Below are 57,671 nucleotides of genomic sequence, written 5' to 3'. Positions count from 1 at the left end.
CGATGGTATTACAACTGTAATAGCTACCCCCCACCATGCGAACGGAGTCTACATGAATCCGGCCCCGGAGATTGAAGCGGCGGTGCGGTTGCTGAATGCGAAGCTGCAGGAGGCAGGCAATCCGCTGGTCGTGCTGCCGGGGCAGGAGATCCGGATCTACGGAGAACTGCTCGATGATCTGGAGCGCGGACAACTGTTGACGCTTGCGGGTTCCCGGTATATCTTGCTGGAGATGCCCTCTTCACGGGTACCCCGCACGATGGAAGAGACCTGCCATGAGCTGGTCATCCAGGGAATGGTGCCGGTTATTGCCCACCCGGAGCGCAATGCGGAGGTTGCTGCCGATCCGTCCAAGCTGCTGCGGTTAATTGAGCTTGGGGCTCTTGGACAGGTAACCGCACAGAGTATCGCGGGCGTCTTCGGGAGTAAGCTGCAGAAGCTGTCGCTCGAATTATGCCGGCAGCATGCCGTGCATATTATTGCATCAGATGCGCATGATTCTCTTCACCGTCCCTTTGGATTAAGCGAGGCTTACGGGGTGGTTCAGCGGGAATTAGGAGCAGAGTCAGTCGACTTTTTTCTACAAAATGCGCGCGATATCCTTGCAAATAAGGAGATTAATCGAGTTAATTCTATTCAATCTAACAGCAAACTTCATAGATTGTTCGGATTTTTTTCTCGTAAGGGGTGACCTTATGTGTCATTAATGGTAGAATGGGTATTACTGGATTCTTGCACTATTATTAATTCAAATACATACAAAGAGGTGGATGACAAGTGACTTTGAAGAAAAAACTAGCAGTATCTACACTAGCAGTAAGCATGGCAGCGGCATCCGTTGCCGGATTCCCGTTCAGCAGCAAGGGGCTGGCTGAACATTTTGGAGTGAGTACAGCTTCCGCAGCAGCAGTATCGCAGGCAGATGTGAAGGCGAAGGTTGAGAAGATTTATGCTCAGCTGACAGAGAAAGAGAGACAAGCATTGCTTGCTTATGAGCAGGAAGCGGGCAATCTTAGCGCTGAGAAGTTCGAACAGATCTTCCAACCAGTACTTTCTAAGCTTAAATTGAATAATGAAGATCTTGCAACTGCCCATAAAGCTTTCACGAGTGTATCCAGTGTAGTCTACGATGTGTATGACAAGAATTACACTGCAATTAAGGAAATCCGCTACAATCTGGACAACGTTGCCTTGCTGAAGAAGATTGCAGCTAAGGCTGACGTATCTAATCTTACAGCTGACGACTTCACTGAATTCCTGTTCGGTGACAAAGGCGTTGAAGCTGAACTTCGCGCAATGATCAGCAATAAGTCCGCAACTGATTTGTTGAACCTGATCGCTAATGCTTCCAGCACTGATGATGCTCTGAATAAATTGCTGGATGAAGCTATTACCAAGGTGCTGAACCACAACACAGTTGAAGGTGGTCTGACCGTAAGCCAGGTATTGTACAACCTTAACATTACTCCTGGAGATATTAAGCGCAGTCTGAAGAACCTGAAGGATACAATCCCAACAGCGAAGCCAGCAATGATGGCTCTTGCTTCAGCTTATGTTAGAGCTTACATTAACGAGCCTGTAACACCTAATCCTGGAACCCCTGGTGGCAGCACTGGCGGTGGCGGTGGCGGCACAGTAACAACTCCAGTTACGAACCCTACAGCTACACCAGGAATCTACGATGTATCCAAGCTGGTAACGATTGCAGGCAACAAAGCAACCTTGAAGCTGGTAGATGCTGACGTACTGAAAGCCTTTGATGCACTGGTTGCAGCTAATGCCGGTAAGACTGGTCTTACGCTTACCCTGAACCTGGGTACAGTGAACGCGGCAACAGTAGAAGTACCATTGTCCAAAGCAATCATCGAAGCAGCCAAGGCGAAAGGTATTGCCAACATTGCAATTACCTTCAACGGCTTAACCGTAACGATTCCAGTAGGACAGTTCAGTGAAGCTATTACACTGACTACTTCCACTGTAGCAGATACAACCGTAACTTCCCTGTCCAGCAATAAGCTGACTTCGAGCGTATACGACTTCGAATTGACTGTGGGCGGTGTGGTTACATCCACCTTCAAGCAGCCAATCATCATCAAGCTGCCGCTTAAGAATACAGAAGGCATTGACCGCGAACTGCTGTCCGTTGCGAAGGTAGTTTACGGCGCACTGCAATACCAGGGTGGTGTTGTAGACGGTGATCACATCACTGAACCGCGTGACAGCTTCTCTTCCTACGCTGTACTGGAGAACAAAGTCAGCTTCAAGGATGTTGCCAGTGTTCAAGCTTGGGCTGGAAGACAGATCTCAGTCGTAGCAGCCAAGGGCGCTATTGAAGGCGTAGGCAACGGCAACTTTGCTCCGAAGAGCAATGTGACCCGTGCAGAATTCTCCAAGATGCTGATCCGCGCACTGAACCTGGAGAACAACTCCGCGAAGCAGAGCTTCGGCGATGTAAGCTCCACTGCCTGGTATGCTCCTTATGTAGCTGTTGCTGCTGAGAAGGGAATCATTACTGGACGCAGTGCAGCCCAGTTCGATCCTAATGCAACGATTACGCGCGCCGAAATGGCAACGATGATTGCCCGTGCCGTGAAGTCGCAGAAGCCGGAAGCTGCAACGAATGTCAGCTCCCTGAGCAAGTTCTCTGATGCAGGCAAGATCGCTGCTTCTCTGAAAGACGGAGTAGCCTTCGCTGCCAGCAATAACCTGGTTATCGGCAACGCCGGCAAGTTTAACCCTAACAACACAGCTACACGCGCTGAAGCTGCAGTGATTATCTACCGTACGATCAACTTCAAGTAAGTAAATAGTATTGTGGAGAGCCTCCTCTCGTCGTTTAGAGAGGAGGCACTTTTTTAGGATATAGGGTATAAGAATTTACAGCTTGGAGGGAAATGCACTTGTCAGCACAAGAATTGGATTTGCGCGATTATTTCCAGATTGTCAGGAAGAGACTGTGGATGATTATCAGCATTGTTATCGTGGCTTGTGTTCTTGCCGGGATCTACAGCTTATATATCAAGAATCCGGTCTATGAAGCTTCAACGAAGATCATTGTTAATCAGACGCCTACCCAAGCTACGGCAGCGCAGCTGGACCTGAATCAGATTAATACCAACATTCAGCTGATCAATACGTACAAGGAAATTATTAAGACTCCGGCGATCCTTGATGTTGTGGCCAAGAATTATCCGCAATTCGGGATTACGGCAGAGGAAATGCTGAAGAAGGTTAACGTGAGTTCCGTAAATAATACGCAGGTGATGACACTTGTCGTTCGAGATAATTCATACCAGAGAGCCGCAGAGATCGTGAATGCCATATCACTTGTATTTAAGCAGGAGATTCCGTCCTTGTTCAACGTACAGAATGTGTCCATCCTCAACGAAGCCAAGCTTAATCCGCCAGTTGCACCCGGACCGGTAGAGCCGAATGTGGTCATGAACCTCGCCATTGCTTTTATCGTATCCCTGATGATCGGCCTGGGGATTGCCTTCCTGCTGGAGTATCTCGATGATACGCTGAAGACAGAAGACGACATTAAGAAATACCTCGGACTTCCGACTATAGCCATGATTACCCGGCTGGGCCAGGAAGAAACCAAGACCACCGGGCAGCAGACTCAGACACAGAGCAGAAAGGCGGGGGAACTCGAGCATGTCACAGCAGCCAAATAAACAACGCCATCTGATCACCGTGACCAACCCGCGTTCGCCGGTATCCGAAGCCTTTCGGGCACTGCGCACGAACATTGATTTCTCCTCTGTAGATGAACAGATCCAGATTATTATGGTCACTTCTTCCGGACCGGAGGAAGGAAAGTCAACCGTTACTGCCAACCTGGCCGCTGCTTACGCGCAAGCGGATAAGAAGGTGCTGCTAATCGATGGTGACTTGCGCAAGCCTACAGCACATAAGACTTTTTCCCTGAGTAACCGGTATGGGTTGTCCTCCTTGCTCTCGCAGCAGGCGAATCTGTCTGAGGTGATTCAGGAATCCGGTGTGAACAACCTGTATCTGATGACATCTGGCCCGATTCCTCCGAATCCTGCGGAGATGATGGCCTCCAACCGGATGAGTGCGGTGCTGCAGGAGCTGCGCCAGTTATATGATGTGATTCTGATTGATACTCCGCCGCTACTGGCCGTTACAGATGCGCAGATTGTGGCCTCCAAGAGTGACGGCGTAATCATGGTGGTCAGCTACGGTAAGGTGAAGCGTGATATTGCCGCTAAGGCGAAGGCAAATCTGGACCGGGTCGGGGCCAAGATGCTGGGCGTGGTTCTTAACAACGTGAAGCGCAAGGCCAGTGAAGGCTACTACTATTACTACTATGGCAATTGAATTGTTTAATAGATAAATTGTTATTTTTGGAGGCACTGAAAATGACAGCGAAAACAAGAGTGTTGGTATTATTCATGATCGATATTGCGATCATATGGTTCAGCATCGTGACGTCCTACCTGTTCCGGTTCTACAATGAGATTCCGCCGGAATATGTGGTACAGATGATCGTGTTCGGCGTAATCTCCACGGTGGCCGTCGGGGGAAGCCTGGTCTACTTCGGACTCTACCGCAGAATGTGGCAATATGCCAGTATTAACGAGATTATATCAGTTCTCAAAGCTATTGTAGTAGGAGCAGTATTATCTTATGCTGCCGCTTATATTATCTTGCCCGAACGCGTGCCATTCAGCATAGAAGTCCGGTCGATGGAGACGGTTCTGCTGCTGGTTGGGGGAGTCCGCTTCTTCTGGAGAGTCTTCCGCAGTGACCGGAGCAACAACAAGAATACCGAGCTTCATACGCTTATTGTCGGGGCTGGAGATTGCGGAATCCTGATTGCCAAAGAACTGACAGGACCTTCCTTCGCGAGCACCCGGCTGGTTGGATTCATCGATGACAGCGCAGATAAATATCACCTGTCCATTCTGGGTGTGCCTGTATTGGGTAACCGTTATGACATTCCACGGATTGTGAAGGAGAAGCAGATTCACGAGATTATTATCGCGATGCCCTCGGTCTCCAGAACAGAAATATCCGAGATTATTAATCTGGCCAAGGCTACAGGCGCGAAGCTGAAGATTATACCGGCTCTGAATGACCTGATCGCAGGCAAGATTTCCGTCAAGAAGCTCCGCGATGTTAGCGTAGAGGACCTTCTGGGCCGTGAGCCGATTGTTGCAGACATGAACAGTATTCTGGGCTATGTTCATAACAAGACCGTACTGGTTACGGGCGCAGGCGGTTCTATCGGATCAGAGCTGTGCCGCCAGATAGCTCCCTTTGCACCGGACAAGCTGATGATTCTGGGACATGGCGAGAACAGTATCTATACGATTGAGATGGAACTGCGCAAGAGCTTCCCTTATCTGGAGATCGTGACCTTAATTGCTGACGTTCAGGACCGCACCCGGTTAATAGATGTATTCCAGAGCTATAAGCCGCAGGTGGTCTTTCATGCGGCAGCACATAAGCACGTTCCTCTGATGGAGCGCAACCCTTCCGAAGCGATCAAGAATAATGTCTTCGGGACCCGCAATGTAGCCGACTGTGCAGACATGTATGGCGCAGAGCGCTTCGTGATGATCTCCTCCGACAAGGCCGTGAACCCGACTAGCGTCATGGGGGCCACGAAGCGGATTGCCGAGATGTATGTGCAGAGTCTCAATGTAGCAAGTCCTACCAAGTTCTCTGCGGTACGCTTCGGTAACGTATTAGGCAGCCGGGGCAGTGTCATTCCCGCCTTCAAGTCGCAGATTGCCGCCGGTGGGCCGGTCACCGTAACGCATCCCGAGATGGTCCGTTACTTCATGACGATTCCCGAGGCGGTTCAACTGGTGATCCAGTCCGGCTCCTTCGCGAATGGCGGAGAAGTATTCGTCCTGGATATGGGAGCGCCGGTTAAGATCCTGGCTCTGGCCGAGGACTTAATCACACTGTCCGGTTACGAGCCTTACAAGGACATCGACATCACCTTCTCAGGCATCCGTGAAGGCGAGAAGCTGTATGAAGAACTATTGACCGATGAGGAGAACCTGGGTTCCACTCAGCATGACCGGATCTTCATCGGCAGACCTAACGTCTTCACCCGGAGCCAGATGGAGCTTGAATTCAAACGGTTGGAACGGGTTGTCACTGAAGATGCGGAAGCCATCCGCGAAGTGATTAACCAGATCGTACCGATGCAGCCAGTCATCCAGGCAGCCATTAGCTAATTAGAGATGTGGAGGTACCTGAAGTGAAAAGATGGAAAAAAGGTTTGATCTGGACGCTGTCGGTCGTCGTGGTGTTAGGTGCCAGCGGGTTATTCGCGGCCAATTATGCTGTCGATAAACTGATGAACTCAATGGCAGGCGGCTTCGATGTGGAAGCTGGCAATACGCCCAGTGTCCCTCAGGGACAAGTGATTGAGCCTGTGGTAGCAGATAGCGACCCGTCTGCGGAGCCGGCAGCTTCCGCTGATCCGGCTTCAAGCGCTGCACCAGATAGTACACCTGCATCCGGTAATGCCGTTGATCCCGGCACGGAGAAGCCGGTAAGTACTGACAAGCCTGCCAGCACTCCTGCTCCAACACCTGCGGGTGTGGATGGATTAGCCCATATTTCAACGGACAAGGCCAAGGAAGTTCAAGAGAACGTAACGATCACAGATAAAGCGAATGTGGCAGGCATCTTAGCCAAGCAGCTCAGTGTATCAGATATTAAGAGATTGCAAGAGTTAGCCCAAGGCGGACTAACAACTGAGGAGAAGCGGGAAGCCCGTAGCATTATCCTCGGCAAGGTCTCAGAGGAGCAATACAATGAATTAGCTCAGATTGCTAAGAAGTACGGCGTCAGCCAAGGGAAGACACAGGATCAGATTCTGGCTGAAGAAGAAAAGCTCAAAGCCCAAGAAAAAGGAAGTGAATAGGCATGTTCAAGATCAAGATTCCAGCTGCAGCACTTCTGAGCGTAGCCTTAATGGGCTGTGAGCCCCTGATAGCATCGGCTCCGGTTACTGTAGCAGCAGCTACTCCTGTAGCCACTGCAACAGCCGCTCCTATCAAAGCATCCAATTCTATCAAAGTACAGAATGTAGATGTAACCCTGCTATTCGATGGTGTAGCACTACAGCCGCCAGCCGGACAACATGTGTTCATGTACAATAACACCACCTATGTCCCTTTGCGCTTCATGTCGTATGCTCTGCAGAAGAGCGTAAGCTGGGATGCCAAGAACCTGAAGGTAACCGTAGCTGAGCCAAGCAGTGCAGAGATGGTAGTCATTAAGGAATACCTGATGAATGCGACTTCCAGTCCATCTTTTGCAGCCAAGAATATTACCCTGAACAACGTTAATGCAAGTTATGTATTTAGCGGGAGCACGAAGGCATTGCCCGCAGGTCAGTCCAGTTATCTACTGAACGGCTCGATCTATGTCCCTCTAAGATTCTTATCGGAATCTGCAGGAAATTCCATTAGCTGGAATTCGAAAACAAAGACCATAACAGCAAATTCCAAGAACTACGAAGAAGATACGGCTTCTGCGAAACCAACTGACAAGGGACCTAGCCCATCTGCAAGTGCAACCCCGGCACCAGCAGCAACCCCAGCGGCTGAACCAGGTGGAGCAGCAGGCGGTTCAGGAGCGGGAGGAACAGGGTCTGGTAAGGTTTCTTATGAGAGTATCACTAGTGAGACTGAGGCGAAGCTGAGCGCGTTACAGGCGCAGAGTACATCTACATTGTTAGGGATCGCCTTTGAATATATGAGTGCTACAGATGCTGCAACACAGCAAAGTATTAAGGCAAAAGGGATAGAGCAACTAGCTTCTTTTAAAGCCTCATTTAACAGTATAATCGCTGACGCTGAACAAAAACTAAACACTAATGGATATAGCACAGCTATTATTGCTCAGTATAGAGCGGCATTTGAGGCTGAACTGGATAAAGGAAGAGCTGCGGCTGAGGGTATGGGAAAATAATAGCGTTGAATAGCTTTAACAAAGAAGAGACATTGTCGAGAAGATGGCGGGTTAACATCCGCTATTTTCAATATCTGAAAACAGAGGTTGATAGTGAATGAGGCCATACTTAGTAGTAAAAAGGGTTGTTGATTGGCTCATTGCATGTGTGCTTATTGTACTAAGCTCGCCCTTTATGATAGCAGCTATTATAGCTGTGAAAATTAGCTCTAAGGGGCCTGCTTTATTTAAGCAAAAACGCCCGGGAAAAAACTGCAAAATCTTTACGGTTTACAAGTTTAGGACAATGTCTCTAGAGACGGATGAGCACGGAGAGCTTTTGCCCGATATTCAAAGAATGACTAAGGTAGGTTCTTTTTTGCGTAAGACGAGTATTGACGAACTGCCCCAACTGTTTAACATTCTTAAGGGGGATATGAGCTTCATTGGACCAAGGCCACTCCTTGTAGAATACCTGGACTACTATTCGGCTGAGGAACTTCGTAGGCATGATGTTACCCCTGGGATATCCGGATGGGCTCAAGTTAATGGTCGAAATGCAATTACGTGGGATGAAAAGTTTAAATTAGATATCTGGTATGTTGATCATATCAGTGCTCAATTAGATTTAAAAACTGTCATTAAAACAATACTTAATGTTATTAGAAGAACGGGAATTAACAATACAGATGCTACTACAATGTCCTCATTATCTTCTATAAGGGAACGAAGCTTGTAGTGCTGCAAATAGGCCTTTTATGGAGGATATTATGATAACTATTAACACGGTTACTGTTATAGGAGCAAATGGTTCTATGGGAGCAGCGGTGGCTGGAATATTTGCTTCATTCGGTAATGTTAAAGTATACATGGTCAGCAGAACTATCAATAAGTCTTTAGAAGGAATAGAAAAGGCTATTAAGTCAGTACGAGCAGATTCGATTAGGGGACATTTAATACCGAAGACTTTTGATGATTTGGCGCAATGTATTGTTGAATCTGATTGGATATTTGAATCTGTAGCTGAGGATTATACAGTGAAAGAGTCTGTTAACTCTACTATTTCCCGACATAGAAAGCCTGGGACAATTGTGAGTACAGGTACATCAGGTCTTTCTATTGAAAGGCTAAAGGAAAGCTTTGATATGGAGGGACAATCTTTATATTTTGTTACTCATTTCTTCAATCCTCCGTATAGTTTGCCGCTGTGTGAACTAATTCCAAGTAATCAGTCCGATAAGGAAATCACATATTTATTGAAGGATTATCTTGAAAAAGTATTGTTTAGAAAAGTAGTTGTATTAAAAGATGCGCCGGCCTTTCTAGCGAACCGGGTGGGGTTTCAGTTCATGAATGAAGCACTTCAATTTGCGGAGTTGTATCAAGACAGGGGTGGAATTGATTATATTGACGCTATACTCGGACCTTTCACAGGAAGAGGCATGCCGCCACTTGTGACAGTCGATTTTATTGGACTGGACGTGTATAAAGCAATTACTGACAATCTCTACAATAATACTTCTGATTGCTACAATGAATCTTTTCAATTACCTGATTACATGAACACACTCATATGTGAAAAAAAGTTAGGGAGGAAATGCGGTCAGGGGTTATATAAGCTTGAGAGAGATAGTACGGGTAAAAAACATATCTATGTGTATGACATTCAATCTGACAGTTATCGTTCTCAAATTCAATATTCCTTTTATTTTGTTGAAAAAATGGTTGCTGCAATAAAAGAGTCTAAATATGATGAGGCAATTAAAATTCTTATTAATAATGACTCGGAAGAAGCTCGCATATGCAGATATTTTCTACAGAAATATATTACTTACTCAGTTCTTGTAGCTGATGAAATTGCTGGAAGTATACATGATGCAGATACTGTAATGGCATATGGCTTCAATTGGGTGCCACCATTAGCACTTTTACAATTATTTGGTGGGAAAGAAGTTGTAATTGACCATATGAGTAAAGATAGTAGACTTACATCATTTATCGAACCATTTAGCAATATTAATATTCAGAAATCTAATATGGATTTTAGAAGGTACTTAAGAGCTAAATTTTGAGTATTGATTTGGGGGCAGTGATGAAAAAAGTATATATACTGGGTGGAGAGCAGAGCGATTTTGAACGTAATTGGAGTAAAGAGGGCAAATCTCTTGTAGGTATGTTTCGTGAGGTTATAGAAGATGCTTTCCGTTTATCTAATATTTCATATGAAGAGATTAGTAGACTTAATAAAGAAAATAAAGTAGGTGCCTTTGTAGGTAATTTTGCAGCAGAAAACTATTTATCTCAAGGACATCTAGGGGCTTTTCTTACAGAAGTTAATGAGGCGTTTAATGGAATTCCTTCTGCGCGTTATGAAGCAGCATGTGCGTCAGGCTCAACTGCTATTGATGCAGGCATGGCTAAAATTCTAAGCCAACAGTTTGATTTGGCTATTGTTGTGGGAATTGAAATGATGAAGACAGTTGATAGTAAGTTAAGTGGCACTTTTCTTGGAAGTGCGGCTTATTATGAGAAGGAAGCAGCAGGAGTAGACTTCCCATTTCCGAATCTTTTTAGTAAATTAGCGGATGCTACTATTGAAAAATACAATCTTAATGCGAATCGTTATATGAGTAATCTGGCTGAGATATCTTATATTAATTATTCTAATGCAAAAAGAAATACTAAAGCTCAAACAAGAAATTGGTTTATGAGCAGAGCACAAGCAAATGAGAGAAAGACTGGTACAAATCCTCTCGTAGGAGGACGGCTAGCTGTTAGTGATTGTTCTCAAACAACAGATGGTGCCGCAATGGTATTTCTTGCTTCGGAGGAGTATGCTCGGAGTTATTGCAAAAGAAATAATTATCTAATAGAGGAACTTCCATATATTAAAGGGTGGGGACATAGAAATGCTCCTCTAACCTTTGATGCTAAAATTATTGATAGTATAAATGATCCGTATATCTTGAAGTGGACAAGAACAGCTGTAGAAGAAGCATATAAGAAATCGGGTTTGCATGTTAATGATATGGACTTGTTCGAGGTCCATGACTGCTTTACATCCAGTGAATATGCTACCTTATCATGTTTAGGGCTAACGGAACCTGGAAGAGAATACGAAGCAATAGAGTCAGGTTTGATATCATTTAATGGGAATAAGCCCGTAAACCCAAGCGGTGGACTTATTGGTGGTGGACATCCCGTAGGGGCGTCGGGTATTAGGATGTTGTTAGATTTATATAAACAAACTTCAAACAAAGCAGATGAATGTCAAGTTGAAAATGCTAAAAATGCCATGATGTTAAACATTGGAGGATCAGCAACAACTAACTACACATTCATAGTAGGTAGAGATTAAGAGGTGAGAATATTATGAAGGATCTTGTACTTATTGGAGCGGGTGGGTTTGGAAGGGAAGTTGCTTGGCTCGTTGACAATATTAATAAAGTTGAGAAAGTATGGAATCTTGTTGGATTTATAGATCCAGCTCATAAAGGTGAAAGTTTGAACGGTGTTCCTGTACTTGGCGGAATGGAATGGTTAAGTTCAAGACAATCTCCAGTTTCTGTTGTGTGCACTATAGGCAATCCTGAAATTAGAAGTAAAGTGATTGCTGAAGTTTCGATATACTCAACAGTTAGTTTCGCAACATTGATTGATCCTTCTGTCATAATGTCAAAGTGGGTCGAAGTTGGAGAGGGAAGTATTATTTGCGCCGGGTCTATTTTGACAGTAAATATTTCGATTGGGAAACATGTTATTGTGAATTTGGATTGCACAGTTGGACATGACGCTACTATTAATGATTTTTGCACACTTTATCCTAGTGTTAATCTTTCTGGTAATACACATCTTAAGAGTTATGTGGAACTGGGAACGGGAAGTCAGGTCATACAGGGTATAAATGTTGAAGACAGAACGATTGTAGGAGCAGGTGCAGTAGTAGTGAGAAATTTACCAGCAAACTGTACTGCGGTAGGTTCACCAGCTAAACCAATAAAGTTTAACTAAAGTAAAGGTGACGATGAAATGTCTAATAATAGAATTTTCCTATCCCCACCGCATATGAGTGGAAATGAAATGAAATACATACAGGAGGCATTCGATAGTAACTGGATTGCTCCTTTAGGTACTAACGTTGATAAGTTCGAAGAAGAGATTTGCGACTATGTTGGCATGGAGCATGGGCTTGCCTTGTCATCGGGGACAGCAGGAATTCACCTGGCACTGAAATACTTTGGTGTAGGTCCTGGTGATTATGTGTTCTGTTCAGATTTAACTTTTGCAGGAAGCTGTAATCCGATTCTTTACCAGTATGCGAATCCAGTATTCATTGATTCCGAACCGGAAACTTGGAACATGTCACCCATAGCTTTAGAGAAAGCATTCGAGTGGGCCAAAAATGAAAATAAAATGCCAAAGGCAGTTATTATAGTAGATTTATATGGTCAAAGCGCAGATTATGATGCATTACTTCCGATCTGTGAGCATTATGGTGTACCTGTCATTGAAGATGCTGCAGAAGCCCTTGGAGCTTCGTATAAAGGGAAGAAATGCGGCTCATTTGGTCACATTGGTATCTTTTCATTTAACGGGAACAAGATTATCACTACCTCTGGCGGTGGAATGATCGTTTCTAATGACGAAGAGGCTATTCAGAAGATGCGATTCTGGGCGACACAGTCTAGAGAGCCGGCGAAGCATTATGAGCATAAAGAGGTAGGATATAATTACCGGATGTCTAATATTTGTGCTGGGATTGGGCGGGGGCAGCTATTAGAGTTGGACAACATAGTGGAAAAAAGAAAGCTGGTTAATACAAGATACAAGGAATTGTTAACTAATTATCCAGTGGAATTTATGCCTAATTTAACAGGATATGAGCCGAACAATTGGTTGACAGTATTGACTTTAACAACAAATGAAAGCAACTTAAGAGATGATATTCTTAATGAAATTGAAAAGGAAAATATTGAAGCTCGGCCTGTATGGAAGCCTATGCATTTGCAGCCACTTTTTAAAGATTATGAGTTCTTTAGCCATAAGGATTCTATATCTGATGAATTATTTGAGACGGGGATTTGTCTTCCTTCAGGTACAGGAATGACCGTTGATGATATTAAAAGGGTTGTCTCAGTAATTAAAGAGACCTTTAAATTGGTATTGCGATGAAAATTATAATAATTTCTGGTTACACTCCATCGCTTTTGAATTTCCGTGGAGATTTAATCAAGGCAATGGTTGCCAAGGGATATGAAGTTATAGCAGTAGGACCTGAAAGCGGATATGAAGAGCCATTAGCAGAATTAGGAGCTAGATTTGCTCAACTTCCACTTGTAAGAACAGGGACCAATCCCTTGAATGACCTCGCATTAATATTTAAAATTTACAAATTTATTAAATCCGAAAGACCAGACTTGGTTTTTAGTTATACTATTAAACCTGTTATTTTTGGATCAATTGCTGCCCGATTGGCAGGTGTCAAAAATATTCATGCTATGCTCACTGGGCTAGGGTATGTTTTTATAGCTCGTGGGAAAAAAGCAGCAATCATTAGAAGCATTAGTAAGACTCTCTACCAAATTGCTTTGAAGAGTTGTAAAAGAGTACTGTTTCAAAATCCTGATGACTTAAATGAATTCGTATCACAACAATTAGTTGATAAAAGCAAGACTGCTCTTATTAATGGCTCTGGCGTGAATATGGACTATTTTAGTGCTGTACCTTTGCCTCAGGAGACGAATTTTTTAATGATATGCAGAATTATTAAAGATAAGGGTGTAATGGAATATTTAAGAGCTGCTGAAATCGTAAAGCAATCTTATCCTCAAATTAATTTTTCACTAGTGGGACCTTTTGATACTAACCCTAATTCATTAAGCCACGAAGCCATACAACCCTTTATTGATTCAAAAACTGTTAATTATTTGGGTGAGGCTAAGGATGTTAGGCCGTTCATAGAAGCGGCTTCAGTATTTGTATTACCCTCTTATAGAGAAGGTACGCCAAGAACTGTTCTAGAAGCTATGGCTATGGGAAGGGCCATTATTACCACAGATGCTCCAGGGTGTAGGGAAACAGTGATTCATGGTGTGAATGGATTTTTGGTTCCGGTTAAAGATGTTAATAGCCTAGTGAAAGCAATGGTATTTCTTATAGAACATAATGATGATCTTATAAAAAAAGCAGGAAAAAGTCTTGAAATATGTAAAGAGAAGTATGAAGTTAATAAGGTTAATAAGAGTGTTATGAATATTTTGGAGATTTAAAAATAAATAAAGTTTTGGAGGATGACCATGACGACTCTTTATGAACAGATATCCAGAAAGGAACAAAAAATATCTATTATCGGGCTAGGGTATGTAGGAATGCCTTTAGCAATTGCCTTTGCCAAAGCGGCTGACGTTATTGGTTTTGATATTTCTAAGAGTAAAGTAGAAGAGTACAACAAGGGCATTGACGTTACCAAAGAAGTAGGTAATGAAGAAATACAAAATACCACAGCCTACTTTACATCTGAGGAAATTCACTTACAGAATGCTAAGTTTCATATAGTTGCTGTTCCTACACCTATAAATAAAGATAAGACACCTGATCTCACGCCAATTATATCTGCGAGTAAGACTTTAGGAAGAAATCTGACTGCTAATTCGATCATTGTTTTTGAATCAACAGTTTTTCCTGGGGTTACTGAGGATATTTGTGTTCCGATTCTAGAAGAATACTCGGGGTTGAAATGTGGAGTAGACTTTAAAGTAGGCTATTCTCCCGAAAGAATTAACCCTGGAGACAAATTACATAGGCTTGAAACAATTATTAAAGTTGTAGCAGGAATGGACGAAGAATCATTAGAACAGATTTCAAAGATATATAGCATGGTCATAACTGCAGGAGTATATCAAGCAGAGAGCATCAAGGTTGCTGAGGCTGCAAAAGTAATAGAAAACTCTCAAAGAGATATAAATATAGCATTTATGAATGAACTATCGATTATTTTCAATAAGTTGGGGATTGATACTCAATCAGTGCTGAGAGCGGCAAAGACTAAATGGAACTTCCTAGACTTCAAGCCTGGGCTAGTAGGTGGACACTGTATAGGTGTAGATCCATATTATTTAACATATAAGGCAGAAGAAGTTGGCTATCACTCACAGATCATTCTTTCAGGAAGAAGAATAAATGATGGGATGGGGAAATATGTTGCTGAGAATGTTGTTAAAAATCTTATTCAGGCAGACCTTTCCATTCACGATGCAAAAGTTGCAGTATTAGGATTTACATTTAAAGAAGATTGTCCAGATACTAGAAACAGTAAGGTGATTGATATTATTAATGAGTTAAGAGAATACAAGATAGAACCACTTATTTATGATCCTGTAGCTGATACTGTAGAAGCAGAACATGAATATGGAGTGACCTTCTCAGATATTAAGAAAATTAATAATCTTGATGTGATTATTTTAGCAGTATCTCATAAAGAGTTTTTGAATATGAACTTAAATGATTTGGATATCCTATTTAAGAAAGTAGATAATAGCAAAAAAATAATTATTGATGTTAAAGCTATATTAGATCGAGGAGAAACAGAAAAATCAAATTATAGATATTGGAGATTATAAGAATGAGCTATAAAGGATTAGAGTTTCCTATAGATAGTAAATTTTTGATTACTGGCGGAGCAGGATTTATTGGTTCTAATTTGTGCGAAGCTATTTTAAAATTGGGGTACTCTGTAAGGTGCTTAGATAATTTTTCTACAGGAAAAAGAGAAAATATAGCTCCTTTCTTAGAAAACCCTTTGTTTGAACTACTTGAAGGAGATATTAGAGATCTAGATACTTGCATGCAAGCTTGCAAAGGGGTCGATTTTGTTTCACACCAAGCATCTTGGGGAAGTGTCCCGAGAAGTATTGAAATGCCACTTCTTTATGAGGAAATTAACATAAAAGGTACATTAAATATGATGGAAGCTGCGAGGCAAAATAAGGTGAGTAAATTCGTCTATGCTTCAAGTTCCTCAGTGTATGGTGACGAACCGAACCTTCCTAAGGTTGAAGATAGAGTTGGTAAAGTACTATCTCCCTATGCACTTACCAAAAAAGTTGGGGAAGAATACGGGAGATTGTACACTCAGATTTATGGGCTGGAAACAGTAGGGTTTAGATACTTTAATGTCTTCGGTAGAAGACAAGACCCTCACGGTTATTATGCAGCGGTTATTCCTAAATTCGTTAAGGCACTGTTAAATGATGAAATCTCTACTATAAACGGAGATGGCGGACAATCAAGAGATTTCACTTATATTGAGAACGTGATAGAAGCAAACTTAAAGGGAATGCTTGCTCCTAAGGAGGCTGCCGGTCAGGTATATAATATTGCATTTGGCGGTAGAGTGTTCTTGATAGATTTGTATAATAAGTTATCTGAATTATTAGGGAAGAGTATTCAACCTAATTTTGGGCCTGACCGAGCTGGTGATGTTAAACATTCAAATGCCGATATATCTAAAGCAAAGACACTTTTAGGATATGATCCGGAATTTGATTTTAACTCCGGTATTGAATTGGCGGTAAATTGGTATAAGGAGAATATATAAAATGAGCGTCCATGAATCCCCTTTACGAATTCTACATGTGTTTGGGATAATGAACTGCGGTGGTGCTGAGACATTTATTATGAATGTCTATCGTAATATTGATAGGGAAAAGATTCAATTTGATTTTATAGTTCATAGTGAAGACAAAGGCTATTATGATGATGAAATTAAAGCATTGGGTGGAAGAATATATCAGGTCCCGAAATTTTCAGGACGTAATTTCCTTAATTATGTAAAATCATGGAAATTATTTTTGGAAGAACACAGCGAGTACAGAATTATTCATTCTCATATAAGGAGTACAGCAAGTATTTTTTTGAGATTAGCTAAAAAGCAAGGTTTAAAGACAATAATTCATAGCCATAGCACTTCATCTGGTACTGGATTCTCTGCTTTCGTAAAAGATACATTGCAACTTCCACTTAGATATATTACTGATTATAGATTTGCTTGCAGTCGAGCGGCTGGGGAATGGCTTTTTGGAAATGAAAAATTTGATATAATAAACAACGCAATTAATTCTGAAAAGTACATTTTTAACAAGGACTCTAGAAAGCTTATTCGTAATACATTAGGCTTGAATGGGAAGTTTGTTATTGGTCATATTGGAAGATTTAATGCACCTAAAAATCATATTTTTATACTTAATGTATTTAAGAAAATTCATGAATTGAATCCTAATTCCGCATTATTGCTCGTTGGAGATGGAGATTTAAGAGAAGAATTGGAAAAGAAAATTAAAGAATTAAATCTAATGAATAGTGTTATCTTAACAGGAATAAGGAATGATATTCCAGAATTGCTGCATGCGATGGATGTTTTTTTGTTCCCCTCTTTATATGAAGGATTAGGTATTGCTGTGATTGAAGCCCAGGCTACTGGATTGCCATGTATAGTTTCGGATACTCTTCCTAATGAAGTATTAATTACAGATTTAGTGAAATTCATATCACTAAAAGAAAGTCTGGATTACTGGATCAATGAAATTATTGCCACAAAAGATGCTATTAGGAATAATAAGTTTGAAGAAATTATTAAATCAAATTATGACATTAAGGATCAAGTTAAGTTAATAAAACAATTTTATCTGAAAAATCTTTGATCTATAGATGGTAGAATATTTTAGAGTGGAATTATTTATGAAATAGAAACTTGATGAGTAAAAATTTAGTTGTTATATGCAAAGATTAAATAAGAGATAGTAAATATTAGTGATTTAACACTAAAAAATTATTACATTCCTCATAGCGGTGAAATATTGAGGGTCAGCAGGAGAAGTTAGAAAGATAGAAAGGATAAGATTAATGGTATATGCAAGCATAATCGGTTGTATATTATTAGCTGTACTTACTTGGCAGAAGTCTAAGGACATTATTGCTCCTTCCTTTATTCTTAGCTCTATTTGGACTGTCTTGTATTTTGTGTTGCTGTTAAGAAGAAATACTGTCAATTTAAGCAGTATCTATTATTCATCTTTTTTTGTTGCGCTTCTTTGCTTTACTATGGGTTTCTTTTTTATAGTCGGGAATAAAAGGAAAGAACATTCTGTTGAAATACAGTTAAAGGAGAAGATGAGTTTTAATATATCTTTTATAAGAGTAGCTCTCCTGATCGAAATTATTCTGTTTTTTTATTTCCTCCTAAAAGTTGGAATATATGTATCGGGGAATTATTCATTTAATATATTTCAAACGCTTAGTATTGGAAAAACAACAGGAATGTTTGATGAAGGAATTATAATATCTTATTCACGAAATGCTATAATATCTTTTTCTGTTGTTTGTGGAATAGTTTTTTTTAATAATCCTATTAAAAGAAATCGTAACTATTTTCTAATCTCATTTATTATTGCTTTGTTTTTTTCTTTAACTGCTGGCAATAGAGGGATAATTTTCATGTTAGTTTTAGCGTTATTTTTTTCTAATATAATTATTAAAAAATATTCTAATAAGAAAATTGCAATTATGTTGTTGTTGATTGTATTAATAATTCTTGTTACCTTTATTTCATTCGCATATATGAAGTATGTCTATGAAGATAGAAGCGACACCACGCAATTTATAATGAAACAATTAAGAGTCTACTTCTCAACTTCAATGATAGCGTTTGTTCAATGGATAGAAACTACTTGGGAATATAAATATGGTGCTAATACTTTTAGATTTTTTGCCGAACTGTTAAATGGACTAGGCTATGATCTATCAGCAGTAAAAGCTGTTCAAGAGTACGTTTATGTCTACGGTGATATAACAAATGTTTATTCAGTCCTTCATTATTATACTTCAGATTATGGTTTGATTTATGCTTTTGTAATACAAGTTATATTAGGAATGACTTATGGGTTTATCTATAAAAAAGCTATAATAAATAAGAAAACAACCCCCTTTTTTATTGCAGTTCTTTCTATTTTATATTTTCCCTTAATAAATCAATTTTTTGACGACAAATATTTTTCAATCTTATCAACATGGATTCAATTAATATTCTGGATTGCTTTTTTCACAAGAAGAAAATTTCTATACCTTCATGCAAATGAAGATAAATAAACTTAGATATATCAATATCTTTTGTAGATTTGAGGGAGATAATGGAGAAAGTTTTAGTTCTGCTATCCTCATATAATGGGCAGAAATATATTAAAGAACAACTTGATAGTATATTTAGTCAAAAAGAAGTAGAAGTTAATTGCTTAGTTAGAGATGATGGTTCAACTGATAATACTATTGATATTCTTGAAAATTATTCATTGAATCAACCAAATCTTAAGATTGTAACTGGTAATAACATCGGGTACAAATTAAGCTTTTTGAAACTAATAGAAATGTCCGGCGATTTTGATTATTATGCTTTTGCGGATCAAGACGATGTTTGGGAGGCCAATAAATTAATTGTAGCTACTAATAAAATTAAAACCAGAAAGTCAGATGTAAGTAAAGCGATTATGTACTGTTCTAATTGTAAGTTGGTAGATAATGAGTTGAATTTTATTGGAATGCTCCATAGTAAAGAATCTTTATTACCTAAAAGCAAAATCGAAGCTTTGGCGCAAGGTTTTGCGCATGGATGTACAATTGTATTTAATTCAGAAGCAAAAAAAATAATTACTAGATACAAACCAAAAAAAGAATATGCACATGATTTTTGGTTGCCTCTAATTATTTTATTTACTGGCGTAGTTATATATGACCCTAATTCATATATTCTTTATAGACAACATAATGAGAATGTTTTTGGAACTCGGAAGTCCTTATTAAAGATTTTTAATATAAAGTTAAAACAATTTAATGTTAATGCGAATTTTCATTCAAATATGATTTTGGAGATTTTAGAGGGTTATGGAGATCTAATAACTTCACAAGATTGTGAGATACTAAAAGAAATTACTTACTATAAGAATTCTATATACTACAAGTTAAAAGCTTTGTTAAATCAACAATTAAAAAGAGAAACATTTAAAGGAACTGTATTTTTGAAGATTTTAATTTTGTTGTCTAAATTTTAGTATTTGGGTCAATGGATGTACAGAATGCGGGGATGAAAAGTTGAATAGCAGACTGAAAAATTTTCTTAAAGATTTCTCTTATGCATTGTTATCTAACCTAGTATCGTTGATAGTTTCAGTCCTAATGATTCTGGTAATACCAAAGTTGATAGGAGTAAGAGAGTATGGTTACTGGCAATTATATTTGTTTTATTCTTCGTATGTAGGTTTTTTGCACTTTGGATGGATTGATGGTATTTATCTGAGATTTGGAGGTAAGGAATACAAAGATCTTGACAAATCTCTTTTTTTTTCACAGTTTAATATGTTGTTTATATTACAACTAATAATAGCAGCCAGTATATTTACTGGTTCTTATTTATTAGTTTCAGATGCAAATAAAATTTTCATTTTTCATATGATAGCTATTTGTCTTTTAGCGGTGAACCTGAGATTTATGTTGCTATATATTTTGCAAGGAACTAACAGAATTAAAGAGTACGCTCAAATCACAATGATGGACAGAATACTTTATTGTGTTATAATTGTGGTTTTTTTACTATTTGGATTTAGAGATTATAAATTAATGATCGTTGCTGATTTGATTGGAAAATTGGCTTCCCTCACTTATGCAATGTATTGCTGCAGGGATATTGTATTTCGTAAAATTCATACTTTCTATATTACTTGGCGCGAGACTGCAGAGAATATAAATGTTGGTATGAAGCTAATGTTTGCAACTATAGCCAGTATGCTGATAATAGGCGTTGTCCGTTTTGGCATTGAAAGAACTTGGGATGTGTCTACATTTGGAAAAGTTTCTTTAACATTAAGCGTATCCAATCTTTTAATGCTATTTATAAATACTATAGGAATAATTATGTTTCCCATACTTCGGAGAACTGATGAGAATAAGTTGCCAAATATTTATACAAATTTGAGGTCATTATTAATGATTTGTTTATTAGGGATTTTGATGATTTATTTTCCGTTTAAAGGGGTTTTATCAAACTGGTTACCCCATTATGCAGATAGTTTAAGGTACATGGCAATTGTATTTCCTATGTGTATTTATGAAGGGAAAATGTCTTTGTTAATAAATACGTATCTTAAAACATTAAGAAAAGAAAAAGCAATGTTGAAGGTAAATGTGATTACTTTACTATTGAGTGTTGTGATCACTCTAATAACCACGGTTATTTTAAAGAATTTAGATGTAGCAATAGTGACAATAGTAGTTTTGATAGCATTTAAGTGCATACTATCAGAGGTGATTTTGTCAAGAATGCTAGGCATTTCAGTTTTAAAAGATATATCTATGGAAGTTGTTATGACATTTGTTTTTATCCTTTGTGGATGGTTTTTGAATTCATGGATCGCAGCATTCATATATGCTCTTACTTATGGAGTATATCTAGTAGCAAAGCGAAAGGATATTGTAAGTACAGTTAATAATGTGAAGATATTATTAAAGAATAATTCATAGAATAAGGAGGTCTTTATGAAAGGCATAATCCTAGCCGGTGGCTCCGGCACCCGGCTCTATCCGTTAACCATGGTCACCAGTAAGCAACTACTGCCTGTTTACGACAAGCCTATGATCTATTACCCGTTATCCACTCTAATGCTGGCCGGAATTCGAGATATCCTTATCATCTCCACACCTGAGGATACTCCGAGGTTTGAGAGTCTTTTGGGGGATGGTTCTCAGTTCGGGATCTCTCTACAATATATAGTACAACCCAGTCCTGACGGTTTGGCTCAGGCTTTTATTTTGGGCGAATCGTTCATTGGGGAAGATGCTGTGGCTATGATTCTTGGCGATAATATTTATTATGGGAATGGCATTCGTAAGATGCTTCAGCGTGCTTCCGGGAAGGCGCAGGGGGCGACGGTGTTCGGGTATCATGTCCATGATCCGGAACGGTTCGGTGTGGTGGAGTTCAATGATGAAGGCAAGGTACTGAGTGTGGAAGAGAAGCCGGTACAGCCTAAGTCTAATTATGCGATTACGGGTCTCTACTTCTATGATAACCGTGTGGTGGAGATTGCCAAGAACGTGCAGCCTTCTTCCCGGGGGGAACTTGAGATTACTTCCATTAATGAAGCATATCTTAGAATGGGAGAGCTGGATGTCGAACTCCTGGGCCGTGGATTCACTTGGCTGGATACGGGAACTCATCAGAGTCTGGTGGATGCCACCAATTTTGTCCGGACGATTGAGGATCATCAAGGGATCAAGATTGCCGCGCTCGAAGAGATTGCATATATTAACGGATGGATTACGAAGGAGCACCTGCTCAGTTGCGGGCAGAAGCTAAGCAAGACGGGCTACGGCCAGTACCTGATCAAGGTGGCTACCGGGAAAATTCAATATTAAGTAGTAGAGGTGTAGAGGATATGAAGTTAACAGAAACGGCGCTTCCAGGCGTGTATATAGTTGAACCTGCGGTATTCGGGGACCACCGGGGATGGTTCATGGAGACGTTCAGTGATGCGAAGTTCAGAGAGCAGGGTATCGATATTGCTTTTGTCCAGGACAATCAGTCCTATTCTGCGGTTAAGGGTACCTTGCGTGGTCTGCATTATCAGCTCAATCCTAAAGCTCAGACCAAGCTGGTGCGTTGTACCCGTGGGGTCATCTTCGATGTGGCTGTGGATGTCAGAGCAGGCAGTCCCGCTTACGGCAAGTGGTTCGGTGTTGAACTAAGCGCAGAGAATAAGAAGCAGTTGTTGATTCCCAAAGGGTTCGCCCACGGCTTCATGACGCTGACTGAGGACGTTGAAGTTCAGTATAAGTGTGATGAGCTGTATGCTCCAGACTGTGATGGCGGCATTCTCTGGAATGATCCGGCTATCGGGATTGAGTGGCCCCTCCACGTTCCCCCCGTTCTCTCCGGCAAAGACGAGCAGGCTCCGCTGCTGCAAGATGCTGTTCTGAATTTTACCTATACTCCCTGAAGCAGGTCGAAATCCAATTGAATGATTCTGAGGTGTAATTGATGAATAGAAAGAAATTGCTGGTTACCGGAGGTGCCGGTTTCATTGGTGGGAACTTCGTGCAGTACATGATCGATAAGTACTCCGATTACGATGTCTATAACCTGGATCTGTTGACCTATGCCGGTGACCTCTCTAAGCACAAGAAGATTGAGGATCGGGATAACTATCACTTCGTTCAGGCGGATATTGCGGACCGTGAGGCTATTCAGTCACTTTTTGCAGAGGAGCGATTTGATTATGTGGTTCATTTCGCAGCCGAGAGTCATGTGGACCGCTCTATTACAGATCCGGCGGTATTCGTCCGTACGAATGTGATGGGAACCCAGGTGCTGCTGGATGCTTCCCGTGCGATTGGAGTGACCAAGTTCGTTCATGTGTCTACGGATGAGGTGTATGGCGAACTGGACTGGGACCCTGCTGTATTCTTCACGGAGGAGACCCCGCTACAGCCTAACAGCCCTTATAGTGCAAGCAAAGCGTCGTCCGATCTGTTAGTTCGTGCGTATCATGAGACCTTCGGCTTGCCGATGAACATCACCCGTTGCTCTAATAATTATGGCCCGTACCACTTCCCGGAGAAGCTTATTCCTCTTACGATCTCTAAGGTCCTGAATGAACAGAAGGTTCCTGTCTATGGAGATGGCGCGAATATCCGGGATTGGCTGCATGTGTGGGATCATTGTGCTGCGATTGACCTAGTGCTGCATGAGGGCGTAAGCGGTGAGGTATACAATGTAGGCGGGCATAATGAACGCACCAATCTTGAGGTTGTGAAGACGATTTTTTATACCTTGGGCAAATCTGAGGATTTGATAGAATTCGTTACCGACCGGCTGGGTCATGATAAACGTTATGCGATTGATCCGGCTAAGCTGGAGAGATTGGGCTGGAAGCCTACGTATACGTTCGAGACTGGGATCGCCCAGACCATTCGGTGGTATACGGAGAATGCACAGTGGTGGGAACAGATTCTTAGCGGCGAGTACCGGAATTAGCTTATGAGCCGTAACCTAACTAGGACCAAGATGGGCAAGCGCAGAAAAAGAATTCTCTTTCTGTACTTGCCCCTTCTGTTAATGCTTTTGCTGTTCCTGTGCGCGGGGCGCTTCCTTCCCGTATCTGAGACGCCGAAGCAAGCAGACGTCATCATCATCCTCAGTGGCGGGGGAGGGCGGGTGGAGCAAGGGGTTAAGTTGTATCAAGAAGGCTACGCGCCGCAGCTCCTGCTCTCTAACTCCAAAGAAATCACCGGCCCTGCCGGTGACATGCGCGAAACGGCCCTCTCCTTGGGCATCCCGGAATCCGCTATTCTGACGGAGGATGCTGCCGAGAGTACCTACCAGAACGCGCAGCTCACGCTCCCGATCATGCAGCAGAAGGGCTTCAAGTCGGCGATTGTGGTGTCGTCGGATTTTCATATGCGGCGGGTGAAGTTTATCTTCGATCATGTGTATAAGAAGTCGGGGATTGAGCTGACTTATATCGGTGCGGACTCGGGCTATAATGCGAACGCGTGGTGGAGTGACCGGTATAGCCGGGAGACGACTTTTAACGAATATATTAAGATGATTGGCAATGCCTTCGGCTACAATGGCCCGGAAGCGAAGGGGTCGCTGGAGCAGATTAAGCGCTGGTTCCGCAGGTAACGGGAGGACCAGGACAGGCAGTTGGAGAAGCGTGGGAAACAGCGGAGGCGGAGGCAGCGGCTTCGCAAATGTGATATCGGGACGACAGAGACCTTATGAGACTACTGTGTGTACGTAAATTCATTTGGAATGTCAAGTTACTATGCAAACAAGAGCAGGTTATCTTTTCGATAACTTGCTCTTGTTCTTGATTTACCCTACGATATTCAAGGCTTTGATTTTCCCGTTATTAAGCTTGAAGCGGAAATCCAGCGGAATTGGACTGCCCTTGAAATTACCTGAAATAGTGGCGGTGACCACCGTTTCGTCATTTTTCTCCGCACAATTGTTGATTTCAGTCCTACCCGCAGCGTCCCTGTTAGCTTTCACAATAAAGTTGCTGATAACTTCGGGACCATGATATTCTTCTCCATTGTCAACTAATATGGCATCCTCTGCAAAGCAGTTAGCGAGAAGGTCGCCGTCACAGATATCTGAGGCATGATAATAGGCTGCAATAGGCTGCGGCAAAGGAATTGCCCTACTGTTAGTGGAAAGAACATTGTGCAGGCGTGTAATCTTATCTCCATCCACAGTAAAATGAAAATCAAAATAGAGGGGGTCCGGTAGTCCAGTCTTGTCGTAATTTCCGTCTGATTGTGCGGTAACAACGATCTCCTTGGCATTCTCAACAACATTTTTGATGTCCAGTCTTAAGCCTACTCCGAAATAGTCGTGGTCGCTCCACTCTTTGATAGCGGTTTTTCCGTGATATTCTTTGCCGGCGTCAAAAACAACGGCATCCTCGGCAAAGATCGAAAGGAAGGTCGCGGGATCATCTGTATTTGTCGCATGAAAATGTTCTTCAACCGGTCGGGGTAATTGAATTTTGTTTATCATAGTCATCATTCTCCTTTATAATGTGCGGACAACGCCGCAGCTCAATTACACTTCTTAATATAAAGGACAAAACCTGACAACAGCCCGTCTGGTTTTGGAGTAATAAATATTGATCATAACTTTAATCCAATTCTTCATTACCAGTTGTATGTAAATATGACACAATGGTGTCGTGTTTAGAACGATATACTGTACTTGAATTGAGGTGATTGAATGCAGATCAGCAGACTTTTCGGCATTGTTTATTACTTACTTGAGAAAAAAGAAACTACGGGGAAAGAGCTTGCCGACCGTTTTGAAGTATCGGTTAGAACCATATATCGCGATATTGAGACATTAAGCAGCGCTGGCATTCCTGTCTATACGAATCAAGGCAGAGGCGGCGGAATCGTCATTCTTGATAAATTTATACTAAATAAGTCATTACTTTCTGAAAAAGAACAGGATGAAATACTGCTCGCCTTGCAGAATCTATCAGCAGCGCGGTATCCGGAAATTGAGACTATTCTTTCACGATTAAGCAGCCTTTTCAAAAAGAGTGATGTGAATTGGATTGAATTGGACTTCTCACCCTGGGGAAGTGATGAAAGAAACAAAGAAAATTTCAATGCACTTAAAATGGCAATTATAAGCAAACATATTATTATATTCGAATATTTTAATACCTCAGGTGTGAAAAGCTTGCGCAGGGTTGCGCCGCTTAAGTTGATTTTTAAGGATAAGGCATGGTATTTGAAAGCGTATTGCTATGATAAAAGAACATACAGAACATTCAAAATATCCCGTATGGCTAATATCGAAATCACTGAAGATGTTTTTGAGCAAGGGACATTAGTGGAATCTGCGGCTGAAGCGACAGATAATCAATTTCAGAAATTTATTGATATTCAGTTAAAAATCTCTCCGGCGGGAGCGTATAGAATATACGATGACTTTAGTGAAAAAGAAATAACAAAACATGAAGATGGATCTTTTACTGTTATTGCATCCATGCCCGAAGGAGATTGGCTTTCAAATTACTTTCTCTCTTATGGCCCGATTATTGAAGCGATGGAGCCTGAAAGTCTACGAGATGCTGTTATGAGCAAGATAGAGGTGATGATGGGAAATTTGAATCGAAAGGGTGGCCCTGCCTTATGAGACTACTAGAGTCTCTATTTTTTTGCCCTCATGGCAAACGGGTTGCCTGTAGTTCACGGATTAGACTAATCTGCAGCAGTCTACGTTATTGACCATTGGAATAATGTGACATATTATTACAACTATAAAAGAAATTATATTGGATTCCAGTTAGGTGGTGTTTGCGTGGTCCCTACTACTAGAACGATGATTCGCGATCTACTAGCGTTGCATTTGTCGCAGAAGGGAATGTCTATTCATCAATTCTCCGGACAATCCGGAATTAATTCAGGAACGCTCAGCCGGATACTTAGTGGTCAGCAGCCCATTGCTATGAACCATCTGGAGCGAATCACCCGGGCGATGGATCTGCCGGAGGATCATTTCTACAGCTTATACGTGGATGAATGTTTCTATTTCTCGTCACCCACCTGGAGGCGTCTGCGGCCTTTTCTTGTGCGCTCCGCTGAGCTGGGCCGTCTGGATTGCGTTGAACAGGTGGTTCAGAATCTGCTGGAGAATCTGGTCTATGCACCCATGCTGTTCGAAGTGGCTGAAGGACTGTTTCAAGAGGGGCTGTGGCAAGCTGCCGAATTGCTGTATAAGAATGTGAGTGTCAGTGAGAAGTATCAGAATTCCGAGAGACTTGCGATATGCCAATACCGTCTATTCCGTATTGCCATTGGTGATGACCAGGCGCGTAATTTACAGGCGGCGCATCTCTTCGAATGTTACCTGGACCGGCTGGATGAAGCGGATCAATTGGACGGGTTGAATCATTTGGGTCATGTCTATGGTTCAATGCATCGGTGGCATAAGGTGGATGAACTGGCGAAGAAGATGCTGCAATTAGCAACTCTTCGTTATAATCTCCAGCTCCAGTCGGACCGTAGAGAGAGTAACGAGAAAAAAACCGAAGAACCTCTGTACTTCTATATTCTGTACGCGCAGCTTATCCGTTCAACTGTGTGCGAGGAACTAGGAGACTACAATTCGGCATTAGATTGGGTGTCCCTCTATATGGATGGGAATTGGATACAGGAAGACAATGAAGAAGTGAGACGGACCGTAGCTCAGTTTCAGGAATGGGGTACCGCAAACAGACTGCTCTATCGGGTGATGGGAGGAAAATATGAGGCGCTCTCTGACTATGTTGAATATATATCCGATCGACCAGATGAGATATTTATAGCGTTATACAATATTATCTTGTCGGCTAACCGCTATGACTGGAATGTTGATTATATTCTGGATTGTTTTGCTTCCTATATTCCTTACCGGACAAATCTTGCAGAGTATGGCAGTCTTCACAACAAACAAATCATAGCCAACCAATACGCCAGATTTCTTGCTGAAATGGCATTCTATTATTTACATAATAAGCGAAAAGAAGGAATCATCTTCATCCTGCAAAGTTTGGAATCATCCGCTAGAATCAATAACGAGAGCAATATCCTCAAATGTGTTGATCTATTCGAACAGCATCGGCATCTGGCAGATGAAGAGGAGAAAGAGCAATACAAACTTCTAATTAGGGAGGTGCAGGATTCACATGAAAAGAAAATTGTTCAAACTTCTAGCATCCTGTAGTCTGGCTATCGCAATTATTATAACTGTTGGCACTATTGAGCCCGTGGTAAACAACATCAGCACTCAAACTCTGATTCAAACTACGGGTCACGGTTATGGTGGTTGATGCTTACTGGGCAGCAATGATATGCTTTCAAAGCTTGGGAAACAGCAGAGACAGCGGCTAAGCAAATATGATTTCGAAACGATAGAGACCCTATGAGACCAATAGGGTCTCTGTTTTTTTACCATAATGGCAACCCGCTTGCCTGTAGTTCACGGATTAGACTAATCTGCAGCATTCTACGTTATTGACCATTGGAATAATGTGACATATTATTACAACTATAAAAGAAATTATATTGGATTCCAGTTAGGTGGTGTTTGCGTGGTCCCTACTACTAGAACTATGATACGTGATCTATTAGCGTTGCATTTGTCGCAGAAGAGAATGTCTATTCATCAATTCTCCATACAATCCGGAATTAATTCAGGAACGCTCAGCAGGATACTTAGTGGTCACCAGCCCATTGCTATGAACCATCTGGAGCGAATCACCAAGGCGATGGATCTGCCGGAGGATCATTTCTATAGCTTATACGTGGATGAATGTTTCTTTTTCTCGTCGCCCACCTGGCGGCGTCTAAGGCCTTTTCTTGTACGTTCAGCTGAGCTGGGCCGTCTGGATTGCGTTGAACAGGTGGTTCAGAATCTGCTGGAGAATCTGGTCTACGCCCCCATGCTGTTCGAAGTGGCTGAAGGACTGTTTCAAGAGGGGCTGTGGCAAGCTGCTGAACTGCTGTATAAGAATGTGAGTGTCAGTGAGAAGTATCAGAATTCCGAGAGACTAGCGTTGTGCCAATACCGTCTGTTCCGTATCGCCATTGGTGATGACCAGACGAAGAATTTACAGGCGGCGCATCTCTTCGAATGTTACCTGGACCGGCTGGATGAAGCAGATCAATTGGATGGGTTGAAGCATTTGGGTCATGTCTACGGTTCAATGAATCGGTGGCATAAGGTGGATGAACTCGCAGAGAAGATGCTTCAATTAGCAACTCTTCGTTATAATCTCCAGCGTCAGTCGGACCGTAGAGAGAGTAACGAGAAAAAAACCGAGAAACCCCTTTACTTCTACATCCTGTACGCACAGCTTATCCGTTCAACTGTGTGTGAGGAATTAGGAGACTACAATTCAGCATTAGATTGGGTGTCCCTCTATATGGATGGAAGCTGGATACAGGAAGACAATGAAGAAGTGAAGCGGACTGTAGCTCAGTTTCAGGAATGGGGTACCGCAAACAGACTGCTCTATCGAGTGATGGCAGGACAATATGAAGTTCTCTCAGAATATGTTGAATATATCTCCCATCGACGAGATGAGATATTTATAGCGTTATACAATATTATCTTGTCGGCTAACCGCTATGACTGGAATGTTGATTCTATTCTGGAGCGATTTGCTTCCTATATTCCTTACCGGACGTATTCTACAGAATTTGGCGATTATAATCGGCAGGTTATGTTGGACCAACACACTCAATTCCTTGCTGAAATGGCAGCCTATTGTTTACATAATGAGCGTAAAGAAGGTATTAGATTCATCCTGCAAAGTTTGGAATCGTCTGCTAGAATCAATAACGAGAGCAATGTAATCAAATGTGTCGATCTGTTTGGGCAGCATCGGAATCAAGCAAATGAAGAAGAGAACGAACAATACAAAGTTCAAATTGGAGCATACCTATAAAGTGTCTTTTTACAAAAAAAGTAATGCTATTCCCCATTGCCCTCCACAATGCGACAAACAAACCAGGTATCCCGGTCTATAATTAGGAGCAAATCTATTTATAGTCTGGGAGAAATGGACCATGCCTAATTATTATTTTAGGGAAGTGTGGACACCGCTGCGCTTGTTCGGGATCAGATTCTACCGGGATGACCAGGACCGGCTGTGGATCAAGAAGGGGAAGAAGCGGCGGCAGCTGGTACGGAAAGGCGATAGTGACACGATGGAGACCTGAGGGTCTTCATCTTTTTTTTGCGGCGTCTTTCCTTTTTTTCCTTGAGATGCAGGTGTATGATAATTCAGTAGACTAGATAGAGAGAAGGAGATGCTGGTATGTTGCCGAAGGAGAAAGTACATAAGCTAAGAGAATGGATGACGGAGCGCGGGATAGCGGCCTGTGTGGTGTTGAGCGGGGATGCTCACTTAAGTGAATATGAGGGGGAGCACTGGAAAAGCCGCCGCTGGATTACCGGCTTCACCGGTTCTGCCGGAACGGCTGTGATCACGTTAGCGGATGCTGGCTTGTGGACGGATGGCAGGTACTACATTCAAGCAGAGCGGGAGCTGGAGGGCTCCGGTATCCGTATGTTCCGCATGGCTGAGCCTGGCGTTCCGCAATGGGATGAATGGCTGGCCGAGGAATTGCCGCAAGGCGCACGTATGGCGGTAGACGGCAGAACGTTGTCCGTAACCGCGATGAAGGGCTTGCAGGCCAAGTTCGCGGCGAAAGGGATTCAGACGATTACAGACCTCGACCCGGTAGGGGAGATCTGGACGGACAGACCGGCCATTCCGGCCGAGCCATTAATGCTGCATGACGAAGAGTATGCAGGCCTCAGCCGGGTGGACAAGCTGGAGCAGGTCCGGCAGGGGATGAAGCGTAAGGGCGCTGATTATTATGTGCTGTCCGCGCTGGATGATCTGTGCTGGCTGTTCAACATCCGGGGACGGGATATTCCGTTCAATCCGTACGTGACGGCTTTTGCCATAGTAGGGGTACATCATGCAATCTTGTTCGCCGGAGGGCATAAGGCCACCCCGCAAGATAAGGAGACGCTGGCCCGGGATAGCGTGGAGATCAGGGAGTATGAGGACATTCTTCCGTTCCTGCAGACGCTACCGGAAGCGGCTTCCGTGCTGTATGATCCGAACAAAACCGGATATAGTCTGGCGGCGGCCATCCCGGAATCCGCTCATAGTATTGAAGTATCGGGTCTTGTAGTAGCCCTTAAGTCGATCAAGAACGAGGTGGAGATCCGTAATATCCGTGATGTCTATTTGAAGGATGCGGCCGCCCTGGTCGGACTGTTCAAATGGCTGCAGGAGACGGTTCCGCTCCGTCCGGTGACCGAGCTTGAAGCCGATGAGAAGGGGCTGGAGCTGCGGCGGCAGCAGCCTTTATTCGCTGAGCTAAGCTTCTCCAGTATCTCTGCCTACGGCGCGAATGCTGCGATGATGCACTATTCGCCGTCTGCCGATCATCCGGTAGAGCTGGAAGCCAGAGGCCTGTATCTGCTGGATTCGGGCTCGCACTTCCAGAACGGGACAACGGATATCACCCGCACGCTGGCGCTTGGCCCGCTGACGGATGAGGAGAAGAGAGATTTCACGCTGGTGCTGAAGTCTGTGATTGCGCTGTCTACGGCCAAGTTCCTCTATGGCTCCACCGGATCTACCCTCGACATTCTCGCCCGGGGGCCGATGTGGGATAACGGCCTCGATTACAAGTGCGGAACCGGGCATGGTGTAGGCTATTACTCCAATGTGCATGAGGAGCCGCAGCGGTTCAGCTTCAAGCCGAATCCTGTTGTCCTGGAGCCTGGGATGATTATCACGGTAGAGCCGGGAGTCTACAAGGAAGGCCGTCATGGTATCCGTACGGAGAACACGCTGCTGATTACGGAGGATGTGACTACGGAGTTCGGTAGATTCCTGAAGTTTGAAGACCTCTGTTATTTGCCGATAGATACCCGGGCGATTGAGCCGTCTATGCTAAGCATAGAGGAGCTGGACTGGGTGAACCATTATCATGCTGAGGTGTACGATAAGCTGGCTCCGCTGCTGGATGAGGAGCACCGGGCGTGGCTGAAGCGGGAGACGGCGGCTTTGGTGTTGTAAGGAATAGAAGAACAAGAACGACGGGGACCTTAGGGGCTTCGTCTTTTTTTGCTATGGGTGGGTGAGAAGCCGTTATACGTATTATAGAATTAATGTTAAAATAAAAAATTAGGACGAAGAACTTTCTGTAGAGCAGGAGGAATTGAAATGTCAGGTTATGATCCGGAGCGATTAAATAAGTTTCCTCAATTAACAGGAGTGCAAAGTAAACAACTTCAGGAGGCTTCTGGGAGGTATCCGTTGGAGTCTTTTTTGATGAACTATCGGAATGTGGAGGAGATTGGAATTGATTTTGTATATTCTTCTGCTAAATTAGAAGGAAATACATACTCCAAGGTGGATACGATTAATCTTTTGAAAATGGGCATCACCGCGGGAGGTAAGTTATATTCTGATGCGCAAATGATTCTAAATTTAAGAGATGCCTATAATTTTGTGCTTGCTTCAAAAGATAAAGCAATAGATCGTTACTTTGTAACGGATGTACATTCCATCCTGGCCAAAGATTTATTGCCGGCGGCAAATTGCGGAGCTCCACGTGAGGATTCAGTCAGAATATCTGGAACGGATTATTCCCCCCCTGTGGGCAGGGATTATTTAAATGAGGAATTAAAGTATCTGCTTGAGGTGGCTGGGACCCTCAAGAATCCGTTTGAACGCGCCATTTACCTGAAGCTTAACCTCTGTTATCTGCAGTACTTTCAAGACATTAACAAACGAACTGCACGCATGGTGCAGACGTTCTCGCTACTGGGCAATGGGGAAATGCCGCTACTCTCAGGATATGTGAAGAGCAGTGGTTATATCGAAGCGATCTTGGAGTACTACAATACAGGAAGTTATGTGCCGTATCTATCATGGTTTGTATCTTCATACAGACAAATGGTCAAGTCTCTAACTGACCTGCCGACTATCACGAAATCCAGGTCAGTGGATCTGCGGAATAATAATAACTGAATTCAAACAGGGAGTTAGACAGGAGGGCATTATGTGGTTCGGTAAACGGCTGGGGCTGAGAGCTGTGATATACGGTGTTGTGATAATAGAAGAACAAGAACGACGGGGACCTTAGAGTCTTCGTCTTTTTTTGTATGTTTTTTGGAATTATATTAGACAAATTGTGACAAAACACTGGGGGGAGCTAACTTTCTGGGCCCCTGGTAAGGAAGTAATAGACATTTTCGCGAAATAAATGTAACATCCTTGTTGTGAGCCTTCTGAATAGGATTAACTGGGGAGGGAGTAATAATCTAACTATAAGTTAAAATGTGTTGATTGAACTGGGGAGAAGGAGATGGAATATGTATTCGAAGAAATTAAGAACGGCGGTTTCCATGGTTCTGGTCTTATTATTATCGTTATTAAGTGTGCTTGAGGTATCTGCCGCCTCGTTCAGAGCAGGGGTAGTCTCGAATGACCGGCTCCCGGATGGCACACAAAAGATCATGGTCAATAGTGTAGTAGATGTGACTTATAGCGATCTTAAGGTTCTGAATGAGGTTAAGTTCGTACTTATGAAAGAAGATGTGGAGATAGCCAGTAAGGTGAAGGCGAGAAGTGAAGCCAAGCTGACTGTGCTGGATGCAGTGTATACTTCTATGGAGTACAATTATCTTTCTTTTGAAGGGCTGGCTGCCGGTGAAGAATATTCTCTTCATGCCGAATATATGGGCGGGCAGGGGCTGGTGATGACACCTCCGCAGAGCATCCGTGTGCCTTCAACTACGGGCATTGATATCTCTGTAGAACGGATGACTAAGGATTCCAATACATATGAAAGTGCTACACAATCGGAGGTCCGCAGCGATGATAAGAATGTAAGGCTTACCATCCTGAATAATGGTGTTCCGCTTGTGAAGGGATCCGTGGCGATCTGGGCGAATTATCAGTCCTATTCCTATACCACGGATGAGAACGGGCAGATTCAGCTTAGGGATAATCATCAATTATACTTGAATACTCCGGTGATGTTCGTATTGCTTAAGCAGGGGAGCGAGCAGTATGAAGCTAAGCCAATCTATGTAACTGACCGGGAGCAAGCGGGTACATATATGGTGGCTGTCCGTTATCTGAATGCCAAGGGGAAGCTGTTCACCGATCCGTTCCTGACCAACTCCGGACTTAGGGGATTGGCGAATCAGTTTGCTGTGCCGGGATATACGGTGCTGGTATTCAGAACAGGAGAGGTGCCTGGGGACTATAAAGCTTATATAGCCACTGATAACCGTGAAGCTTATATGTTCCAGATTCCTGCCTCTTCATTGTACGCGGCGGAAGACGGGACACACAAAGAAATCATCAAGGATGCCAGTGACTACAGCCGGATTAGCTTCCGTGCTTCCTTGGATGGTGAGCCTGTATATGTAGAGAACTATTCTCTCATTGATAATACCAGGTACAAACAGATAGACAATGCGAGAGGTTCTCAGCTCTTTTTCGGGCAAAGTATCTATCTGGAGAAGAATAAGGAATATGAATTCACGTCGCTTGCAAGAAATCGTGATACCGGCGTTAATATCTTATTCCGTAATAAAATCACGCCAACCGAAGCAAAACATGAAATATTCTATGATGGACATTCCCAGGATTTCAGCAAGCTGCAACTTCAGATACCGGCTACGGGGATGGGGCGTGGTAAAATAAACATCTCTTATCTGAACGAAAGATATAACTATAACCAGATCAGTATGAATCTTGCTGTAGGCGATCATCTGTATGTACCTAAGGGTGAACAAATTCACCGCTTGACGGCAAACACTACTTTTGGCGGTGCAGATTCTAACAGCAACCCGAATGAGCTTCTATTGAGTTCATACTTCACTCCGTCAGATGATGAGTATAACATCCGTGGCGGGAGTACTTTTAAGGCCGGGATCAGTCTCCAGGTGCAAGCCTCCAGTTACTATGACCAGGCTGAATTCCGCAATCAGGTTGTTCTGGGCGAGAGTGTGAATGTTCTGGTGAAAGTGACAGATGAGTATGAGAATCGTCTTGATCTCAGCAGTAATTATAAGCTGATCATCACAGATGAGAGCGGCGCTGTGATCTCGGATGACTCTCTGTATTGGTCCACTGAGCAAAAGGAAGGGAAGCTGCAGCGGATCAATCAGCGGGATTGGAAGCCTGCCAAATCAGGGACATATAAGGTTCAATTATTCCCAAGCACCTGGATAAATAGTGGTTATGTTCTGGGAGAATTGCTGAGTGAGGCTGAGCTGACGGTTCTGCCGAAGAACGAATTGGATATTGAGATCAGAGACAATGATGGCAAGCTGGTGGACCTGGTAGACAAGCCATACCTGACTGTTGACCAGGCACAGAAGGTAACGGTTACTGTACGCCAGCATGATACGGGTGCCCAGGGGCAACCGGTGGCTGGAGTGCAGATCAGCGGTTATGGGGAGGCGCTTGGCACCACCGATGAGCAGGGAACATTCACCATACCGGCAGACAAAGCTTTTTATGCAGGTGAGTTGTATTTTAAGAAGACTGATTATTTATCTAAAAGTGTACACCTAGCGATCATTAATCCGCAATCGCAGGCTGTCATCCGTGTGCGGGGCCTTGATAAGGCTGAAGGCGGGAACTATGCGGGCGGGGTTCCGCTGGACGATGCGAATATCCAGGCTAAAGTCACAAGAAGTGACGGTTCTTCTTCTATCGTCTCTTCTTATGTTCGCAGTCCTGAATCCCAGGGGTTCCTGGTGGTAGATTCTCCTTCAACTGTAGACGTTGACTTCATGCGCTACAACAGAAGCCATAACGGAGTGCAAGCCAAATATGGTTACTACATGTATGGCTCCATTAATACAGAACCCGGCAAGGATTACTCGCTGGTGCTGGACGCAAGACAAGAGCTTCAGGAAGTCAGCAAGGTTATATTAGACCAGCCGGCTGACGAGCTGTATGTGGTGCGGCGGGATTTGGCAGAGACGGATTACATTCCTTATGTGATCGACAGTAATCCTGCAGGTGAGAATTATTTCTACGCCACTCAAGGAACCTACAGTATGCTGGCACATACCCGGTTAGACACTTTTGTATACCGTGATCAGGTTGTAATCGGTGCAGGAGACAATAGCTTGTCGATGGATGATAGTGCGTCTGCGCTGGCTACGCTGGTGGCTCCTGAATCGGGAACCATCTATGCGGTTAAATATACGACACCGGGCCAATCGACACTCCAAGGCTATGCGTTCAATGCCAATCAGGTGCAAATTACCCCTGGCGATGTAGTAGTATCTGTAGACCAAATCAAGGGTGCCATCGAATACCAGTACGATATTCATTTCGCACCTGGAACGCTGCAGGCAGGTACACTCACCCAGATTACGCCACTTGCCTTGAAAGGGCTGGATATTGTGGGGTTGCAGAATGGCAAATTAATCCGGCCCGCTGGTTCGACCTTGATTGAGATTGGACTGGTCGATACAGCAGGCAACTCCATCGGACAAATCAAGAAGCCGCAAATTCTGGTTGCCAATGGCGGAACAAGCATTGGCAGCATGAGTCTGTACCCGGACAAGGCTACTTATGAGCTTCAGAACGAAGCGGGAAAGGTGCTAACCAAAGAGGCTTTTCTGGTATACCCGCTAAGAGCAATGACTTATGATAATACAGAAAACAAGATGTTGACTGACGGAACTTATGTGATCAAGGCTTCAATGACCATCGATGGACAGACCTATACCCTGGACAAAAAAGTAATCCTGGAGTCGTCGGGAGATACTGTGGTTAATCCAGGCCCTAATCTGCCAGGAAGCGATAATGGAGGTAACGGCGGCAATACCGGAACGAATCCTAATCCCGCACCGGCACCAGGGGGAAGCGGACCAGGAGGAAGCGGACCAGGAGCACCTGGACCAGCAGCAACACCGGCTGCTCCCGCTCCGGCTGCGGTAACAGGGACTGACGCGAATGTTCAGCAGCAGAATGATAAGCTGAAGGACTTGCTCAAGAATACTTCCGGCTCCGCAGCAGAGAAAGCCACGGCAGCACAGAATGCGCTGTCCAGCATGGCCGAGTCACTCAAATCGGCTAACACTCCTGCACAAGCTGAACAGAACAGCAAGAGCTTGTCTCAGGCCATGGATTCAGCAGCGCAGCTGCTGGGAACTATTCAGGATTCCGCAGAGAAACAGAAGATTGTGAGTTCTATTACGCAATTGGTGGATAGTGCGCCTTATTTACTGAACAAGCTGGATAGCTCCAGCAAGGCAGTAGAAATTGCCCAGGCCCTCATTAATAATGCGGCTGCGGTGCTGAATAACGCGCAGGGCATCAAGGCTGAAGAGGTTCAGAAGCTGAAGGATGCTGTTATACTTTCCAGCCAGGCCGCGCTGAACAAAGCTGGCGAAGCTACAATTGCCAAAGACAATGTAACTGTAGAAGGAAACGCCGTCTCTTCGCAGCTGGATTCGGGATTCATCAGCGCACAGATTGAAACGGCCAAGCAGGCATTAGCATCCGTCGCTGGAGAGCTGACTAGCAAGCTTGGAGCTGGAACGGCTGCTGACCTGAAGCTGAGCCTGACGGTGAAAGTACCTCCAGTGGATAAAGGGATTCATAAGCTGAATACCACGCTCCCATCAGAGATTCTTACCTTGGTGCGGGAGAATGACATTGCCGGATTGAAGATTCAAATGGACCAGACGGCATTCACCATTGAGCCGGATACCTTCGGTAAGGTGGAGGCAGGCCAGAAGATTAATCTGGCAGCAGAAGTGGTAGAGAATGCTGTAATTAACAAACCCCGTCAGGCAGAACCGCTGGCCAATATTCCAGTGATGGAATTCAGTGCTTCTGTTGACGGCCAGCCGGTGAAGAGCTTCGCGAAGCCGATCGATGTGACCTTTGATGTGTCAGCCATTGATATTTCGAAATATTCAGAGGCGAATCTGGAGAATCTGACTGTGTACGTCCTGAATGAGAAGAGTCTTACCTGGGAAGCGGTTGGCGGTAAATATGATCCTGTTACTCAAACTGTAACGGCACCGAGAGGACACTTCAGCAAGTACACTGTGATGCTTGGAGCGGCTGCATTCACAGATGTGCCTGCCAGTCACTGGGCAGTTAAAGAGATCAATTACCTGTTGACTAAGGGAATCCTGGACGAAGGCGGAGCATTTGCTCCATCTGACAAGATTACCCGCGAACAGTTCGCGGCAATGATCGCCAGAGCTTACGGGTTGAACGGGGAAGGGCTGGCCTTGCCGTTCAAGGATATTAAGCCAACCAATCCTTACAGTGATGAGATTGCTGCGGCTTATGCAGCCGGAATCATTAACGGCAAATCGCCGGCTGCTTTTGACCCTGAGGCAACCATCACACGTGAAGAGATTGCAACAATGCTTGCACGTGCACTTACAGCGTATAACGGTAAATCAGCTGTTGCCCAGCCGGCAGCAGTGATTGCAGCCTTCACAGATGGAGCCAAAGTATCGAAATGGGCGGCATCCAGTGTGGCGTTGACCAAGAGTATGCATCTGTTCGAAGGCTTCGGGGATCAGAGCTTCCGCCCTGCCCAGACCGCCAGTAAAGCAGAGGCTGCAGCCTTGATCTACCGGTTATATCAGTTGAAATACTAAATTAGATCTAAACTCAAAAAAAGCAGCGGTTCTCGGTATTGGAGAATCGCTGCTTTGCTTTATGTTGTGGTCAAAAGTCTGAGCTATACAGCTAAAGGATCAGCCCTGCCTCCGCTCAGGAATCACAAAGGATACCGTAGTGCCAGCCCCGGGCTGGCTGCGGATGACGAGGCCTTCGCCGTAGAGCTGGGTCAGGCGCCGGTTGGTGTTCAGCAGGCCGATGCCGCGGTGGGCCAGGAAGGTGTCATCGAGCAGACGGGCCACCTGTTCCTCGCTCATGCCCTTGCCGTTATCCTCCACTTCGAAGGAGGTGTAGCCCTTCTGGCGGTGAATGCGGATCGATAGCTTACCTCCGGCTTTGCGGCTTAGCAGGCCGTGTCTGACGGCGTTCTCCACAAGCGGCTGAAGGGTGAGCGGAGGAAGCAGCAGCTCGATGCCGGGATCAACCTCCCATTCGATCTGCAGGCGTTCCTCGAAGCGCGCTTTCTCAATGAAGAGATAGGACTCTACCAGCTCCAGCTCATGGGATAATCCGACGAGTTGCTGCGAATTCATATAATCGAAGCTGATGCGCAGGTAGGAGGAGAAGGCCTCCCCGAGATCACGCATCTTCGGCAGGTCGAATTCACTCAGCGCCAGCAGTGCGTTCAGCGTGTTGAACAGGAAATGAGGCTGAATCTGTGCCTGGAGGTAAGCGGCCTCCATCCGCAGGCTCTGGGTAACGGACTGCTTCAGTCCGGTCAGTGAGCGGACCCGGTATTTCAGCTCCAGCGCATCTACCGGCTTGGTGACATAGTCGTTGGCTCCGGCCATGAAGCCGGTATAGATGTCCGCAGGCTGGTTGCGGGCCGTGAGCAGCAGGATCGGCAGCTCCGAGATGGAGAAGCGCTGCCGGACGATCCGCGTCAATTCATAGCCGGACATGTACGGCATCATCACATCGGCGATCAGCAGATCCCACGGCTCGGTGCCAAGCAGCTCCAAGGCTTCCTCGGCGCTGGTGGCGGTGACCAGCTGATAATGCTCTGCCGAGAGCATGCTGGCGAGCACCTTGAGATTGACCGGATCATCATCGACGGCCAGAATTAGAGACTTGGCCGTCTGGGAGGCATCCTGTATCTGCGGCGGATTCGTTAATTCCATAGGGACTATGAGATTGCGGATATCGGGCTGCTGTAGCAGCAGCCGGCCTTCCTCCAGCAGCATCTCCTGCAGTTCCGGGTTGTCCGGCTGCCCCTGCGAGGCTGGTTCCTGGTCCGCCATCTCCCGGGCCCCGGCAGAGGAGGCCAGCAGCAGGGTGAAGGTGAACACTGACCCTTTGCCCGGCTCTGAGTCAACAGTGAGATCTCCGCCATGCAGCTCGGTCAGCTGCTTGCTGATGCTTAAGCCCAGACCAATGCCGCCGCCGTCAATGATGCCTTTGCTGCCTTGCTCATACGGCGAGAAGATCCGCGCCTGCGTCTCCTTGTCGATCCCCGCTCCGGTATCGGCTACACTGATCCACGCAAGCTTGCCGTCGGCTGCAGCGGAGACGGTGACCGTTCCGGCCTGCGTGTACTTGATGGCATTGTGCAGCAGGTTATAGAGGATCTGCACAATCCGCTTCTCATCCCCCCAGACCGGCGGCAATGAAGCGGGAAGCTCATTACGCAGCTGCAGCCGTTTGCCCTCGATCATGAATTCGAACATCCCCAGCACGCCCGAGACCAGTGAACCCATGGCCAGCGGCTCGCGCTGGAGCACAATCCGCTTCTCCTGCAGACGGGTCACATCGAGCAGATCGCCCAGCATCAGGGACATTCTGCGGCTGATCGTAATGAGCAGCTCCAGATCCTTAGAGCTCTGTTCGTCCAGCACCTGTTGTTCCTTGGAGGCTACAGTCTGGGCAATGCTGATGATACCGTGCAGCGGTGTCCGCAGCTCATGGGAGGTATTCGCCAGGAATTCGTCCTTCTTCCGGTCGCTCTCCTTCAGCTGCAGGTTGAGCAGCCGGTTCTCCTCCGCGTTGCGGAAGTACCGCTTGAACCAGTAGGAGGAGAAGCCGATAATGGCTGCTATCATATCAACGGGATAATACTGGATACTTATCCGGCTGTTCGATTCCAGGGCGCCGCCAATGACACTGGAGCCGATGGCGGCAGCAGCGAACAGCAGGAAGAAGGAGTCCTGTTCCTTCCGCCAAACCATCCGGCCGATATGGTAGATAACTGCAGCTACAGGAAGCAGATAGAGCAGAGAGAAAAATATTTTTCCATACATCACCAACTGAACAGGTAGAACGAGTACATAGACGGTGTAGATAAGCAGTCCAGCCACATATCCCTTCAATAGACGGCCGGAGCGCCCATGAGTATAGAAGCTGCGCGTCAGCAGCAGCATGAACAGGGAGATCGCCGGATAGGACAGCAGCTTGATCTTCAGCGCCCAGGTATAGTTAATGGGGAACCAGATCAGCAGAATCGCATCGTTGTCGGCGATGATGGAGACCGCTACAGCGAGCAGCAGCAGGAAGAAGAGCACGAACACATGCTCCCGCCGGTTGAAAAAGTATAGAATGCTTGCATACAGCGCATGAAGCATCATGATCACAAAGCTGACCAGCTGGAAGCCGATCGAATACATCCGTTCAGTATCCACCGCTGCTTGGGAGCCGAAGCGAATCGACCTCACAATCCCGCCCTCCAGCGGATGGTCGTAGTTGGCTGCCCGGACGAGGAGAACAATCTCCTGCCTGCCCGGCTCATCGTAGGCTGCGGTGTAAGAGACCGCCTTGGGGATATAGTCTCCGCTATTCGCGGCCAGCTTCCCGAAGCTGGTCTCTCTCTGCTCGTTAATATCGATGCTGGAGGCGGCCTGAATCCGCTGAATCCAGAAGCCGTAAGACTCGGTCTGTGACGGATCTAAAAGTATACGCAGCTTGTATGTACCATAGCCCAGAGAGGATTGCTCCCCTTCGGGGAAGCCGCTGCTCCAGTCACCGGGAACCTGGACAACATGCGGTGTGGACGCAGCCAGTGCAGCGGAATCCTCATAGCCCAGGAGCTGGCCGGGATAGAACTCCCATTCTCCATCCAGCTGGATGGACGGGGAATTCACGAAGTCCCAGCCCCGCATATCCAGTACACCTTGCTGTGCTTCAGGATGCTCAGACGCAGTATTGGCATTGAACCACATATAGCGCAGACTGGTTAGAATAATTAAATAGAGAAGCAGCAATAGAGCCTGCTTGGGATTGAATCTGGTTCGTGCCTTCATTAGGTGTGTGCTCATCGAGGTTATCTTCATCATACGGTTTCAATTCGACATCTGCGATAGTTATCCTGCTTACCCCCAGATGCCAATTAGCAGAATTCCGCAGAAAATGACGACTGAGCATACCATCCGCCGCAGGCCCTGCCGCTCCTTCAAGAGCAACACACCGAGGAGCGTAGCGAATATGGTTCCGATCTCCCGCAGCGGGCTGATGTGGGCGAGCGGTGCCTGCTGAAGTGCGAACAGGAACAGCAGATAGGAGCCCGGATTCAGCACGCTGCCCAGCAGGATGGTGAATGTGTTGCGGCGCCACTCTTCAAGCAGCTTCCGCGATCTCAGAACCGCGGGGGTCAGTCCGGCAACGAAGCCGATATTGGTCACCTCAAGCAGGGCCAGCGGCGACATATGCTGAAGGTTTAGCTTATCGACGAACACGTAGCAGGTAGTGCATAATCCCACGCAGAGGGCCATGAGTACCGGTGTGTAGTAGCCTAAGGTGGTGCCGGGGCCGGATGCAGAAGGAGTGCCGGACACAGACCCGGATGAAGCCGGGTGGCTTCTTCGGGAGCCTATTCCGCTGAGGACAGCGAAGCCGCCGAGCATGCAGCAAATACCGATCCAGCCATAGGCAGACAAGGATTCTTTCAGGAAAATAACGCCGATCAGCGGGATCAGCAGCGTGCTTGTCCCCCGCATCACCGGGTAGATCTGGGACAGGTCGCCCATCTCATAGGTTATGGATAAAAGCCAGGAATATAAGGCCTGCAGCGCTACAGACAGCAGCAGCAGGGCGTAAGCACCGGCGGCCAGCGGCTGTGTCCACAGCTCGATCAGCAGTACCGGCAGCAGCAGCACCGTGGAGACCATCATGATCGACCACAGGAAGATGCTTTTATTCAGGCTTCTTTTGGTGAACATGCTCCACACCGCGTGGCACATTCCGGAAGCCAGCACCAAAAGAATTGGCAGCAGCATGGATTGTCAGCCCCTCAAGAAGTAGTTAGTGTTGTGAACCCTGCAGCAGGGAGAGGTGTATGGGCGGGCTGTTCTGTGCAACGGGAGCCGTCTGCCAGCCGGAGCCAGGTGTCGAAGGACGGTTGGTCCTGCTCTAGACGGATGACGCGCGCTCCCCGCTTGAGGTTGTCGTGCCCGTAGGTATTATAGCCGGTTGCCCGGCCATAGCTGAGGCGGATGCCATGCAGCGTGCCGGTGAAATCATTGATATGGTCATGTCCGCAAAAGGTGCCTGCCACATCGCCCATCTCTACGAGCGCAGCGAATAACCCCGAATTCAGAACCGGAGCGCAGACCCGTTCATACTTGTGTCCGTAACAAACTTGGGTGTTCCACATCTCGTCATATTCGGGCAGCGGGATATGGAAGAATGCCAGTGCAGGCCGCTTCGTTTGACCTTCTCCGGGATTCAGCCGCGCAGACTGCTCTGCCAGCCAATCCATCTGGTTGCGCCGGACCCAGCTATACCCGGGAATCTGCTCCAGCGGAGAGTAGGCACCCGTATCGAGCATATAGAGGATGGCTCCCGCATGATTGCCCGCGCCTTCAATCTCCAGGACGTAATTGCTTGAACCTGCCAGCTCCGCCGGACCAGCCTCAGCCAGACACTGCGGGGACTCCTGCGCAATCTCCATCAGCTCGCTGTAGGTCACTCCGTTCTCCGTGTCGTGGTTGCCGTATACGAACGCCCAAGGCACACCGGAATTCACTACAGCAGCCACGGCATCGCGGAAGGCCTGCTTGGGGTCCTGGCAAGGAAGCTCGCCTTCACGGACCGGACCCGTATAGATCGTATCCCCTGTGAAAATAACCAGGTCCGGCTGCTCCGCCTTCAGCACCAGCTCCATCAGCTCCCGGGTCTGCTGATCCTCTGCTCTTCCATCCATCCAGTGGAGGTCAGTGAACTGTACGATGGTGAAGGTGCCGTCTGGCCGAAATGATAATTTACTGTTCATGCGGGAAATCCCCTCTCTTGTCAATCCGATTATGGGTATGGCAGTAAGGCGTGTGGTGATGTAATAGTGCGGCGTTTGTTGATTCAATGTGTTGTTGATTTATGTTTCTTTGTGTTGTTTCATGTTGATTTTAGGCTCGTTTGGTTATTCTGTCAAGCCTCCTATGGGATGATTGTATTCTCTGCAATAGAATTAGCACGATATTAGGCAAAAGCTCATTCTACTGTAGTTCATACAATGTGTGCCATACCCATATATCTACCAAGGATGCTTCTGTGGCAAAGGGGCCGCATTGACAAGTGGAATTCAGATTCATATACTGGTGAAAACAACATCAATACACTAGAAACAACATTTCGACTAGAGATACCCAAAAAAATTTGAATTTACTAACTAGTACCTTATCGGATTTAAAATAGTGGAGCAGACGCAATTCCCCTTCAAATTACATCTTTTTTTCCAAGCGGGCCTTGTTCTTCAGGGGCGCTTGGCTTATCGTAAGGGACTGAGGTGCGCTTATTTGGGAAGAAAATCGCCAATTGGGCGAGTAACGGACTCCATGGAGCTAGAATAGGCCTTATCCTTTGCACTTCAGCTCCGAAACGTCTCATTGAGAGACTATAAGTTCGCCTGAGTCCGTTACGCTGCAAAAAGTGGCGTTTTCGCGGAGATAAGATCTCACCGGTCCGTTAGATTTTGGGTTGATAGGGTTTAACAAACTTATCCATCCTTTTAAATCTGATGGTCTACTAGTTCGTGCAGCAGAATGTATGCTGTTTTTCGCATACATTGGTCCTGAAACTTTCGTGCAGCAGCCGTCACCGGATTTCTCCCGCGAAAAGTGGCTGAATCAAGGAAATCTGGGACAACAGCGGCTGGAGGGCCAACTATTCTCTGGTGTCACGGCCAATCCCAACATAGAAAAAATAAAAGTACATTCTATATAAAATCAACACCGATTGGAGGACGCATGGATGTCGCTGACCTATGAAGAACGCAAGCACACGATTCTCGCCCAGCTGGAGCTTGCGGGGAAGGTACAGGTGCATTTTCTCGCGGAGCGGTTCGGGGTGACGACGGAGACGATCCGGCGCGATCTTGACCGGCTGGAGAAGGAAGGGCGGCTGCGCAAGGTGTACGGGGGAGCGGTGCGAATCCGCTCGGAGAATCATGAGCCTACATTCATGAAGCGCGCCCAGATGCATCTGCAAGACAAGCAGGCCATCGGCAGGCTGGCAGCCTCACTTATTCAAGACGGTGAGACGGTCATCCTCGACAACGGAACAACGACCCTTGAGATCATGCGCGCGCTTAAGGACCGTACACAAGTGACGGTGATTACGAACTCTGTTCCCGTGCTGAATTGTGCGCTGGAGCAGTTTGCGGGGAAGGTTATTTTTGCCGGGGGTGAGGTGAATGCAGGGTACCAGGCAGCAGTAGGGGGCACCGCCCATGATCTGCTGGGTCAGTTCAAGGTGAATAAGGCGTTCATCTCTGCCGGCGGGATCTCACTCGCGGAGGGCATTACCGACTACCACCTGGAGGAAGCCCTCATCTCCCGCAAAATGATGGAACGGGCCGAGGAATCCATTCTGGTCGCGGATCATTCCAAATTCGGCATCACTACCTTTGCCCAGATCGCCCCGCTAGAGCATATCTCCATGGTGCTGACCGACAGCGGCTGCTCTGAGGAATGGAAGGATACCTTTGCACGGCTGGATATTGAGCTGCTGACCGGTGCGTAACGCAGAGCTGTGCAATATAAATAGCGCCAATCCATACACTTGTGAAGTGGAGGATTGGCGCTATTTGTTATGTCTATTGGTTAGTAGGGTCAGCCGATCCAGATCCGCTGCGTGCTATGATCACTGGAGTTTGCGCCGAGCATGATATCGAAGTCTCCAGGCTCGAACACCAGCTGATCATCCTGGGCGTAGAACATGAGCATGTCTCTGGTGATCTCGAAGGATACCGTCTGCTTCTCATGCGGGGCAAGGGTAATCTGCTTGAAGCCCTTCAGCTCCTTGCCGGGACGGACCACACTTGCGGTAACATCGCGGATATAGAGCTGTACGGTCTCCTTGCCGGTAACCTCCGAGGTGTTCTCCACCTGGATGGAGGCAAGCACCTTGCCGTCTGCCCCAGCTTCTACTGTGAAGCCGCTGTAGGCAAAGGCGGAATAGCTAAGGCCATAGCCGAAGCAGAACAACGGATCATTCGGAATATCCAGATAGCGGGTTACATAACGCACATTCGGATACTGGGGATCATAAGGACGTCCCGTCTGATAAGCATTATAGTACACCGGGATCTGTCCCACGGAGTAAGGGAAGCTCATGGAGAGGCGTCCGGACGGGTTATAATCGCCGAACAGCACATCTGCAATGGAATTTCCCGACTCTGTGCCGAGGAACCAGGCCTGTACGAGCGCGTCACTTGACTCAAGCACTGGTGCAAGCTCCAGCGGGCGGCCGCTGAATACAATGGTGACCACCGGCTTGCCGGTTGCCTTGAGGCGGTGGATCAGCTTCTCCTGATTGGCGGACAGCCGCAGGCTGGCCTTACTGCCGCCTTCCCCGGTATCCTGCTGATTCTCGCCGACTGCGGCAAGTATCACATCACAGTCCTTCAGCTGCTCATAAGCCGCTTCGGAAGCATCCTCCACATCGAATACACCCTCCAGCATGCTTCCCAGCTCGCCGGTCATTGCTGTGAGCAGGTCTGTTGCCGGGATTTTGCCGGTGATGCCGGTGTAGAGGGAGACCGCCGGGTCTTTCTCGGTACCAGCCCAGCCGCCAAGAACATTGATCGAGGTAGCGAAGGGACCGGCGAGGCCGATCTTCATCCCGCGCTTCAGCGGCAGGACTCCGCCTTCGTTCTTCAGCAGAACGATTGAGCGGGCACCCATCTCGCGTGCCGCCTGAAGATGCTCGGGACTTGGCTTGTCGGCTTCATCTGCTACAGGGTCGGCATCCTTGAACGGATTGTCGAACAGGCCGAGGGCGTCCTTAAGCTCCAGTAGCCGCGTAACCGCTTCGTCGATGAGGCGGAGGTCGAGGAGACCTTCCTCAACAAGCGAGGCAGCGTGGTTCAGATAGTGGGTGGACATCATCTCGATATCCAGTCCGGCTAACAGACTCTTCAGGGCAGCTTCACGTCCGTCTTGCGCTGCGCCGTGGGGCACCAGCTCGTTCACGGAGTTGAAGTCGGCGATGGTTACGCCGTCGAAGCCCCATTCCTCGCGGAGAATACCGCGCAGGAGCTTGCTGTTGCCGCTGGACGGGATGCGGTCAATGGTATTGAACGCAGCCATTACCATAGCGACACCGGCATCTACTGCTGCCTTGTAGGCTGGCAGATAGAACTCGCGGAGCACACCGGTGGACATATCCACCGTGTTATATTCACGTCCGCCTTCAGGCGCGCCGTAGCCGGCGAAGTGCTTCACGCAGGCAGCGATCCGCCCCGGCTCCTTCAGGTCCTTGCCCTGGTAGCCCCGGACCATGCTCTCGGTCACCCGGGCGTTCAGGTAAGGGTCCTCACCGGAGGTCTCCATGACCCGGCCCCAGCGCGGATCACGCACGAGGTCGGTCATCGGAGAGAAGGTGAGGTGAATACCGGCGGCAGCGCTCTCCTGCGCGGCTACCTCAGCGAACTGCTCGCAGGCCTCAAGATCGAAAGAACAGCCCATAGCGAGCGGAATCGGCAGAATGGTCCGGTAGCCGTGAATGACATCGGCCATGAAGATCAGCGGGATCTTCAGGCGGCTGGATTCCAGATGCCGGGTCTGCAGCTCAATGACATTCCGTGCGCCGATGCCGTTCAGAACGCTTCCGATGCTTCGGATCACCTGCGGCTCGATATTAAGTTCTTTGAATGGACCCGTCAAATCCACGGTATCATCCAGACCCCAATAGTACGGACCAAGCTGGGTAAGCTGGGCTAACTTCTCGTCTAGTGTCATATCGTTCACGAGATCCTGGATAAACGGTTTAGTCATGGTTAACTCCTTCGTAAGCGTACTGAAAGTTATTGTGTTACATAGATATGCAGCTCATCGCCGGGCAGGCTCAGCAGATGATTCTTGGCAATGCTTACCGCACCCGGGCGGTATGGATTCGGTAGTACCTGGCCAGTAACAGCAACGCCTGCTGCCTGCACTTCCGGGGTGCGGGCCTTACCTGGGCTGATGTGATAGACGAAGGTCATCTTCTTGCCGAAGCACTCATAAGTGAAGCGCAGACCGTCAAGGCTGGCCGGAAGGACCGGATCAATAATCAGCTCTTCTTCACTGAAGCGGATACCCAAAACGGCTGAGATCAGCTGATTCAGATAGATTCCGGGACCGCTGGAATACAGCCGCCAGCCGCCCTTCACCTCAACGCTGCCGTCACGCAGCTGGTCGAAGTTCTCCTGATAGCTGTAGCGGTCAGGGAAATCGCCGTCCGAGCTGCTGAAGTACATGTTGCTCTGACGCAGCTGCGCATTAGGCACGCTCTGCCGGATGTTGATCGGGTTGATCTGGAACAGGCCATCCCAGGCACGCTTCGCTTCGCCCAGCTTGGCGGAAGCTTCAATATAGCGGATATGGGCATGTACATATTGCAGGCTGATCTCACGGCCGACGCTGGCTGCTTGCTCCGCACGGCGGAAGATGGTGCTTACGCCGCCTTCATAGCGGGCAGGACGGTCCATCAGGCGCACGCCGTCCGGGCAGTTCAGGTGCTCATCGATCAGGCGCAGATTGGTTAGCGCCTGCTCCGGCGTAACCAGCTCCGCAATAATACTGCGGGTCATCGGCAATAACCGGTAATGAATGCCGGTCTGCTGATCCAGCGGATGAAGCATATAATCAATGCTGCCGTTCTCCTGGAAGTAAGCGAAGCCGGCGATCACGCCGTCTTTGATCAGGAGGGTACGGAACGATTCCTTCATCTCTTCGGCCATAGTTGCCAGGCTGGCGGAGAATTCAGGATCGGCGGAAGTCACCTGGGACAGATTGCGGATCACCTGGAAGGCGAGCGCGACCGTCCATGCGCTGACCAGCTTGGTCTTGAGCGCTTCATTGGCTGGCTGCAGGGTGTCATCCCAGTCGCCGCCGGCATAGTTGATCAGAGACGTACCCGGTACGAAGCGTTCACGGATGGTCTCAACGGCAGCCTTCACATGTTCAAGGACAGTCGCGGTCTGCTGGCTTGGCTGAGCGTCCGCCAGATGGTGATAGCCGATTTCTTCGTTAAGAATCGCATAATCTCCGGTAGCCATGATGTAATCGCTAATGCATTTCAGCGGCCAGAGCACAACGTCGCCATGCCATTCATGGGCCTGAACCGGATGCTGGTCGAACATGAACCATTGCGGCCATTCCTTGCTCTCCCACAGTTGATGCGAATAGATCTTCAGCAGGGTATTGCGTGCCAGCTCATAATGCTGAGTCATTAGGAAGTATTCCATTGGCCCCTGGCAGACATCGCGTGTACCCCAGGCTGCTCCGCCCGGCTGTTCAAGGCCATGCGGCATGATGAAGTGGGTCATCGCATTATGGGTGTACCACCATGCGGTCTCATTCAGAATGTCGATCCGTGACTGCTCGGCTCCATCCAGCTCCAGCTGGAAGCCGGAAGTGAACGAAGCGTAGAATTCGTTATACTGTGCCTGCTCCTTCTCCAGTGTGTAAGGGACCGTCAGCGGAAGAGCCTCAGCCGCTGTAAGTCTGCCCTGAAGCACGAGCTGGAAGCCGGAGGACTGCGTTACCGACAAGGTAAGCAGAGTGCCGTTGCGCGGCTGTCTGTCGGCATAGAACATCCGGTCGTCACTATACGTATAAGAAGTCCCAGGCAACTGGATATCGAAATGCAGGCCAGGATAAGGAAGCTTCTGAAGCAATGCTTCATCAGGAAGAAGCTGCAGGATGCCGTCTTTCTCTTCTACCCGTACCGGATGCTGGAATTCATGCTCGCCCATGACCAGCTGGTTCGTGATCAGATAATCGTAGGATCTGCCCAGCTTCGACTGGACCTGAAGGGCTACATCCGGCTGGTCCGCTGCGGCGATCGCAGTAACGGTCAGCACATCGTCTTCAACCTGATAATGCCATTTCGCAAAATTCACGCCCATCTCGTAAGCCGCCGGCAGCGTAAGAATCCGGTAGACTCCGTCCATGCGGACATAGATCCGCTGACCGCTGTTGCGCTGAATGTTGAGCAGGCCGCGCGGCGTGGAGAGCCCTTTATGGAAAGAGGTATTCCCCACTACAGTCTGTCCGTTGAAAATACCGTACATATAGTTAGTGGAGGAGATCAGGTTGTTGTCTACCTGCTTGTCGCCCAGCAGCGAGGTGATGATATGGCCATGCGGACGTTCTACCAGCAGCTCCTTAGGCTGTAGAACCACATGGACATGCCCGTCTGTGAAGAAGGAGAGCAGCTGTCCGTTCTCCATCTCCTCAAGCTTCCGGTTCGGGAAGGCAGCATCGATCTCGGCCTGTGACCACTGTGCGGAGACATATGGCTTGCCGATATCGTCACTCAGCACAGGGACATCCCGGCTTGGCACGGCTTCCTTGCCGCTCCAGTCGATCTCTGCATAAGCTGCCTGCAGCTCAGCCTGGAATTCAAGCTCAGTTACAGCAGCGGGATGATTCGGACGGAATAGGCCATAGAAGGCGAATTCTACTGGAGCCGACAGGACCATAGTCTCGGTCTGGAGTGCGGTATAAGCCAGCTCGTATTGATAATTACGGTTCTGCAGATTGCCGTTAAGCGCTTCAGGCACATAGCTTCCTTTATAGGAAATGCCGAAGAACTGCATACCATCCGTGGAGTAGCCTACAGCCCGTGAGCCGACTACACCCTGCTGGAGATAAGGGAAGTCCGTTCCCTGCGGCTGGTTCTGACGCGAGCAGACGGCGTAGCCCTGCGGGCCTTCCCAGATGCTGTGATCCAGATATTGGCTCATATACAGCTCATTAGCGAGAATGCCGCCTTTATCTGCAATGCCGACGTCCTGGCCATACACTACATCTACAGTCTCACCGTTGCCGGAGAGCTGAAGCTGCCAGAACCAGATGCCGTCCTTTGCCGGTGCGAAGGTTACGCGGTAGCTGATTGCTTCTATAGAACCTTCAAAAATCAGTTTGTCATCGGTACGGGACAGCTTGGAGCCCGACTTAATACCCAGCAGCGGATAGCTCTGGATTCCTTGCTCCGTATATACGCGCAGATAGATACTATTAGAAGAGCCGTCTGCCGGATTACCCTGGAACAGATTAATAAGAGTGGAGCCCTGTGAGAATTCAAAAATATCTCCTGAAGGCAGGAATGTATACGACAGGTCATCCCGGGTTAAGGTAATCATGTTCATTTGTTGTTTGAATATCATATCGAGCCTCGCTTTCCAATGCTTAAGTTAGGACATGAAATGGATCAGAACGGGGGAATTCATCATCAGATGTCACAAAAAAGGGCTGACATGTCCATGTAAAGAATAAATAGAAACGTTTCCATAGGCGATACATTTCGAGTTTAGACTTTTGACTGAAAAAAGTCAATTATCTATAAAAAAAACGCCTTTTCATCTATTATGAACAGCGAAATGTAATTTTATTACTTGTTATTTAAAAATAAAAAATGTTTGACAGCGTATACAAGGAAGGAGTATGCTCTGAGCAGGGGAAACACAAAGAAATAATGGAAACGTTTCTATATGGTCGAAAAGGGTTAATTAGTTGCAGTGGAATGCAATGTTTAATTTGGAGGTGGGTTCATTGGCAAGATTTGTACAATCGGGCGGAAATGTTGTCCGGGAATTATTGAAGAACAAAGTGTTGTATCTCATGCTGCTGCCTGTCATTGTGTATTTTGCTGTGTTTCATTATGCGGTAATGCCTGGCGCTTACGTTGCATTCGTAGATTACAAGCTCAACAAAGGGATCTTCGGCAGTGACTTTATCGGACTCAAGAACTTTGAGTTCCTGATTCAGAACGGAGACCTCTGGAATATCACCAAGAATACTTTGCTCTACAATCTGGTGTTCCTTGCACTAGGTAACATCATCCAGATTGTATTTGCCATCATGCTGTCGGAGATTACAGGCAAGTGGTTCAAGAAGATCTCCCAGTCGGTTATTCTGCTTCCGAACTTCATCTCGATGGTTATCGTCGGCGTGTTCGCGTATAACCTGTTCAATTTCAACTCCGGGTTTATCAATACGATGCTTACCAGTACGGGCTTAGACAAGATTGAGTTCTACTCCGACGCTGGAATCTGGAAATACATCATTGTAGCGTTCAAGATCTGGGCAAGTACCGGTTACGGTATGATTGTCTATCTGGCAGCTATAACGGGAATCAACCATGATCTTTATGAAGCAGCCTATATGGACGGCGCCACTACCTGGCAGCGTATCCGTTATATGACTCTGCCGATTCTGAAGCCAACCTTCATTCTGCTCCTCCTGTTCGGTATGGGCGGAATTCTCAAAGGCTCCTTCGACCTCTTCTACAATTTGATTGGAACAAACTCCGTGCTGTATCCGCAGACGGATATTATAGATACGTATGTCTTCCGGTCGCTCGTGGGACAATTTAACTTCTCCATGGGTGCTGCTGTAGGCTTCTACCAATCCTTATTCGGTCTGGTTCTGGTGCTTGTCGTTAACTTTATTGTGCGCAAGGTTGAACCGGATAGCGCGTTGTTCTAAGACAAGATAAGAAACAGGGGTGTTAATATGGCAAGTAATACTATTAAACAGGATTCAGGCAGCATTTTCATTAAGGTGATCAGCTACATTTGCATCTCCATCTTTGCCCTGTTCTGTGTGTTTCCTTTTGCGCTGATGATCTCTTCCTCCTTCATGAATGAGCAGGAGATTATCCGCGAGGGGTACAAGCTGATTCCGAATGAGATCTCTTTCAAGGCCTATGAATTGTTGCTCAGTAACTCCTCCAAGCTGGTGGATGCTTATCAGGTAACGATCTTTATCACAGTCGTCGGTACGGTGCTCGGGCTGTTCATGATGTCCATGGCCGGATTTGTCCTGAACCGCAAGGATTTCAAATACCGTAACTTCTTCTCCTTCCTGATCTATTTCACCACCTTGTTCAGTGGAGGATTGATTCCGACTTACATCCTGATGGTTAAGCATCTGCACCTCAAGGACAACCTGTTCGCCATGATTCTGCCGGCTGTGGTAGGGGCGTGGTCGATCTTCCTGATGCGTAACTTCATGAAGGCGATCCCGGATTCCCTGTATGAATCAGCAACGATTGACGGTGCAGGCGATTTCCGCATCTACTGGCGGATCTTCATGCCGCTGGCGGTTCCGTCACTGGCAACAATCGGACTGTTCTCGGCACTGGGCTTCTGGAATGAGTGGTACAACGGAATGCTGTACATGGACACTCAGACCAAATTCCCGCTCCAGTACTTCCTGCAGCGCATGATCAATCAGGCGAATATGGGCAGTCTCATCAACTCGGGAGCGGTCATTAATACAGCCGATCTGCCGACCCAATCGATCAAAATGGCTACAGCCGTGCTGGCTACAGGCCCGATCATTCTCCTGTATCCATTCATTCAGCGTTACTTCGTAACCGGTCTTACCATCGGTGCTGTTAAGGGTTAATGGACGCCTGCTTCAATTTGAAGGGTGTTTGTTATAGATGCAAGATTCATAATATAGAAAAGAAAAGGGAGGCTTACCGAATGAAAGGTAAAAAGATTGCTTCTTCTCTAGCTGCTGTCCTCATGCTTACTGGAGTGCTATCCGCTTGTTCGTCAAGCAATAATGCAAATGGAAATACAGGCTCGTCGAACACTCCATCCACTTCCACTAATTCCGGAGGCGTAGACACTTCTAAGGAAGCGAAGCTGACGTACTACCTGTGGGGCAGTGAGGGAGTTACCAATAAAGACATTCTGGCTGAGATTAACAAGAAGCTTAAGGCTGATCTCAATACTACGCTTGAAATCAAATATATTGACTGGGGAGACGTAGCAACCAAGTATCCGCTGCTATTCGCTTCCGGCGAATCGTTCGATCTGTCGCATGCTTCTCCGGGTGCTCCTGTGTCCTACTACACCCTGGCTACTGAAGGTGCGCTGACCGACATTACCGACATGCTGGACAAGGTAGCGCCTAAGCTGAAGGCTGAGATTCCAGAATCCTCCTGGCAGAATACCAAGGTGAATGGCAAAATCTACGGCGTACCGAGTCTGTTCAGTGAATATACGCCTGCCGGTTATGCCTACCGTACCGATCTGCTGAAGAAATACGGCATGACTGACATTAAGTCCATTGATGATATGGTTAAATACATGGATAACGTGGTGAAGAACGAGTCCTTCCCTCCAATCAACGGTAAAGCTGAAGATGCACAGAACATGTACAGAATGCTCGTTGATACTACAGGCATGTGGCTGAACGCACCTGGTATCTCGCTTAATGAATTGAACCTGGTCACTAAGAGCCCTGAGGATTACAAGACTGTATTCCATCCGGCCTTCACCCAGGAATTCGAGGATTGGGCTGTGAAAATGCGTGAGTGGGGCGACAAAGGCTACTGGGGCAAAGACGTTCTGTCCGCTTCCCTTGGCAGCAAAGACAACTTCAGAGCCGCGAACTCTGCGGGTTATCTGACTCATGCCCAGGACTGGATCGGCCAGTATGGCGGAGATATCAAGGCGCTGCCTAATGCTCCTACAGCGTTCTATACCTTTGCTGAAGCCAACAAGAAAATCAAACGTAAAATGGGTGTAGATAACTCAACCGTTATCAGCGCCAATTCGAATAATCCAGAGCGCTCTCTTATGGTTATTGAGAAGTTCATGACTGATAAGAGCTACTACGATCTGATGCAGTACGGTATCGAAGGCAAGCACTACGTTATTGAAGATGGCGTGAAGAAACAGCCGCAGGGCTTCAATGAAAAAACAGACGGCGGAGGCTTCTCGGCTTGGTCCCTCAGAAACGACAAGTTCGTGATTCCTAGTGATACTGAGAACCCGGTTCGTAAGGAACTGTTCGCTGCATGGGATAAAGAAGCGATTGATGATCCGTACAACGGCTTCAGCTTCGACCCGGCTAATGTAACTACTGAGATTGCTTCGATCTCGAACGTGAATGCACAGCTTGGTATTCAGCTCATGCTGGGTAAAACAAACAAAGATGCAAAAACGGCTGTAGCAGAATACCGCGATCAGCTGAAAAAAGCAGGAGTTGACAAGGTCATTGCCGAAGTAGAGAAACAATTGGCAGAATTTACACCTGTTAACTAAAAGAATGTATAGGTTACAGGGGAGCTATATCTTATAGCTCCCTTACCTATAAATGGGGGAGTAGAGTGGACGTAAACATTAAGGATATCGCCAGGATATCCGGTGTCGGCATCTCAACAGTGTCCAGAGTCATCAATAATAAGGGTCTGGTGAGCAATGCCACCCGGGAGAAGGTTCTGAGTGTCGTCAAGGAATATAATTATATTCCCAATTCCAACGCCAGAAATCTGAAAACAACGCAATCCAAAAATATCGCACTCATGGTAAAAGGGATTACTAACCCGTTCTTCTCGATTATGATCAAGGAGATTGAACGTCAGGTCAATCTGCGCGGATATCCGTTTCTTATCCATCAGGTAGAGGACGGCACCGATGAGATTAACGCAGCCATTCAGCTGGTGAAGGAGAAGAATCTTAGCGGGATTATTTTCATGGGCGGTACCTATAATCACTCCGAAGAGAAATTCAAGCAGTTAACCGTTCCATTCGTACTCACGACCATCACTACCTCACAGGAAGTGGACCCGTCCATCTTCTCAAGCGTAACGATCGATGAATCCAAGGAAGCCTATAAGGCAACCTCTTATTTACTTTCGCTGGGACATCGAAACATCGGCTTTCTTGCCAAATCCCCTTTACTGGAAGACACCACAGGCAGCCGCCGCCTTCTTGGCTACAAGATGGCGCTGGAAGAACATAACATACCTTATAATTCGGGATTCGTAGAGGATTGTGAATACAGTCCAAGCTCAGGCTTCAATGCTGCACGCAGACTGCTTAACCGCGACAGAACCGTAACCGCTATCTTTGCAGCCTCCGATACGATTGCGATCGGTGCGGCCAAAGCTGTGCTTACCGCAGGCTTATCTATCCCCGATGATATTTCGATCATCGGCTTCGACGGTATTGAGATGGCTGAGTACTATCATCCTGCGCTGGATACGATCAGCCAGCCGGGCACTGAAATGGCACTATCCAGTGTGGGCGTGCTGTTCGACCTGATTACCAAACATTCCTCCCATCAGCACATTGTCTATGACGCGGTATTGCTCAAACGGGGCTCTTGTAAGATGATTAAGGGCCGGTAACAGCAGGGCGCTGACTATAAAATCAACTGGAGTTGACAACAACATGCAAGATTCACTGAGAATAGGCACGCTTGTACGCGGCGGCGAAGCCGTCCAGGTCATTCCGCAGATTGTGGAGCATGGTTTCGAATCCTTTCAACTGAATTTCTGGCAGACGACAGGCGGAATCGATCTGGTGGAGACCGCAGCCCGGGTCCGGGAGCTGGCGGCTGAGCATCACTTTGTCATCTCTGCTGTCGGCATCTACGGCAATCCGCTTGGCGGCGGGCCGGAGTCTGAGACGGAGGCCACTTTGGCGGGCTGGGAACAGCTGATTGAGCATGCCCACTTGTTCGGGACGGACATGATCGGCGGCTTCACCGGACGGCTGCCCGGCTCGTCGATTGACGAATCGCTTCCGAGATTCGCTGAGGTATTCGGAGAATTGTCGAAGCGGGCGGCAGACAAGGGTCTGCGGATTGCTTTTGAGAATTGTGCGATGGGCGGGAGCTGGCAGAAGGGGGACTGGAATATCGCTCATAACCCTACAGCTTGGGAGAAAATGTTCAACGCCGTTACGGCAGACAATCTCGGGCTGGAATGGGAGCCTGCCCATCAGCTCACCGCGCTAATTGATCCGGTTCCGCAGCTGCGCAAATGGGTGGATAAGATTTTCCATGTTCATGGCAAGGACGCGACGATTGCCTGGGACATAGTCAAGGAGTACGGAATTCATGGTCCGAAGCCTTATGTGTGGGACCGGACGCCGGGCTTCGGGGATACGAACTGGACGGATATTATCACCATTCTCCGGCAGGGCGGCTATCAGGGTACGATTGATATTGAAGGCTGGCATGATCCGGTCTACCGGGATGAGCTGGAGATGACAGGCCAGGTCCATGCGCTGAATTACCTGAAGCATTGCCGGGGCGGCAGTATGATACCGAATCCGGTTGTATAAGTACACAAGAAAGACCTCATGTTTCACATCTCCTGATGTGGCCGTGAGGTCTTTTGGGTTGGAATGATGTGATTAGATGAACCGCTTGATCGTCCAATAGGGGACGGTGAAGGTCCCTTTATTCGTTTCAATATGCAGTGCATCTGCGGAGTGGTCGATTTGGCATACTCCAGTGTACGTTTCTCCGCTGATTAAATGCACGCGCTGGCATAGATTGGAGAGAAGTGCATGCTGAATATCCTGTTTAATCATACCGTCCACTTCCTCCTTGAATGCATTGCTTGTAAATCTCTGTACTTATTATTAAACACGGATAGGATATTTTAACAGCAAAAATGGTTACAGTTTTGTACCATTTCACACCTGAATAGTCGGCCTCAGATGGAGTAACATATTCATGTGCCTTCGGAGTGACG

43 protein-coding genes (1 of these 43 running past the window's edge) are annotated in these 57,671 nt (G+C 46.5%); 36 read left to right on the top strand and 7 right to left on the bottom strand.

All coding sequences use genetic code 11. The annotated features are described in order from the left end of the window. The 23 genes from MKZ07_RS16480 to MKZ07_RS16370 form a co-directional block, all read left to right on the top strand. A protein-coding gene (locus MKZ07_RS16480) for a tyrosine-protein phosphatase (protein ID WP_341026603.1) crosses the window boundary here: on the top strand, positions 1-691 show its 3' portion. Its footprint begins 92 nt before the window's first position; 691 of the gene's 783 nt are visible here — the last part of the coding sequence; its start codon lies off the left edge, out of view; the stop codon is at positions 689-691. Positions 692-783: 92 nt separating this feature from the next. Continuing rightward, complete coding sequence (locus tag MKZ07_RS16475; RefSeq protein ID WP_341026601.1) at positions 784-2,802, top strand: S-layer homology domain-containing protein; 2,019 nt, start codon at positions 784-786, stop codon at positions 2,800-2,802. Positions 2,803-2,900: 98 nt separating this feature from the next. After that, positions 2,901-3,677 carry a YveK family protein gene (locus tag MKZ07_RS16470; protein ID WP_084649006.1) on the top strand — a complete coding sequence of 259 codons (777 nt, stop codon included), beginning with the start codon at positions 2,901-2,903 and terminating at the stop codon, positions 3,675-3,677. Beyond that, complete coding sequence (locus MKZ07_RS16465) at positions 3,658-4,344, top strand: CpsD/CapB family tyrosine-protein kinase (RefSeq protein ID WP_036697555.1); 687 nt, start codon at positions 3,658-3,660, stop codon at positions 4,342-4,344. The genes MKZ07_RS16470 and MKZ07_RS16465 overlap by 20 nt, the downstream gene beginning before the upstream one ends. Before the next feature lie 41 nt (positions 4,345-4,385). Continuing rightward, positions 4,386-6,218: a polysaccharide biosynthesis protein gene (locus MKZ07_RS16460; protein ID WP_341026595.1), complete on the top strand. Its 1,833-nt coding sequence runs from the start codon at positions 4,386-4,388 to the stop codon at positions 6,216-6,218. Between the two features lie 23 nt (positions 6,219-6,241). After that, the gene (locus MKZ07_RS16455; protein ID WP_341026592.1) at positions 6,242-6,913 is read left to right on the top strand and encodes a hypothetical protein; all 672 of its coding nucleotides are present in this window, start codon (positions 6,242-6,244) and stop codon (positions 6,911-6,913) included. A gap of 2 nt (positions 6,914-6,915) precedes the next feature. Continuing rightward, a complete protein-coding gene (locus MKZ07_RS16450; RefSeq protein WP_341026588.1) occupies positions 6,916-7,965 on the top strand; it encodes a stalk domain-containing protein in 1,050 nt (349 codons plus the stop codon). Positions 7,966-8,062: 97 nt separating this feature from the next. Continuing rightward, complete coding sequence (locus MKZ07_RS16445; protein WP_341026587.1) at positions 8,063-8,683, top strand: sugar transferase; 621 nt, start codon at positions 8,063-8,065, stop codon at positions 8,681-8,683. Positions 8,684-8,714: 31 nt separating this feature from the next. Beyond that, positions 8,715-10,016 carry a 3-hydroxyacyl-CoA dehydrogenase family protein gene (locus MKZ07_RS16440; RefSeq protein WP_341026585.1) on the top strand — a complete coding sequence of 434 codons (1,302 nt, stop codon included), beginning with the start codon at positions 8,715-8,717 and terminating at the stop codon, positions 10,014-10,016. Between the two features lie 20 nt (positions 10,017-10,036). Next, positions 10,037-11,302, top strand: a complete 1,266-nt coding sequence (locus MKZ07_RS16435) for an acetyl-CoA acetyltransferase (protein WP_341026584.1) — start codon at positions 10,037-10,039, stop codon at positions 11,300-11,302. A 14-nt stretch (positions 11,303-11,316) separates the two neighbouring features. Continuing rightward, positions 11,317-11,955 (top strand): acetyltransferase, encoded by a 639-nt coding sequence (locus MKZ07_RS16430; RefSeq protein ID WP_341026582.1) that lies wholly within the window; start codon positions 11,317-11,319, stop codon positions 11,953-11,955. Between the two features lie 18 nt (positions 11,956-11,973). Then, the gene (locus MKZ07_RS16425) at positions 11,974-13,116 is read left to right on the top strand and encodes a DegT/DnrJ/EryC1/StrS family aminotransferase (protein ID WP_341026580.1); all 1,143 of its coding nucleotides are present in this window, start codon (positions 11,974-11,976) and stop codon (positions 13,114-13,116) included. Then, a complete protein-coding gene (locus MKZ07_RS16420) occupies positions 13,113-14,213 on the top strand; it encodes a glycosyltransferase family 4 protein (protein WP_341026578.1) in 1,101 nt (366 codons plus the stop codon). The genes MKZ07_RS16425 and MKZ07_RS16420 overlap by 4 nt, the downstream gene beginning before the upstream one ends. A gap of 27 nt (positions 14,214-14,240) precedes the next feature. Then, positions 14,241-15,563, top strand: coding sequence for a nucleotide sugar dehydrogenase (locus tag MKZ07_RS16415; RefSeq protein ID WP_341026576.1), 1,323 nt, complete (start codon positions 14,241-14,243; stop codon positions 15,561-15,563). A 2-nt stretch (positions 15,564-15,565) separates the two neighbouring features. Continuing rightward, positions 15,566-16,540 carry an SDR family oxidoreductase gene (locus MKZ07_RS16410; RefSeq protein ID WP_341026575.1) on the top strand — a complete coding sequence of 325 codons (975 nt, stop codon included), beginning with the start codon at positions 15,566-15,568 and terminating at the stop codon, positions 16,538-16,540. Between the two features lies 1 nt (position 16,541). Then, complete coding sequence (locus MKZ07_RS16405; RefSeq protein WP_341026573.1) at positions 16,542-17,642, top strand: glycosyltransferase family 1 protein; 1,101 nt, start codon at positions 16,542-16,544, stop codon at positions 17,640-17,642. 202 nt (positions 17,643-17,844) lie between these two features. Further along, positions 17,845-19,086 carry an O-antigen polymerase gene (locus MKZ07_RS16400; RefSeq protein ID WP_341026571.1) on the top strand — a complete coding sequence of 414 codons (1,242 nt, stop codon included), beginning with the start codon at positions 17,845-17,847 and terminating at the stop codon, positions 19,084-19,086. A gap of 41 nt (positions 19,087-19,127) precedes the next feature. Beyond that, entirely contained in the window at positions 19,128-20,042 is a 915-nt protein-coding gene (locus MKZ07_RS16395) for a glycosyltransferase (protein ID WP_341026569.1), read from the top strand. 40 nt (positions 20,043-20,082) lie between these two features. Next, entirely contained in the window at positions 20,083-21,507 is a 1,425-nt protein-coding gene (locus MKZ07_RS16390) for a lipopolysaccharide biosynthesis protein (RefSeq protein ID WP_341026567.1), read from the top strand. 15 nt (positions 21,508-21,522) lie between these two features. After that, the gene (gene rfbA, locus MKZ07_RS16385; RefSeq protein ID WP_341026565.1) at positions 21,523-22,401 is read left to right on the top strand and encodes a glucose-1-phosphate thymidylyltransferase RfbA; all 879 of its coding nucleotides are present in this window, start codon (positions 21,523-21,525) and stop codon (positions 22,399-22,401) included. Positions 22,402-22,421: 20 nt separating this feature from the next. After that, positions 22,422-22,982 (top strand): dTDP-4-dehydrorhamnose 3,5-epimerase, encoded by a 561-nt coding sequence (gene rfbC, locus MKZ07_RS16380; RefSeq protein WP_341026562.1) that lies wholly within the window; start codon positions 22,422-22,424, stop codon positions 22,980-22,982. 41 nt (positions 22,983-23,023) lie between these two features. Next, positions 23,024-24,019, top strand: a complete 996-nt coding sequence (rfbB, locus tag MKZ07_RS16375) for a dTDP-glucose 4,6-dehydratase (protein ID WP_341026560.1) — start codon at positions 23,024-23,026, stop codon at positions 24,017-24,019. A 3-nt stretch (positions 24,020-24,022) separates the two neighbouring features. Then, the gene (locus MKZ07_RS16370) at positions 24,023-24,670 is read left to right on the top strand and encodes a YdcF family protein (RefSeq protein WP_341026559.1); all 648 of its coding nucleotides are present in this window, start codon (positions 24,023-24,025) and stop codon (positions 24,668-24,670) included. A 192-nt stretch (positions 24,671-24,862) separates the two neighbouring features. Here MKZ07_RS16370 and MKZ07_RS16365 read toward each other — a convergent pair whose 3' ends face one another. Continuing rightward, entirely contained in the window at positions 24,863-25,549 is a 687-nt protein-coding gene (locus MKZ07_RS16365) for a nuclear transport factor 2 family protein (protein ID WP_341026558.1), read from the bottom strand. 213 nt (positions 25,550-25,762) lie between these two features. Between MKZ07_RS16365 and MKZ07_RS16360 the strand changes: the two genes are divergently transcribed. The 7 genes from MKZ07_RS16360 (at position 25,763) to MKZ07_RS16330 (ending at position 38,728) form a co-directional block, all read left to right on the top strand. Further along, the gene (locus MKZ07_RS16360; RefSeq protein ID WP_341026557.1) at positions 25,763-26,689 is read left to right on the top strand and encodes a helix-turn-helix transcriptional regulator; all 927 of its coding nucleotides are present in this window, start codon (positions 25,763-25,765) and stop codon (positions 26,687-26,689) included. A 228-nt stretch (positions 26,690-26,917) separates the two neighbouring features. Then, entirely contained in the window at positions 26,918-28,258 is a 1,341-nt protein-coding gene (locus MKZ07_RS16355; protein ID WP_445670288.1) for a transcriptional regulator, read from the top strand. Positions 28,259-28,625: 367 nt separating this feature from the next. Beyond that, positions 28,626-29,984, top strand: coding sequence for a helix-turn-helix domain-containing protein (locus MKZ07_RS16350; protein ID WP_341026556.1), 1,359 nt, complete (start codon positions 28,626-28,628; stop codon positions 29,982-29,984). 121 nt (positions 29,985-30,105) lie between these two features. Beyond that, the gene (locus MKZ07_RS16345) at positions 30,106-30,258 is read left to right on the top strand and encodes a hypothetical protein (RefSeq protein ID WP_341026552.1); all 153 of its coding nucleotides are present in this window, start codon (positions 30,106-30,108) and stop codon (positions 30,256-30,258) included. Between the two features lie 98 nt (positions 30,259-30,356). Further along, a complete protein-coding gene (locus tag MKZ07_RS16340; RefSeq protein WP_341026550.1) occupies positions 30,357-32,141 on the top strand; it encodes an aminopeptidase P family protein in 1,785 nt (594 codons plus the stop codon). 147 nt (positions 32,142-32,288) lie between these two features. Further along, a complete protein-coding gene (locus tag MKZ07_RS16335) occupies positions 32,289-33,098 on the top strand; it encodes a Fic family protein (protein ID WP_341026548.1) in 810 nt (269 codons plus the stop codon). Between the two features lie 344 nt (positions 33,099-33,442). Then, positions 33,443-38,728, top strand: a complete 5,286-nt coding sequence (locus MKZ07_RS16330; protein WP_341026547.1) for an S-layer homology domain-containing protein — start codon at positions 33,443-33,445, stop codon at positions 38,726-38,728. A 99-nt stretch (positions 38,729-38,827) separates the two neighbouring features. Here MKZ07_RS16330 and MKZ07_RS16325 read toward each other — a convergent pair whose 3' ends face one another. From MKZ07_RS16325 to MKZ07_RS16315, 3 genes are all read right to left on the bottom strand, one after another. Next, positions 38,828-41,983 (bottom strand): hybrid sensor histidine kinase/response regulator, encoded by a 3,156-nt coding sequence (locus MKZ07_RS16325; protein WP_341026546.1) that lies wholly within the window; start codon positions 41,981-41,983, stop codon positions 38,828-38,830. A gap of 69 nt (positions 41,984-42,052) precedes the next feature. Further along, positions 42,053-42,955 carry a DMT family transporter gene (locus MKZ07_RS16320; RefSeq protein WP_036697510.1) on the bottom strand — a complete coding sequence of 301 codons (903 nt, stop codon included), beginning with the start codon at positions 42,953-42,955 and terminating at the stop codon, positions 42,053-42,055. A gap of 14 nt (positions 42,956-42,969) precedes the next feature. Next, positions 42,970-43,950: a metallophosphoesterase family protein gene (locus MKZ07_RS16315; protein WP_036697508.1), complete on the bottom strand. Its 981-nt coding sequence runs from the start codon at positions 43,948-43,950 to the stop codon at positions 42,970-42,972. A 974-nt stretch (positions 43,951-44,924) separates the two neighbouring features. Here MKZ07_RS16315 and MKZ07_RS16310 point away from each other — a divergent pair. Next, positions 44,925-45,695: a DeoR/GlpR family DNA-binding transcription regulator gene (locus MKZ07_RS16310; RefSeq protein ID WP_036697507.1), complete on the top strand. Its 771-nt coding sequence runs from the start codon at positions 44,925-44,927 to the stop codon at positions 45,693-45,695. A gap of 89 nt (positions 45,696-45,784) precedes the next feature. Here the strand turns inward: MKZ07_RS16310 and bglX are convergent, their stop codons facing one another. Continuing rightward, positions 45,785-47,950, bottom strand: coding sequence for a beta-glucosidase BglX (gene bglX / locus MKZ07_RS16305; protein WP_341026542.1), 2,166 nt, complete (start codon positions 47,948-47,950; stop codon positions 45,785-45,787). A gap of 29 nt (positions 47,951-47,979) precedes the next feature. Beyond that, positions 47,980-51,330: a GH36-type glycosyl hydrolase domain-containing protein gene (locus tag MKZ07_RS16300; protein ID WP_341026540.1), complete on the bottom strand. Its 3,351-nt coding sequence runs from the start codon at positions 51,328-51,330 to the stop codon at positions 47,980-47,982. Between the two features lie 385 nt (positions 51,331-51,715). Here MKZ07_RS16300 and MKZ07_RS16295 point away from each other — a divergent pair, with 385 nt between their 5' ends. The 5 genes from MKZ07_RS16295 (at position 51,716) to MKZ07_RS16275 (ending at position 57,255) form a co-directional block, all read left to right on the top strand. After that, positions 51,716-52,651, top strand: a complete 936-nt coding sequence (locus MKZ07_RS16295) for an ABC transporter permease (protein ID WP_036697502.1) — start codon at positions 51,716-51,718, stop codon at positions 52,649-52,651. 27 nt (positions 52,652-52,678) lie between these two features. Next, on the top strand, positions 52,679-53,575 hold the full coding sequence (locus MKZ07_RS16290; protein ID WP_036697501.1) for a carbohydrate ABC transporter permease: 897 nt from the start codon (positions 52,679-52,681) through the stop codon (positions 53,573-53,575). Positions 53,576-53,655: 80 nt separating this feature from the next. Next, on the top strand, positions 53,656-55,227 hold the full coding sequence (locus MKZ07_RS16285; RefSeq protein WP_036697499.1) for a DUF3502 domain-containing protein: 1,572 nt from the start codon (positions 53,656-53,658) through the stop codon (positions 55,225-55,227). Between the two features lie 65 nt (positions 55,228-55,292). Further along, on the top strand, positions 55,293-56,315 hold the full coding sequence (locus MKZ07_RS16280; RefSeq protein WP_341026535.1) for a LacI family DNA-binding transcriptional regulator: 1,023 nt from the start codon (positions 55,293-55,295) through the stop codon (positions 56,313-56,315). A gap of 43 nt (positions 56,316-56,358) precedes the next feature. Then, complete coding sequence (locus MKZ07_RS16275; RefSeq protein ID WP_341026532.1) at positions 56,359-57,255, top strand: sugar phosphate isomerase/epimerase family protein; 897 nt, start codon at positions 56,359-56,361, stop codon at positions 57,253-57,255. A 72-nt stretch (positions 57,256-57,327) separates the two neighbouring features. Here MKZ07_RS16275 and MKZ07_RS16270 read toward each other — a convergent pair whose 3' ends face one another. Beyond that, positions 57,328-57,507 (bottom strand): hypothetical protein, encoded by a 180-nt coding sequence (locus MKZ07_RS16270; RefSeq protein ID WP_036697495.1) that lies wholly within the window; start codon positions 57,505-57,507, stop codon positions 57,328-57,330. Positions 57,508-57,671 lie beyond the last annotated feature (164 nt).

It is taken from the genome of Paenibacillus sp. FSL P4-0338, from assembly GCF_038002365.1.
GTDB lineage: Bacteria > Bacillota > Bacilli > Paenibacillales > Paenibacillaceae > Paenibacillus_AQ.
Note: the sequence above shows the minus strand (reverse complement) of the source record. Positions and strands in the feature narration are given on the sequence as shown.

Bases quoted from the DNA above. Each gene is read 5' to 3' on its own strand.
- bglX (WP_341026542.1), bottom strand. From the start codon at position 47,950: ATGACTAAACCGTTTATCCAGGATCTCGTGAACGATATGACACTAGAC.
- MKZ07_RS16365 (WP_341026558.1), bottom strand. From the start codon at position 25,549: ATGATAAACAAAATTCAATTACCCCGACCGGTTGAAGAACATTTTCAT.
- MKZ07_RS16425 (WP_341026580.1), top strand. From the start codon at position 11,974: ATGTCTAATAATAGAATTTTCCTATCCCCACCGCATATGAGTGGAAAT.
- MKZ07_RS16415 (WP_341026576.1), top strand. From the start codon at position 14,241: ATGACGACTCTTTATGAACAGATATCCAGAAAGGAACAAAAAATATCT.
- MKZ07_RS16335 (WP_341026548.1), top strand. From the start codon at position 32,289: ATGTCAGGTTATGATCCGGAGCGATTAAATAAGTTTCCTCAATTAACA.
- MKZ07_RS16310 (WP_036697507.1), top strand. From the start codon at position 44,925: ATGTCGCTGACCTATGAAGAACGCAAGCACACGATTCTCGCCCAGCTG.
- MKZ07_RS16460 (WP_341026595.1), top strand. From the start codon at position 4,386: ATGACAGCGAAAACAAGAGTGTTGGTATTATTCATGATCGATATTGCG.
- MKZ07_RS16345 (WP_341026552.1), top strand. From the start codon at position 30,106: ATGCCTAATTATTATTTTAGGGAAGTGTGGACACCGCTGCGCTTGTTC.
- MKZ07_RS16290 (WP_036697501.1), top strand. From the start codon at position 52,679: ATGGCAAGTAATACTATTAAACAGGATTCAGGCAGCATTTTCATTAAG.
- MKZ07_RS16360 (WP_341026557.1), top strand. From the start codon at position 25,763: ATGCAGATCAGCAGACTTTTCGGCATTGTTTATTACTTACTTGAGAAA.
- MKZ07_RS16405 (WP_341026573.1), top strand. From the start codon at position 16,542: ATGAGCGTCCATGAATCCCCTTTACGAATTCTACATGTGTTTGGGATA.
- MKZ07_RS16465 (WP_036697555.1), top strand. From the start codon at position 3,658: ATGTCACAGCAGCCAAATAAACAACGCCATCTGATCACCGTGACCAAC.
- MKZ07_RS16275 (WP_341026532.1), top strand. From the start codon at position 56,359: ATGCAAGATTCACTGAGAATAGGCACGCTTGTACGCGGCGGCGAAGCC.
- rfbA (WP_341026565.1), top strand. From the start codon at position 21,523: ATGAAAGGCATAATCCTAGCCGGTGGCTCCGGCACCCGGCTCTATCCG.
- MKZ07_RS16285 (WP_036697499.1), top strand. From the start codon at position 53,656: ATGAAAGGTAAAAAGATTGCTTCTTCTCTAGCTGCTGTCCTCATGCTT.
- MKZ07_RS16395 (WP_341026569.1), top strand. From the start codon at position 19,128: ATGGAGAAAGTTTTAGTTCTGCTATCCTCATATAATGGGCAGAAATAT.
- MKZ07_RS16325 (WP_341026546.1), bottom strand. From the start codon at position 41,983: ATGAAGGCACGAACCAGATTCAATCCCAAGCAGGCTCTATTGCTGCTT.
- MKZ07_RS16400 (WP_341026571.1), top strand. From the start codon at position 17,845: ATGGTATATGCAAGCATAATCGGTTGTATATTATTAGCTGTACTTACT.
- MKZ07_RS16330 (WP_341026547.1), top strand. From the start codon at position 33,443: ATGTATTCGAAGAAATTAAGAACGGCGGTTTCCATGGTTCTGGTCTTA.
- MKZ07_RS16430 (WP_341026582.1), top strand. From the start codon at position 11,317: ATGAAGGATCTTGTACTTATTGGAGCGGGTGGGTTTGGAAGGGAAGTT.
- MKZ07_RS16300 (WP_341026540.1), bottom strand. From the start codon at position 51,330: ATGATATTCAAACAACAAATGAACATGATTACCTTAACCCGGGATGAC.
- MKZ07_RS16315 (WP_036697508.1), bottom strand. From the start codon at position 43,950: ATGAACAGTAAATTATCATTTCGGCCAGACGGCACCTTCACCATCGTA.
- MKZ07_RS16440 (WP_341026585.1), top strand. From the start codon at position 8,715: ATGATAACTATTAACACGGTTACTGTTATAGGAGCAAATGGTTCTATG.
- MKZ07_RS16435 (WP_341026584.1), top strand. From the start codon at position 10,037: ATGAAAAAAGTATATATACTGGGTGGAGAGCAGAGCGATTTTGAACGT.
- MKZ07_RS16340 (WP_341026550.1), top strand. From the start codon at position 30,357: ATGTTGCCGAAGGAGAAAGTACATAAGCTAAGAGAATGGATGACGGAG.
- MKZ07_RS16450 (WP_341026588.1), top strand. From the start codon at position 6,916: ATGTTCAAGATCAAGATTCCAGCTGCAGCACTTCTGAGCGTAGCCTTA.
- rfbC (WP_341026562.1), top strand. From the start codon at position 22,422: ATGAAGTTAACAGAAACGGCGCTTCCAGGCGTGTATATAGTTGAACCT.
- MKZ07_RS16270 (WP_036697495.1), bottom strand. From the start codon at position 57,507: ATGATTAAACAGGATATTCAGCATGCACTTCTCTCCAATCTATGCCAG.
- MKZ07_RS16410 (WP_341026575.1), top strand. From the start codon at position 15,566: ATGAGCTATAAAGGATTAGAGTTTCCTATAGATAGTAAATTTTTGATT.
- MKZ07_RS16420 (WP_341026578.1), top strand. From the start codon at position 13,113: ATGAAAATTATAATAATTTCTGGTTACACTCCATCGCTTTTGAATTTC.
- MKZ07_RS16445 (WP_341026587.1), top strand. From the start codon at position 8,063: ATGAGGCCATACTTAGTAGTAAAAAGGGTTGTTGATTGGCTCATTGCA.
- MKZ07_RS16355 (WP_445670288.1), top strand. From the start codon at position 26,918: ATGTCTATTCATCAATTCTCCGGACAATCCGGAATTAATTCAGGAACG.
- MKZ07_RS16320 (WP_036697510.1), bottom strand. From the start codon at position 42,955: ATGCTGCTGCCAATTCTTTTGGTGCTGGCTTCCGGAATGTGCCACGCG.
- rfbB (WP_341026560.1), top strand. From the start codon at position 23,024: ATGAATAGAAAGAAATTGCTGGTTACCGGAGGTGCCGGTTTCATTGGT.
- MKZ07_RS16370 (WP_341026559.1), top strand. From the start codon at position 24,023: ATGAGCCGTAACCTAACTAGGACCAAGATGGGCAAGCGCAGAAAAAGA.